Origin of the sequence: Massilia sp., from assembly GCF_031995545.1 — a bacterium.
Lineage (GTDB): Bacteria > Pseudomonadota > Gammaproteobacteria > Burkholderiales > Burkholderiaceae_D > Telluria.
In genome coordinates this window covers 1-47,014 of sequence record NZ_DAMAGA010000040.1, presented here as the reverse complement: position 1 = coordinate 47,014, position 47,014 = coordinate 1, and the positions used below count along the sequence as shown (strand labels likewise).

The following is a 47,014-nucleotide window of genomic DNA, read 5'->3' as shown; positions in this document are numbered from 1 at the left end:
TCCCCGGCGCCAGGCGGCGCCTCATGCTGACCGTGGCCACAGTTTCCCCAGGCCGCAGCAGTATCCTGTTCGTTTGCCGGCGCGAGATCGCCGATCCGCTGCTGACCGAGGTGGCCGCCGAGCTGGGCCAGACCGTCGAGCGCGCTTTTTCGCTGGACGACGCCCTGGCAAAGATCGAAGAACGCGACTTCGCCCTGATCCTGGTGGGCTATTCGGGCGACACCGAGGGCATGCTGGCGGCGCTGCGCGGCCTGCGCGGCCACCGGCGCACCAGCCATACCCCGCTGGTGGCGATCGGCCTGCCGCTGCCGGCGCCGTTTGCCGAAGAACTGCTGTACGAAGCCGGCGCGATCGCGGTACTGCACGAACCGCTGTCGCCGACCATCCTGCGCGCCAAGGCGCGCTTCTACATCGATGCCTTCGACAGCCAGGTCGAGCGCCGCCGCGCCGAGCTGGCGCTGGTGCAGACCCAGGCGCGCCTGGAAAGCATCATCGAGGCTGCCGAGCTGGGCATCTGGACCTGGGAGATCGGTGCCGACCGGGTCGATGCCGACATGCGCATGGCCGACCTGTTCGGGGTGCCGTTCGACGCCCGCGGACGCGCCCCGCTGTCCGCCTACCTGGCGGCGATCCACCCCGACGACGTCGGCCAGACCCAGGCCCAGATCGCGCACGCGGTCGAGACCAACGGCAGCTATGCCTCGACCTACCGCGTGCGCCGGCCCGGGGCCAGCTGGCGCTGGGTGATCGCGCGCGGGCACGTCGAACATGACCGCGACGGCGCCGCGCGCGAACTGCGCGGCGTGGTGATCGACGCCACCCGGCAGCTCGAGGCCGAGCAGGAACTGGCCGCCACCGAGGAACGCTACCGCACCGTGTTCGACTCAATCGACGAAGGCCTGTGCGTGATCGACATGCTGTACGACGAGGCGGGTAAACCATGCGACTACCTGTTCGTGGAAGCCAACCCGGCCTTCATCAAGCATACCGGACTGGTGGACGCGGTCGGCAAGACCATCCGCCAGATGGCGCCGCAGCACGAACAGCACTGGTTCGATATCTACGGCCGCGTGGCCGAGACCGGCGTGCCGGTGCGCTTCGAGAACGAAGCGAGCGCACTGGGACGCTGGTACGACGTGTACGCCACGCGCCTGGGCGCGCCCGAGCAGCGCCGGGTGGCGGTGCTGTTCAACGACATCAGCGCGCGCCGCAACTCCGAGGAAGCGCTGCGCAAGATGGCGCACGACCTGTCGGAAGCGAACCGCCTGAAAACCGAATTCCTGGCCACGCTGGCGCACGAGCTGCGCAACCCGCTGGCGCCGATCCGCAGCGGCCTGCAGTTCATCCGGCGCGCGCCGGGCGATGCGCAGGGCGCGGCCGGCGTGGCGCGCGTGCACGAGATCATGGAACGCCAGCTTGGCCATTTGGTGAACCTGGTGGACGACCTGCTGGACGTGGCGCGCATCACGCGCGGCCAGATCGCGCTGCGGCGCGAACGGGTCGACCTGGCGGCGATCCTGTCGGCGGCGGTCGAAACCAGCTTGCCGCTGATCGAAGCGGCGCGCCACCAGCTCGACGTGCGCCTGCCGTCCGAGCCGTTGATGCTGGACGCCGACCCCACGCGCCTGACCCAGGTCGTCAGCAATCTGCTCAACAACGCCGCGCGCTACACCCCGAAGGGCGGACGCATCGTGCTCGCGGCCGAGCGCGATGGCGACCAGGCGGTGGTGGCGGTGTCGGACAACGGCATCGGCATCGCACCGGAAGCACTGGAAGCGGTATTCAGGATGTTCACCCAGGTCGGCCAGACCCAGCAGCCCGGATCGGGCGGGCTCGGCATCGGCCTGTCGCTGGTGCGCAGCCTGGTCGAACTGCACGGCGGCACGGTGCAGGCGGCCAGCGCCGGCACCAATGCCGGCAGCGTGTTCACCGTGCGCCTGCCCTTGCTGCCGCCTCAGCCGGCCGCAATCGAACCGGCCCCGGCCGCGGATCTCGACGAGGCCGACCGCGCCTCCCTGCGCGTGCTGGTGGTGGACGACAACCGCGACGCCGCCGAGACCCTGGCCGCGCTGCTCAACCTGCTGGGGCACAGCGCCCCGGTCGCCAACGACGGCCACCAGGCGCTGCGCATGCTGGCCAGTTTGATGCCGCAGGTGATGTTCCTGGATCTGGGAATGCCGGGGATGTCGGGCTACGAGGTGGCGGCGGCGATCCGCCAGGACCGGCGCTACGATGGCGTGCGACTGGTGGCGCTGACCGGCTGGGGCGGCGCGGCCGACCGCGAACGCACAGCGGCGGCGGGGTTCGACCGGCATCTGACCAAGCCGGCGACGCTTGAAGCGATCGAGGAAGTGCTGGGGGCGTTGTAGGCCATCGGTGCAGTGCTCACCTGCTTCCTGTCTGCTTCATGTCTGCTTCATGCGTTAACGTAAAAACGCCGTTCCCGCATTGGCACGGGAACGGCGTTTCATCATGCGTTTGGTGGGCCTGCGCCCTCCGCATCAACCGGCGACAGCGACTTTCTCGACCTGCACCGGTGCTTCATCCTGCTGGCCGGTGGCGAAGAAACGCTCGACCTTGTTGCTCTGCACGGCGCTTTCGATCAGTTCGTGCATGCGCGACGCGGTACGGTCCCACGAGGTGCCGGCCACGACTTCGCGCATGCGCTGGGCCATGGTTGCGCGGGCGTCGTCGCTCAGGGCCAGCTGGCGTTCGCAGGCGGCGATGTAGTCGTCGTAGCTTTCCGCGATCTCGACCACGTCGCCGTATGGCACCTTGACGTCGGTGATCGGAGTCGACACCGATGGCTTCTCGGCCGCCATGTATTCCAGCACCTTGGTCGGGCTGATGAACTTGGTCGATTCGTTCATCGCGAACGGCAGCAGGCAGACGTCCCAGCCGGCCAGGAACTGCGGCAGCTGGTCATAGGTGCGCTGGCCCATGTAATGCACGTTCGGCTGCTTCGGCAGCGTGGCCGGGTCGATCTTGACGACCGGGCCGACCAGCACGATCTGCCATTCCGGATGCTTGTCGGCCATGGCCTTGACCAGCTCGGTGTCGAAGCGCTCGTCGATGACGCCGTAGAAGCCCAGGCGCGGATGCAGGATATTGGCTTGTTCCGGGTGCGAGATCGACGCGTCCTGCGCCTGGCGGAAGTGCTTGGCGTCGACGCTGCTCGAGAAGCAGTGGGCGTTGGCGTGGCGGTCGCGCTTCGATTCGTACAGGCTCGGGCCGCCGGTGAAGACGACGTCGGCGATGTTCAGCAGTGCGCTTTCGCGCTGCAGCAGCTGCTTCGGTGCGTTCTTGAATGCGGCCAGTTCATCCATGCAGTCGTAGATGACTTTCGACGGCTTGAACAGCTGCAGCAGCGGCAGTGCCATCGGGGTGTAGAACCAGACGATCGGCGACTCGTCCGCCGGCACCAGGTCGGCCAGCAGGGTCTGCAGGACCGGCAGCTGGTCGTCATGGAAGCCGAACTGGTGGATCGGGGTGTGCGGGCGGCAGACCGTGATGTTCGCGGCAACTTGGTTTTTTTCCAGACGTGCCTCACCCTCGGTATGCATCGGCTCTTCGACGAAGAGGATGTTGTAGTGTTCGGCCAGACGGGTCATCAGGTGCTGGGGGCGCTGGAACACGAAATCCCAGCGGAGGTGGCAAAACACGATGAGGGTCGGCATGTTGGTTTCCTTTCGCCTGCTGGCGGTGTAGTTGTTGGCAATGTCAGAGTGGCCAGTTCTTCTCTCTCTGGACGCCGCGGCGAGCGATCGCGATCGGGCGACGCACTGCGCGGCGTGGGCCGCTTGTAGCGGGAACCTGGCCGACCTCAGAATCGTAACATGCAATTTTCCCAATATTTCCATTTATGCGGAGCAACATTGCATAAAAGGAAACTCATCAGCGGATGCGTATGGATGAGTTTCATAGGGAGAGTCCGGCTTTTATACCCCGTGCTGTAGGGGGCTTCCTACACTTTGACGCGGAAAGCAACTACGAGAATTTGGCATTTTTTTGATTTTTCGCCAGCCTCGGCCAGCCGGAAATGCCGGTTTCCGGCGTTCCCGGACGCGCCCTCGAGGCACGAACCGGGAACCGCGGCCGCTGCGGACTTAAGCCGGATGGTAGGGTTCGGCGCCCTCGGCGTGGCCGTCTTCGCTGAAGCCCGTCGCTACCGACACCCCTTCCAGGCCAAGCGACAGCAACGCATCGCACAGTTCGTCGACCTCATGCGCCAGGTCGGCCGCCAGGTCGACCGGTTTCTCGACGCTGCCCCACGGCCGGCCGCCGTCGAGCGCGTAAAGGTTGGCGCGCAGCAGCACGTGCTCGCCCATGTCGAGCGGCGCCACGGTGGCGTGGACGGCATCCGGCGCCAGGTCCTTGGCCGCCAGCAGGCGCTTGGCTTCGGCCAGCAGGCCGAGCGTGGCCAGTTCGGCCACCGCCTGTTCCTTGGCGCCGTAGAACAGGTCCTGGTACAGGAAGTTCAGCTCCAGCCGCGCCGGATCGCGCGCCAGGCAGCGCGCTACCGAGGCAGCCGCTTCTTCGGTCCAGGCGCGGTAGCGCGCCATGCGCTCGGCGAAATAGGCGTCGCTGCCGGTTTCGTCGGCGGGAACGCGGTAGAACGGATCGTCGGCGCGCTTGAGCGAGAAGCCGAGCAGGAAGCGCAGCTCGAGCGCGGTTTCGTCCGGCGCCACCGGCTCGCCGGTCCAGCCACGCATGCTCGCTTCGATGGTCGGCGCCGGCTGCAGCTTCTTGTCGAGCAGCGAGCTGGCCGCTTCGCGCAGCATCTCGTGCAGCGCGCCGTAGCCGATGTGGTCGATCTCGGCCAGGTCGAAGGCGTGCTGCAGCAGCACCACTTTCGCCTGTTTGCTGTCGAGGCCGGCTTCCTGGAAACTGGCCGCGAGCAGGCCAAAGGCCTGTTCGTCCTGGAAGGTTTCCTGCGCCACCAAGCCGCCCTGGCTGCGCACGAACAGCGGCACCAGGAAGGCGTCGATCTCGTATTCCGGGCCGTCGCCGGCCCCGTTGGCGTCGCGCCGGAAGCGCCAGGTGGCGGCCTCTTCCTCGATGCGCGCGCGCAGCAGGCGGCAGGCCAGCGGGTCGGTGTAGCGCGCCAGCTCGATGGCTTCGTACAGCACCGCATCGGCGCCCTTCTTGCCGCCCTTGCGCACTGCACGCCGCACCGCGACCGTCAGCGCGGCGTCCGGATCCTCGTCCTCGATCGGGCCGAGACCGGCCGCCGCCGCATCCTCGCGTTCGGCGATTTCCAGGGCCAGGTCGGCCAGCTGGCGGGCCTGGGCATCGGTGTCCGGTTCGCGGGTATTGTTCGAGGTGCGGGGAGCGGGACGCTTGTTCTTGGACATGTCGTACTTGAAGAAATTGATTGAGTTGGCATGGTATCACCGGGAACCGTCCTTGCGGCCACCTGAATGGCCGCGCACGCTCGGGCTCGCGCGGTGTTAAGCTTCGGGCCAACCACGGCGTGCCGCCCGGACGTGCACGCCGGCCGCTTCATTTTTCACCCGCGCCCATGCTCGACCGACTTTTCAAACTCCGCGATAACCACACCGACGTGCGCACCGAACTGGTGGCCGGCCTCACCACCTTCCTCACGATGGTGTACATCATTTTCGTCAACCCCTCGATCCTGGGCGACGCCGGCATGCCGAAGGACTCGGTGTTCGTCGCCACCTGCCTGGTCGCCGCGCTCGGCACCGCGCTGATGGGCCTGTACGCCAACTATCCGATCGCGATGGCGCCCGGCATGGGCCTGAACGCGTATTTCGCCTATGCGGTGGTGGGCGGCATGGGGATCGGCTGGCAAGCCGCGCTGGGCGCGGTGTTCATCTCGGGCTGCCTGTTCGTGGTGGTGACCCTGGTCGGCCTGCGCGGCATGATCGTGGACGGCATTCCGCGCTCGATGCGGGTCGGGATCACGGTCGGCCTGGGCATGTTCCTGGCGCTGATCGCGCTGAAGAACGCCGGCATCGTGGTGGCCAACGAAAACACGCTGGTCAAGGCCGGCGACCTGCACCAGCCGGCGGCAATGATGGCAGCGGCCGGTTTCGTGGTGATCGTCGCGCTCGACCGCTTGCGCGTGCGTGGCGCGATCCTGATCGGCATCGTGCTGGTCACCGTGCTCAGCTTTTTCTTCGGCGGCAATACCTACCGTGGCGTGTTCTCGGTGCCGCCGTCGATCGAACCGACCCTGTTCCACCTCGATATCAAGGGCGCGCGGGCGGCCGGCATCCTGAACGTGGTGCTGGTGTTCTTCCTGGTCGAATTGTTCGACGCCACCGGCACCCTGATGGGCGTGGCGCGCCGCGCCGGGCTGCTGGTCGAGGGCAAGATGCACCGCATGAACCGCGCCCTGCTGGCCGACAGCGGCGCGATCCTGGCCGGCAGCGTGCTCGGCACCTCGAGCACCACCGCCTATCTGGAGAGCGCTTCGGGCGTACAGGCGGGCGGCCGCACCGGCCTCACCGCGCTGACGGTGGCGGCGCTGTTCCTGGCCTGCCTGTTCATCGCGCCGCTGGCCTCCGCCGTGCCGACCTACGCCACCGCGCCGGCGCTGCTGTTCGTGGCCTGCCTGATGCTGGCCGACCTGAGCGAAGTCGAATGGGGCGACACCACCGAGAGCATCCCGGCCGCCGTCACCGCGCTCGGCATGCCGTTCACGTATTCGATCGCGGAAGGCATTGCCTTCGGTTTCATCACCTATGCCGCGCTCAAGCTGCTGACCGGTCGGGCGCGCACGGTCAAGCCGGTGGTGTGGGTGATCGCGGCGCTGTTCCTGTTCAAGATCGTCTACGTCGGCACCTAGGGCCAAGGCAAAGATACTTGACAGCAAGATGCCCGCGCACGAAACATGCTCGAATGCATGGCATCTCGCTGTCTTTGGGATACAATGTCCGCCAATCCGCGACGCCCAGGCGGCCGCGTACTTTCCACCAACGACGGGCCGGACCGCTTTTGCACGATGTTTCACGCGAGAGTCGGCCGCACAGATGCTGATGAAATCCTTACCGATCCCTGCGCTTGCCCTGGCTGTGGCCATGGCCGGCCTGCACGGCGCGGCATGCGCCTCCCCCGATCTTCCTCAAGTGATCGACGTCCACGCGCCGCTCACGGTGGTCAAGCCGGCCATTCCCGATGGCGGCTGGTTCACCTCGGCCGAGCTGGGTGCGATCAGCACCTCGGGCAACACCACCGGCACCTCGGTCACTGGCAAGATCGATGCCCGCCACGAAACGCCGCGCTGGAGCCATGAATTCCTGGTCAGCGGCTACTTCAAGGAAGACGAGTACGAGAACGACAACGGCGAGCGCGAGCACGTGCGCTCGGCCGAGCGCTGGGCCACCTCGGCCAAGGCTTCGCTCAAGCTGCTGCGCGACGGCCGCCGCGCCTTCGTCCTCGGCAGCCACGTCAACGACAAGTTCGGCGCCTACACCCGCTACTCGACGCTGGCCGTCGGTTACGGTTCGCGCTGGCTGACGCGTCCGGACAAGACGCTGGACGTGGAAATCGGTCCTGGCTACTTCGCCGGCGAACGCGAGACCGGCGAGGAAGAAGACGGCCTGACCGTGCGCGGCGCGGCCCAGTTCCGCTGGCAGGTCAGCCCGTCGGCGTTCTTCTCGCAAACCGTCAGCGTCGAAAAAGGCACCTCGAACACCCACTCGGTGGCCGAGACGTCGCTCAGCACCAAGATCAACGGCACCATGCAGATGAAGGCCGGCTTCTCGATCCGCAACGACACCAGTGTCCCGGACGACAAGAAGAACACCGATACCCAGACTTCGCTGACGATGGTGTATTCGTTCTAAGGCATATTCGCCAGCTGGTCTTCGAACCGCCGCGCCGTTTCCCGGCCTGGCGTAGGCAACATTTAGCCGCGGGATCATTCGGTTCCGCGGTATCTTCCTCTTCCTGATCCTTATCAAGAGCGTCGCTGTCGGCGCCCTCGCCGCCACCGTCGGATAAAACTATCGGGGTGCGGCCGGCGTCAATACAGGTGACGATTCGACCTGCTTCATTCGAACGACATCGTTTGCCTGCCGGGCCGCGTGCCTGCTCGCCTCCATGCCTGTTTGCCGATGGGCGAATCGCCGTGTGCATTCGCCGGTCCGCGCGCGTCCGGACAACCGGTGCGCGTCATTGTCGCAACAGCGTAAAAGGTGAAGAAAATGGTCTCGACAAGTTGTAGCAGTCGCTATCTCACGCGCTATCTCACGTATTCGCTCGGCAGGATCGCCCTGCTGTTCGGCCTTTTGCTGAGCCTGCTGGTTGCGGGCGCGGGCAACCCGGCCTGGGGCCAGCCGGCGCCGGCGCTGCGCGCGGTGGTGCCGGCAAACGCCGCCCCTGAAGCGATGACGTCGATGTTCAGCCCGCTTGCTGCGGGCGAGAAACGCATCGCCATTCCCGGCGCATCCTGGCTGCAGCTGCAGTTTTCCGACGTCCAGCTCGGTCCGAAGGGCGTGCTGACCATTACCGGCGCCAATGGCCAGAGCCAGAGCTTCACCCAGACGCAGATCGATTCCTGGGGCGGCCTGAGCGCGACCTTCAACGGCGCCGAACTGCGCGTCACCCTCAAAGGGACGGCGGGCGCGGCGCAGATCTCGGCCAACGTCAAGGAAATCATCATCGGCTTGCCAGCCTCGGCCGCTTCGGCAACCACCAACGCCGCCGCCGCCGAGACCGCCCTGCCGCGCGGGCTGCGTCAGCTGCTGGGTCCGGATATCCGGCGCTTCATCCCCGACGACCTGCGCGAGCTGCGCATCCAGGGGTTGCTGCAGCAGCTGGAAGGCGGCCAGGAATCGATCTGCGGGACCACCGACGACCGCGTCGCCTCCAGCAATGTGCGGGTCGGACGCATCATGCCGATCGGCTGCACAGGCTGGCTGATCACCGGCGGACGCCTGGTGACCGCCGGCCACTGCATCAGTTCGGCCACCCAGACGGTGCAGTTCCGGGTGCCGGCCTCGCGCGCGGACGGCACACCGGTGGCGCCGGCGGTGCGTGACCAGTACCGCGTGGTCGCGGCCACGATCAACAGCCAGAACGGCGGCGTCGGCAACGACTGGGCAGTATTCGAGGTGTTGCCGAACACCGAGACCGGCCTGATGCCGGCGGCGGCGCAAGGAGCCACCTTCCAGCTGTCGAATTCGGACAATCCGCAGCAGGTGCGGATCACCGGCCACGGCGTCGACGGACCGGCACCGAACTTCGGCGCCGGCGGGCCGCGCAACGCCCAGAACCAGACCCAGCAGACCCACGTGCGCTCGCTCACGCAAAACACGGGCGGCCCCAGCAACGGCGTGCTACGCTACGACGTCGACACCCAGGGCGGCAATTCGGGCAGCCCGGTGATCGTGGAAGGCACGAATACCGCGATCGGCATCCATACCAACGGCGGCTGCAGCGCGGCCGGCGGCACCAATGCCGGCACCAGCTTTCGCAATGTCACTACCTGGAACGCGGTAAGCGCGGGCGGCTCGGGCAAGGTGTGGCGGTCGACCGGCCAGGCCTGCAGCGGCAACTCCTGCCCGGGCTGGCAACTGTACGACAACAACGTCGCGACCGTGAGGATCGCCGCCGGCGGTACGCAGCTGTACCAGCTGCACAGCAACGGCCGCATCTGGCGCTCGACCGGCACCCCGTGCAGCGGCAGTTCTTGTCCCGGCTGGCAAATGCTGGACAACAATCCGAATACCATCGCCATCGAAACCGATGGCGCCCAGCTGTACCAGCTGCACAATAACCGCCGCATCTGGCGCTACACCGGCGTGCCCTGCAGCGGCGCCTCGTGCCCGGGCTGGCAACTGCTGGACAATAATCCGGCGACCGTCGCCATCGTCGCCGACGGCGGCCAGCTGTACCAGCTGCATAATAACGGCCGCATCTGGCGCCACACGGGTGTGCCCTGCAGCGGCGTATCCTGCCCCGGCTGGCAGCTGCTGGACAATAACGGCGCGACGGTCGCCATCAGCGCCGGCGGCGGCCGGCTGTACCAGCTGCACAGCACCGGCCGCGTCTGGCTCTTCACGGGCACGCCGTGCAGCGGCAGTTCTTGCCCGGGCTGGCAGATGTTCGACAACAATCCTGCCACGGTCGCGATTGCCGCCGGCACCCGCCTGTATCAGATGCACGGCAACGGCAGGATCTGGCGCTCGACCGGCGCGCCGTGCACCGGCGCATCCTGTCCGGGTTGGCAAATGTTGGACAACAACCCCGCCACCATCGCCATTTACGCCGACGGCGGCGATCTCTATCAGCTGCACAACAGCGGCCGGGTGTGGCGTTCGACCGGCGCGACCTGCAGCGGCGCCTCGTGCCCGGGCTGGCAGATGCATGACAACAATCCGGCCACCGGGCGTCTTGCCGCGGGCGCGGCAGGCAGGTTGTATCAACTGCACACGACGCGCACGCCGATGACGCGGGCACGCATCTGCTACGAGTGCAAATGAATGGCGGCAAGCGTTACCTGAACATCGCGGGGCCGCGCCGGGTGACCGGCCGGGCCCGCGATGGCGGGGATCGAATGCACGGCTAGCCGATCAGGCCGTGCCGCTTCGCCTGTGCCACCCATCCCGGATACTCGGTCATCAACAGGTCGTACAGAGCATCGTCGGAATGCTCGTTTGGCGCCGCCACCGAAAAGAAGTCGGCGTTGTCGATCAGGCGGCCGTCGAGTTCGTCCAGCTTTTCGAGGAAAGGAAAATCGGAATCGGCGTAGCTGAGCAGCTTCTTGCTCTTCGATTTGCGGCCCTTGCCGATGCCCATGAACTGCCAGAAGATCGGCTCATGGCTGGCCCAGCGAATCTGGCGCTCGGTCAGTGGCTTGTCGGAAGTCGAGCCGTCGGTGACGAACATGACGTACACCGGCACCTGTGCCCGGTGCGGCGCCGTGCGCGTGCCGCCGCCACTGTCCGGAAAATAATGGCGCCGCACCGTCTCGATGGCGGCGCCATAGCGGGTATCGCCTTCCAGCGGATGACGTGCCACCATCTTCGCGATGTAATCGCTCCAGTTCGACAGACCCATCGGCGCGCCCTGGTGCACGTGCTTGCCGAACAGGAAGACGTCGATCTCGCCGTCGTCGTCGAAACGGCAGCCGAGCGCCAGGATGCGTTCGGCGAACGCCTGCACCGCGCCGCTGCGGTACAGCGCGCTCATCGAGCCGGAGATATCGAGCACCAGGCACACCTTGGCGCGATGGCCGGACAAGCCGGCCTTGGCCAGCGAGACGCCGGCCGACTTCACCAGGCTGACCAGCTGGGGCGCGGCCTGCTGCACCCGTTTTTCCAGATTGACGCTGGACGGGGCGCCTGAGCCGCTTGCGGCCGCAGCGGCAGAGATCGGCGCGGGTGGCGTGCTCGCGGCCGGCGCGTCGGCCACCGTGCCGCCGAAATGGCGCACCAGCGCATCCAGCCCGCCATTGAAACCCTGGCCCACGGCCATGAAGCGCCATTGACCGTCCTTGCGGTACACGTCGCCCAGCATCACGGCGCGCTCCTGCGCGAAATCGGCGCCGCCGAACGAGAACTGCGCGAACTCGCCGTCCGGTCCATGCAGGCGCAGACTGCCGGTGCCAAGCTGCGACATCGCGGCGCCGTCGGTGCTGGCCACGATCGTCAGGCGCTCGACCCAGGCCGGCAAGCGGCCGAGATCGAAACGAAAGCCGTCCCGCTCTCCACCGACCGGTCCGAGGGCGACCGCGCCGCATGGCGAAGCCGGCTGGTTGAAGAACGTCATGTAGCGCTCGTCGGCCAGCTTGCCGCCGGCGTCGAGCGCGAAACAGGCGAAATCGAGCGCCAGCCCCTGGACTGCCAAGCCGACTTGCAGCATGCCGCCCGGTACGTGTTGGGTCAGTGGCAGGCGTTCGCCACGAGAGAGTTGTCGCATGCTGCCTCCTGGTAGGTGCGAAGCAAGCCGATGGGCTTGCCTGCCCTGCGCATTCTGGCTGATGAGTTCGTTGTCTACAAGGGGGCGCGATATCGGTGGGATCGCTTTCCCTTTGTCGATGCGTATCGTATGGCTGCCGACCTTGTTTTGGTGGCTTCTTGAAGAGTCGGAATGTTGTTGTAAGTGTTGGCGTGTGTGATTTTGGGGCGGGATTTTCGATGTTGGTTAGTTACGTTTTATTTCAACGCAAACCGACCTTGCTATTGCCCGTGCCATCTCACTGAAGATACGCCGCCATTGCGATCACCAATTCCGGCTCCAGCACATCTCAAGCGCCTCGCCCTGGTCGCCCACGGCCCGAAAGCCCAGACTCGCATACAGCGCCCGCGCTACCTCATTACCAGTGCGTACCCGCAGTTCGATTGCTGCTTCCTCGCTCTGGAGGGCATGCAACACCGCACGTGCCACGCCCTTCCTGCGCTGACCAACATCCACTGCAAGATCCACCACCCGCACGCCACCATCCATCCGCGCCAGCAGCACCCATGCCACCGGCCTGCCCCCATCTTCCAGCAGCCAAGATTGGAGATGCGGATAGCGCACTGCGTAGCCGGCGTCGCGCAGCCCTTCCTGATGACGCGCGATGCCCTCGATGACGCTGCGCGGTACCGGCAGCGCCCCCAGGTCGGGACGGCAGGCCAGATACAGCGCCGAAAGAAACGCCCGATCCCCCGCTTCGGGCGTCCGTGCGGAACACCGGCCGAAGCTGCGACTTGGCTGTGTGGTCACGCGGCGCGCGTCTGCCTGCCGGCCAACACCAGCGCCAACAGGCTGATCAACGCCGCCGCACTCAGGTAGTAGCCGACGTATTCCAGCCCATAATTCGCCCCCAGCCACATCGCGATATACGGCGCCAGCGAAGCGCCCAGGATGCTGGCGAAATTGAAGGTCAGCGAAGCACCGGTGTACCGCACCTCGGCCGGGAACAATTCGGCCAGCAGGGTACCCAGCGGACCATAGGTGAAGCCCACCAGGCACATGCCCAGCACCATGAAGAAGGTCACCGCGACCCAGCCGCCGGAACCGAAAAACGGCCCGTACAGCAAGCCGAACAGCGCGATCGCCCCGCTCACCAGCATCATCGCCGTGCGCCGGCCTTTGCTGTCGGCCAGCAGCGCCGACGGTGGAATCGTCAGGGCAAAGAAGATCACCGCGAACAGCTGCAGCAGCAGGAACTGCTGGCGCGTGAAGCCCAGCTGCGCCGTGCCCCAGCTGAGCGCGAACACGGTCATCAGATAGAACACGACGAACGTCGCCAGTGCGATCAGGGTGCCCAGCACCAAGGCGCGCCGGTGGTCGCGCATCACCGCTACCATCGGCACTTTCACGCGCGCCTTGCTGTCGAGGACCTTCTGGAAATCCGGAGTTTCGGTGATCTTCAGCCGCACGTACAGCCCGACCGCCACCAGCAGGGCGCTGGCCAGGAACGGGATGCGCCAGCCATAGCTGAAAAAGGCCGCGTCGCTCATCAGTTCGCCCAGCAGCAGGAAGGTGCCGCCGGACAGGAAGAAGCCGATCGGCGCGCCCAGTTGCGGGAACATGCCGTACCAGGCGCGCTTGCCGGGCGGCGCGTTCTCGGTGGCCAGCAGCACCGCCCCGCCCCATTCGCCGCCCAGGCCCAGCCCCTGGCCGAAACGGCACAGCGCCAGCAGCAAGGGCGCCGCCACGCCCACCTGGGCATAGGTCGGCAGCAGGCCGATCAGCACCGTGGACACGCCCATGGTCAGCAGCGCCGCCACCAGCGTTGCTTTCCTGCCGATGCGGTCGCCGAAGTGGCCGAATACGGCCGAGCCGATTGGACGCGCGAAAAAAGCGATGGCGAAGGTCGCCAGCGACTGCAGCACGGCGGCGCCGGGATCGGCGCTCGGGAAGAACAGCCGCGGAAACACCAGCACCGCGGCGGTGGCGTAGATGTAGAAGTCGTAGAACTCGATCGTGGTGCCGATCAGGCTGGCAAACAGGACGGTGCGCGGCTTGTTCGCGGGCACCGTTCCCGCGGCAGGTGCAGCCGGAGCAGACCCCACGCTCATGCGCCCGCCTTGGCCAGCGCTTCGCGCACCGCATCGGCGCTGTCGGGCCGCACCACGCGCGCCACTTCCTGGCCATCCTTCAGCACCACCACGCTCGGCCACAGCTTGATGCGGAACGACCGTCCCAGCGGCCGTCCCGGTCCGTCCTCGACCTTGACATGGCGCGCCTGCGGATAGTCGGCCAGGGCTTGCTCGATCAGCGGCTCGCCGGCGCGGCAATAGCCGCACCAGTTGGTGCCGAAGTCGAGCGCGACCACGCCGGGGGTGGCGTCGATGCTGCTGCGTTCGGGCTGGGCGGTTTCATACGGTGCGGTCATGGCTCGGTCTCCTCTGTTATAGGTCTATCAACGCCCTAAGCCTACCTCAAAACCGCCGCGCCGGCAGCACGCAGGCGCTGCCAATGCACCGGGATTGTCACGAAATCGTCCGGAGCGTGTGACACTTAACGGAAGACCCCGCCTTGCACTGTCACGCTGTAGTCAGGCTTATGCATAGGAGGTAACCATGTCCGACAATCTCAACGACCGTGGTCAGCAAGACCGTTCGCGCATCAACGTGCACGAAGAATGGGAAGTGCGTCACTGGACCGAGGCGCTCGGCGTCAGCCGCGAGCAGCTCGAGCGCGCGGTGCGCGACGTCGGCCCGAGCGTGAGCGCGGTGCGCGAGCACCTGGGCCGCCACTGATCCTGCGCCCGTAGCCAGGCCGATCGACATCGGCCCGCGCGGCCCGGCACCTGCCCGGGCCGCGCCTTCGATTATTTCTGCCGCGCCGGCATCGACCGGCGCCGCCAAGCTATGCCCTGGTGGCATGCAGTGTGAGCATGCGGTGCGCATGCGCCGCATGCCGCCCATCGGCCAAAACCCTGCTGTCGGCCCGTGCGCCGGCACTCCCCTTGCAAGGAGTCCGGATGAATCTCCACACCTATATCGAATCGTTCGACATCACGCTCACCAATGCCGTCGTCGCCCTGCTGGCGGCGGCCCTCAGCTTCGTCCTGATGCAGGGCGCGGTCTCGATCACCCGCAAGCGCCTGGGCGCCCTGAGCGACGAGCGCGCGCACCGGCCGCTGGCCGAGGTGCTGCGCAAGACGCTGGCGCGCACCAGCGGCCTGGCGATCGCCGTCACCGCCGCCCTGGTCGGCCTGTCGGTGCTCGACCTGCCCGAACCGTGGAACGGGCGCGTGGCGCATCTGTGGTTCTTCACGCTCGGGATCCAGATCGCGCTCTACCTGCACCGCGCGGTCACGGTCGGCATTCACCAGTATGTGCGCCTGAACGGCCGCAGCGGCGCCGCGCCCACGTTCACCGTAGCCCATACCCTGATGCGCTGGCTGCTGCAGACCATCGTCTGGGTGATCTTCGGCCTGACCCTGCTGGCCAATCTCGGCATCAACGTCACCACCTTCGTGGCCAGCCTCGGCATCGGCGGCATCGCCATCGCGCTGGCGGTGCAGACGGTGCTGGGCGACCTGCTGGCGTCGCTGTCGATCGCGGCCGACAAGCCGTTCGAGGTGGGCGACTTCGTCTCGGTCGGCGGCAACGCCGGCACCATCGAGCACGTCGGCCTGAAGACCACCCGCATCCGCGCTCTCGGCGGCGAGCAGATCGTGATCGCCAACGCCGAGATGCTGCGCCAGACGGTGTTCAACTTCAAGCGCATGAATACGCGCCGCATCCTGTTCTCGCTGCGCGTCAATCCGACCACGCCGGTGGAACTGGCCGAGCAGGTGCCCGAGCGCCTGCGCGCCATCGTCGAGAAGAACGAGATCGCCAGATTCGACCGCGCGCACCTGAAGACCGTCGACCCGAATTGGCTCGAGTACGAAGTGGTCTACATCATGCAGGACGCGAACTACAACCGCTACATGGACGTCCAGCAGGCCATCAATTTCGACGCCATGCGCCTGTTCGAGGAACTCGGCATCTCGACCGGCCCGCGTCCGCAGCCGCTGCTGGTGCGCGAGCTGCAGGACCAGCCACGGCCCGCCACCGACAGCGATGCCGAAGCGGACGACGGCGCAGGCGCGCTACGTCATTTTGCACACTGATCCACACTGGCCTTTCATTGCACCACCACCGACCAACCTCTCGACAAGGAGCGACTGTATGAACATGCCACCGCAACAGCAGCAACCACCAGGTAGCGAGAAGGAACTGACCCCGCAGGCCGACCACGGCGAATCCAGCTACCGCGGATCCGGCCGCCTGCAGGACAAGGCCACCGTGATCACCGGCGCCGACAGCGGCATCGGGCGCGCGGTCGCGCTGGCGTTCGCGCGCGAAGGCGCCGACGTCCTGATTTCCTACCTCAACGAACATGACGACGCCAGGGAGACCGCACGCCTGGTCGAGGAAGCCGGCCGCCGCGCCGTGCTGGTGCCGGGCGACCTGGCCGACCCGGCGCACTGCCGCGCCATCATCGACAAGGCGGTGCAGGAATTCGGCCGCATCGACGTGCTGGTCAACAACGCCGCCTTCCAGATGTCGCACGAATCGATCGAAGACATCCCTGACGAGGAATGGGACCACACCTTCAAGGTCAATATCAGCGCCATGTTCCACACCTGCAAGGCAGCGGTGAAACACATGAAGCCGGGTTCCTCGATCATCAACACCACTTCGATCAACTCGGACAAACCGGTGCCGACCCTGCTGGCCTACGCCACCACCAAGGGCGCGATCGCCAACTTCACCGCCGGCCTGGCCCAGCTGCTGGCCGACAAAGGCATCCGCGCCAACTCGGTGGCGCCGGGCCCGATCTGGACGCCGTTGATCCCCTCGACCATGCCGCCCGACCAGGTCGAGAGCTTCGGCAGCCAGGTGCCGATGAAGCGCGCCGGCCAGCCGAAGGAAGTCGCGCCGGCGTTCGTGATGCTGGCCTCGGACGAAGCGAGCTACATCTCGGGCGCGCGCATCGCCGTCACCGGCGGCACGCCGATCCTGTAATCCCATTGGGAGGCTCGCTGCGGGCGGGCCTCCTGCGGTTCCGACGCCGCGTGTTCGGCGCGGCGCGCTGCGCTTCCCGGCTTGCACCCCGGATCGGGCAAGGTACAATTCGCATTGCCCGGCATGGCGCAACACTTCCACTGCTTCCTGCCATGTTCGCACTTGCAGAACCGGCTCCCGCTCCACAATGCATACCTATACTTCATTGCCCTCGACGGCCGCCGCATGCGCGCGGATCAGCCGGTGAGCCGACCCGCCGAACTGGCGCGCCGCGCCATCATCGCCTTCTGCGCGGGAACGATCCTGCTGATTTGCCTGGCATTCGCTGCCGTGGCAGTTTGGGTGATGCCCGGGCAAGACGATATCAGCCAAAAGATCTGGAAACTGGAACTCGAGTCGAGCGACGGAACGTTGCGCCTGGCCGACGCGGTTCCCGGCGAGTGGGATTACGTCCATGTGTTCGGCCCGTATGCGCCGCGCAGCCATGTATGCAGCATCCTCGGGGTTGCGCCGGGCGCCTGCTCCAGGGTGGTTCCGTTCGAGTCAGGCGACGACGGCGAGATGTCGCTGGCATTCGTCGCCGGCGGACAGGTCGTGCGCTACGTGCGGCACACGGCCGGCAACGGCGACTTCAGCCCGGTTGCGGACGGCAAGCCGGTAGCGCGGGCACAGGCGGTGTACCGCATCCTGCCGGGTGCTCCGCGCTATAACGGTCGCCGTTCGCTCCAGTTCGTGCCGTTAACCGCAACACCCTCGCGCCCCGGCGGCCATGGCATACTGCCGGAGTAGCGAAACCAGATGCCGCCATGAACCACAGCGCCGCCTCCCCGTCCGAACCCGCCGCGACCACACGGCGCACGCTCATTGTCGTCCTCACCGCGGTGGCGATGCTGGCCTTCGCCGCCAACTCGCTGCTGGCCCGGCTCGCGTTCCAGACCAGCGCCATCGACGCCGCCGGCTTCACGGCGATCCGCATCATCGCCGGCGCACTCACCCTGCTCGCCATCGCGCGGCTGCAGCGCCAGCCGCTTGCACTGCCGCGCGGCGCGCCGTACTCGGCCGCCCTGCTGTTCGTCTATGCGGCGGCGTTTTCCTTTGCCTACCGCGACATCGGCACCGGCGCCGGCGCGCTGGTGCTGTTCGCCTCGGCCCAGCTGGTCATGATCGGCTATGGCCTGGTGAAAGGCGAACGCGCCAGCGTGCCCGGCCTGCTGCTGGCGCTGGGCGGGCTGGCCGCCTTCCTGCTGCCGTCGGCATCCAGCCCGCCGCTTGGCGCCGCGCTGCTGATGGCGCTGGCCGGCTGCGCCTGGGGCGGCTTTTCGCTGCTCGGACGGACGGCCGGGCCGCCGGTAATTAATACCGCCGCCAGCTTTTTGCTGGCGGTGCCGCTGGCGCTGGCCTTGCTGCTGCTCCAGCGCGATGCGCTGGTGTTCGACCCGCTGGGCGCGGCCTACGCCGTCGTTTCCGGCAGCATCACCTCGGCCCTTGGCTACGCAGTCTGGTACTGGGTGCGCAGCCGCCTGAGCGCGATTGGCGCCGGCGCGGTGCAGCTGTCGGTACCGGTGATCGGCGCCGTCATGGGCCTGCTGTTCTTGGGCGAGCGGATGAGCGCGTGGAGCGTCGGCGCAGGACTGGCGACGCTGGCCGGCGTGGCCTGGGTGATGCTCAGTGCGAAGAAGGCGGCGCCGAGGTAGCAATCCGGACGGGCGACCCCATGTGGCTTGCATGACCACATTTGCGGACCCGCCATGCGAACCTTCCTGCGCAGCCTCTTCGTCGCGACTTTCCTGATCCTGGGCTGGGGCCTGCTGGAGCCGGCCATCGAACGCGCCATGTACACGGCGCGCCTGACGGCGATGCCGACGCCGGACGCGCTGGCGATGCCGGTCGAGGGCGTGCTGCGGCGCGAGCTGCGCGATACCTGGCACGGCGCGCGCAGCGAAGGCCGCAAGCACGAAGGCATCGACATCTTCGCCAGGCGCGGCACGCCGGTGAAATCGAGCACCGAGGGCATCGTGATGCGGGTCGGCACCAACCGCCTGGGCGGGCTGGTGGTGTGGGTGATGGGACCGGGCGGCCAGCGTCATTACTATGCCCACCTGGACCGCTATGCCGGCGTGACGGCCGGCATGCGCATCGAGACCGGCCACGTGCTGGGCTATGTCGGCAACACCGGCAACGCCGCCGGCACCCCGCCGCACCTGCATTACGGCGTGTACGAAAGCGGCGGCGCGATCAATCCCTATCCGTTGCTGCGCGCCCAGCCTGCCAGGACTGCCGCGCTCAGTACAGCTCCTGGCGCGGATCGATCCGCGCCGGTTCGCCCGGGGACGGGTTCTGGCTCTGCCCCTGATAAGTAGGTGGTGGCGGCACATCCGGCGGCGGCACGTCGACCGGCTCGAACGATTCGATCGGCTGCGACGATTCCACCGGCGGCGCTTCGACCGGTTCGATCACCTCGATCGCCTCCTCGGCGCCGAATTCGTCCGGCACCTCGAACACTTCTTCCGGCGGCTCCTCGTAACGGCGCGGCTCCGGCTTGCGTCCACCCGGGAACAGCGCCTGGGCGTCGATGCTGCCGCCTTCCAGCGCGCTCTTGAAGAAGTCGCCCACCAGCAGCGCCGCGTTGTGCCCGCCCTGGCCCCAGTAGGTGCTGCGGATCGTCACGCGGTTGTCGTTGAAGCCGACCCAGGCGCCCGCCACCAGGTTCGGGTGCATCAGGATGAACCAGCCGTCGGTGTTGTTCTGGGTAGTGCCGGTCTTGCCGGCCACGTCGCCATAGATGCCGAAGCGGTAGCGCACGCCGCCGCCGGTGCCGCGGTTGACCACGCCGCGCAGCATGTCGATCAGCGCGATGGCCGATTGCTGCGACATGGCGCGTTCCGGCGCGCCGGTGCTGAAGTCGGCAATCACCTGGCCGTCGCGGTCTTCGATGCTGCGCACGATCACCGGCTTGTGGTACTGGCCCTGGGCCGCGATGGTGGAATAGGTGCTGACCATCTCCAGGAGCGTGACCGGGCTGGTGCCCAGCGCCAGCGACGGCACCGCTTCCAGCTTGCTCTGGCGGATGCCCATGCTTTGCGCCAGGCGCACCACCGGCTGCACCCCGACTTCCTGCATCACCTGGGCGGTGATGGTGTTTTTTGAAAACACCAGGCCTTCGCTCATCGGCATCAGGCGGCCGCTGTTGCCGCTCATGTCGGTCGGCTTCCAGACGCTGCCGCCGGCGCCGCGGAATTCCTGCACCACGTCGCGGTAGGCCTGGTCCGGCGCAATGCCGCGTTCCAGTGCGGCGCCATACACGATCGGCTTGAAGGTCGATCCTGGCTGACGCGCGGCCTGCGCTACGTGGTCGAACTGGTCCTTGTCGAAGTCGCGGCTGCCGACCCAGGCGCGCACCTCGCCATTGGTCGGATCGACCGCGACGAAGCCGGCTTCCAGGCGCGCCTTGGCGCTTTTCAGGGCGGCCAGGAATTTACGGTCGCCCTTCAGGCGCTTGAGCGCCGCCGCCGGGGCTTCGCCCTCTTCCACCGCGCGCCGGTATTCGCCGCTTTCGCGCACGAACGCGTCGAGGATCTGCGGATGCGAATTCCAGTAGTACCTGAACGGCTCCAGGCTGGAGCGCATCGAGGTGTACATGCCGGTCGAGGTCGAGCGCGCCACGCTCGGCAGCGCCCACTCGACGTCGGCGATCGCCTGCAGCGTGCTGGCCTGGCGCTCCACCGCGCGCTCGGCCGCCGCCTGCAGATTGGCGTCGAGCGTGGTGCGCACCACCAGGCCGTCGAGCTGCAGGTCGTAGTCGTTCTCGTCGGCCCACTCCTGCAGCCACTTGCGCACGTAGGCGGTGAAGTGGTTGTCCTTGCCGCTGCGGTCCGGCAGGCGCGCGAAGCGCAGGCGCAGCGGACGTTTCACCAGCGCCTGGTAGCGCGCCTCGCTGATCACCGCGTGTTTGCGCATCTGGCCCAGCACCACGTTGCGGCGCGCGCGCGAGCGCTCCGGCTTGGTCACCGGATTGTAGTAGTGGGTGCCCTTCAGCATGCCGACCAGGGTAGCTGCTTCCAGAACGTCCAGCTTCAAGGCCGGTTTGCCGAAATAGGTGCGCGCCGCCATCTCGATACCGTAGGCGTTGTACAGGAACGGCACCGTGTTCAGGTAGGCTTCCAGAATCTCGGTCTTGCTGTAGGTGTTCTCGATCTTGATCGCGGTGATCAGTTCCTTCATCTTGCGGTTGATGCTGCGGCTGCGCCCGATCTCCTTGGGGAACATATTGCGCGCCAGCTGCTGGGTAATGGTCGAGCCGCCCTGCGAGTCGCCCTTCAAGGTGGCCCAGGCCGCGCCGGCGACGCGCCGGAAGTCGACCCCGTGGTGACCGTAAAAGCGGTGGTCTTCGGTGGCGATCAGGGCGTCGACCACGTGCGGCGAGATCTGCGACAGTTTGACGCGCTCCTGCAGGCCCTGCTCGAAGGTGCCGAGCTTCTTGCCGTCGCTCGAGAGGATCACGCTCGGGCGCGAGGAGCTGGCCTGCTGCAGGTCGTCGATGCCGGGCGTAAGCGGGATCAGCACCAAGAGCCAGACGAAGAAGGCCGACAGGCCGGCGGCCGCGCTCCACAGCGCCAGCAGTGCGATCTTGACCGGCAGCGGACGGCCATGCAGGCGCTGGCGCGCGCCGGCGTGGACCGCGCCGGCGCCGGTCGAGGCGGCGGCGAACAGGCGCCGCGCACCGCGCTGCAGGCGCTCCTTGAGATCGTTGGCCCGGGACGGGGAATCGCTGCGCGCGGCGGTTGGCGCTTCATGTTCCTGGTCGGTGTTCTTGTTCTCCTGGTGCTGGTCCACGCGTCGTCCTTGCCTGCAAATTCGTCAATATCCGGCAAGTATAGCCGACCCGGGCCGACCGCCAAGCGCGCCACGGTTCGGCTCGGATCAGCGCCCGACCCCGCGCCGGATCACACCGTCGGCACCGGCTCGGCGCGGCGCGCGCGCAGCAGCGGCTCGAGCGCTTCCACCGTCTGCGGCTGGCCGTAGATATAGCCCTGCACCTCGTCGCAGCCGCAGCCGCGCAGGTAGTCGAGCTGCTCGATCGTCTCGACGCCCTCGGCGATCACCCCCATGCGCAGGCCGTGCGCGAGCGAGACGATGGCGTGCACCAGCGCCGCGCCGTCGGCACTGCCGGCGATGTCGTGCACGAAGGAGCGGTCGATCTTGAGCACGTCCACCGGCAGGCGCTTCAGGTACGACAGGCTCGAGTAGCCGGTGCCGAAGTCGTCGATCGAGATCTTGACGCCCATCCCCTTCAGGCACAGCATGGTCTGGATCGCAGCCTCGACGTCGGTCACCATCATGCTTTCGGTCAGCTCGATCTCGAGCGAATCGGGAGCCAGCCCGGTTTCTTCCAGCACCCGGGCCACGGTCGCCACCAGGTCGGGCTCGGCGAACTGGCGCGCCGACAGATTCACCGCCACCCGTAGCGGACCGTAGCCGGCACGCTGCCAGCGCCGGTTCTGCAGGCAGGCGGCGCGCAGCACCCAGGCGCCGATCGGGACGATCAGGCCGGTCTCTTCGGCCAGCGCGATGAAGCGGTCCGGGCGCACCGTGCCGAGCAGCGGGTGGCGCCAGCGGATCAGCGCTTCGGTGCCCACCACCAGCCCGCTCGACAGGTCCACCTGGGGCTGGAAGTGCAGCTCGAACTGGCCTTCCTGCAGCGCGTGGCGCAGCGCGCCTTCCAGCGCCAGGCGGTCGAAGGCCTGGGCGTTCATGTACGGCGCGTAGAACTGCACGCCGTTGCGCCCGCCGCTCTTGGCGCGGTACATCGCGATCTCGGCATGCTTGACCAGGGTATCGGGATCGGCGCCGTCGACCGGATACGCGGCCACCCCGGCGCTGCAGCCGAACACCAGCTGCTGCTGCCCTTGCACCTGCAGCGGGCCGGCGATGGCGTCGCGCACCGCCTGGATCCGGGCCGCCGCCTGGCGCTCGTCGGCGCAGCCGCACAGCACCAGCACGAAGTCGTCGCCGCCGACTCGGGCCGCGGTGTCGAGCGGACGCAGCGCGCCCTTGATGCGCGCGGCCAGCGCGCGCAGCAGGTCGTCGCCGGCGCGCCTGCCCAGCGTGTCGTTGATCAGCTTGAAGTGATCGAGGTCGAGCGACACCACCCACACCGGGGTGTCGCCGGCGCTGGCGATGGCGCGCTCGATGCGGTCGGCCAGCAGCACCCGGTTGGCCAGGCCGGTGAGCGTATCGTAATGGGCGCGGTGCTCCAGTTCGGCCTCGTAGCGCTTGGCGGTGGTGACGTCGTAGACGATCACCACGAAGTGATCGATGCCGTCGCCCGGCTGGCGCACCGGCGCCACGTGCACGTCGCTCACCAGCTCGGCGCCGTCGCGGGTGCGCTGGGTCACCAGCGCGCGCCCCTGGCGCCCCTCGTGCAGGGCCATGCGCAGCTCCTGCACCGCCGGCAGGCCGGCATCCAGTCCGGCCAGGGTCTTGAGCGGCTGGCCTTCCAGCTCGGCCGCGGGAATCCGGAACATGCGCTCGCAGGCCGGGTTGGCGTAGTCGATCGGATAGCCGGGACGGCGCGCGTCGACCAATAAAATCGGATTGGCCGCCGACTCCATCGCGCGCCGGTACAGCCGCAGGTCGCCGGTGGCGCGATTGAGCGCGGCGGTGCGCTGCTCGACCAGGGCCTCGATACGGCGCGTGCGCGCGACTCTGCCCTGCACCAGCGCGCCGGCGGCGACGCTCAGCACCACCCCCAGCAGTAGCGTCGCCAGCTCGGCGGTGTGGCTGGCCAGCGCAGCCGGCGGTTCTTCGATCACCAGCTGCCACGGGCTGCCGGCGATATCGAACTCTTCCACGTGGCGCAGCGCCATGCCGTCGATCAGCTGCTCCCAGCGGCTGCCGGGCGCGGCCAGGGTGCCGTGCTGGTAGGCGGTAACGATATTGCCGTGCGCGTCCGGACCGCGCAGCGACATCGCCACCCCGTTGCCGTCGAGCAGGCGCACCGCCGACAGCGAACCGCCGATCAGCAGGCCGACATCGAGCACCACCTCGGTGTCGCCGACCACGCTGGCGCGCCGCTCGGCCATGTTGGCGGGACGCACGCCCGGCCGGTACACCGGCAGCACGATCAACAGGCCGTGACGGCGCCCGCCCCCCTGCAGCAGATCGATCACCGGGCTCGAGGCCGGTTCGCCGCTGTCGATCGCGCGCTGAGTGTAGCTGCGCTGGACCGGATACGACCAGGCGTCGTAGCCATAGGTGACTTCATTGCCCTCGATCGGCGACACGTAGTCGTTGACCAGGTAGCGCTCGCGCCGCGCGGCGCGCACCAGGGTACCGCCGGGGCCGCGCTCGCGGATCTCGAAGCCGGGCCAGCCGAGCGCGCGCTCGGCCTCGAACGCCGGGCGCTCGGCATCGCTGACGAAGCGGTGAAAGACCAGCGCCTGCAGGTAGTCGTGGCGCGCCGCCATCGGTGCGGCAAAGGCGTCGAACTCGGCGCGCGTGACGCCGGTGGAAGCACTGAAGAACAGGTTGACGGCGCGCAGCGCATCGGTGGCTTCGCCGAAGGCGCGCGTGACGCCGGCCACCCGTACCGCGGTGCGCTGCACGAACTCGGCGCGGCTGCGCTCGTATTCCATCTTGCGCACCGCGCCGCACAGGGCGCCGGTCAGGACCAGGCCGAGCACACAGGTGGCCAGCGCGGCGCGCGACAGGTCGCGGCCCCGGCCCTGGCTGGTGCTGGCGGATGCGCGTTGCATATGCCGATGCTAGCGCAGATCGGTGCGCGCGGGCGCAAATGCGGGAGCGATAAATCGCCACTCGTCGAGTGTCGGATTCTTTTGCGACATTTACTCCAGGACCGAATTTCGGGATCGGGCTGCGCGCCGGGCGCCGATGGATTATCATCATGCCATGTCGCCTGATTCCCTTCTTTTGCCCAAGGACGCACCGCCGCAGCGCGTGTTGCGCCAGTTCCGCATCGTGTTCAACGCCGTCAAGACCCACTTCCGCCAGCTCGAGCGCGAATCCGGTCTGGGAGGAGCCCAGGTCTGGGCGCTGTCGGTGATCGACAGCCAGCCCGGCATCGGCGCCACCAGCCTGGCACGCGCGCTCGACATCCACCAGTCCACCGCCAGCAACCTGGTGCGCGGCCTGGTCGAACGCGGCTATGTCGGCACCGCGCGCGAAGGCAGCGACCGGCGCAGCGTGGCGCTGCGCATCCTGCCGCCGGGGAAAGAAATCCTGCTGCGCGCGCCGGCGCCGCTGGCCGGGGTGCTGCCCAATGCCCTGGCCAGCCTCGACGACGACACCCTGCTGCGCCTGGAGCAGGATCTGGCGCGCCTGATCGAGCGGCTCGACACCGACGAGTCGGCCGGCAAGATTCCGCTCGGCCAGTCGTAAGCCACCCTCGTCGGCGAGCGGCAGTTGCTGCCGCCCTGCTCTACTTCAGGCGTCGGCGCCGCGGAAGCGCCGCAGCGCCAGGTTGACCAGCGATTCGACACTGCCTTCGCGCTCGTGTACCGCGCGCAGCTGCGAGGCGTCGCCGCCGTCGCGCGCCACCTGCGCCAGGTGCGTCAGGGCCGCGCCCGCGCCGAGCCGTTCGGCATGCGGCGCGATGCGCTCCAGCGTGCCCAGGATATCGTCGCGCAGCAGCCGTGACTCGTGCGCCTGCGGCAGCACGATCGACCCTTCCAGCCCGAAGCGGCAGGCCTGGAAACGGTTGTAGTTGTAGACCAGGTAGTCGTCCTCGCGCGGCGGGGGCTCGTTGCCTTCCAGCAGATAGCTGCACAGCGCCTGCAGATAGCCGGCCAGCGCCGCCGCGTGCTCGACCGTAAGCGGCGTGTCGCACACGCGCAGTTCGATGGTGCCGTATTCCGGCTTCGGGCGCAGGTCCCAGTAAAAGTCCTTCATGCTGCGCACGATGCCGGTGTCTTCCATGCGCTTGAAGTAGTCGCGCTCGAAGTCCTCCCACTTCAGGAGAAACGGCGCCCGGCCCGACAGCGGAAACGCGAACACCGAGTTCAGGCGCGCCGACTGGAACGCGGTGTCGCTGCCCTGCAGGAAGGGCGACGAAGCCGACAGCGCGATGAAGTGCGGGATGTAACGGTTCAGCGCATGCAGCAGGAACAGCGCCTGGTCGCCGTTGCCGCAGCCGATGTGCACGTGCTGGCCGAATACGGTGAACTGCTTGGCCAGGTAGCCGTACAGGCTCGAGACTTCCTTGAAGCGCGGCTTTTCATAGATGCGGCGCTGCGACCATTGCTGGAACGGGTGGGTACCGCCGCCGGCCAGGCCGACGTTCAGGCGGTCACCCGCTGCCAGCAGGGTGTCGCGGATCAGGCGCAGTTCTTCCACCAGCGGCGCGTAGTGCGTGTGCACGCTGCTGTTCACCTCGATCATGCTCTGGGTGATTTCCGGCGTCACCGCGCCCGGGAACGGCTTGCGGCTCAAGAGGTCCAGCATGTCGGGCGAAGCCGGCGCCAGGTCGAAGTCGGACAGGCCGACCAGCTGCAGCTCGAGCTCGACGCCCATCGTGAGCGGCGAGGAAGTGGCGAATTCAGGCAACGGCATCGGTCTTCTCCTTCGGTTGTTCCGGATTTGTGCCCGGATTTGCGCCCGGATGCTGGCTCGACTCGCGCGCCGCCGCCAGCGCGCGCTGGGTCAGCACCGGCGCCAGCACCTCGGCCAGGATCGCCATCGCCGCCAGCGGCGCCAGGCTGTCGAACAGGTCCACGCCCAGGCGCCGGGTCTGCTCCACCATGACGATGGTGAACACCGCCATCGGCATGATGGCGACCCCGGTCAGCGCGCCCTTGCGCGCCGAAATGCCGGACGCGCGCGCGGTGGCCGTGCACACCGCCACCTTCACCAGTGCGCGCACCAGCAGCAAGAGCAGGCCGAGCATGAAGCCTTCGAACACCGAGAACCATTCGACGGTGGTGGCCACGAAAAAGAACAGCAGCACCGCCAGCAGGTCACCCAGGGCGCCGAAGTTGCGCTGCGCCGGGCTGAGGGTAATGCGGCGGTGGCGCGCCACCAGGCCGAAGGTCAGCGCGGCCAGCACCGGCGACAGGCGCAGCACGTGGGTGATCGCCACCAGCAGGAACACGGCGACGGCGAAGGTCAGGGTGGCGTCGGCGCGCGCATGGCCGACCAGGCGCTGCCACAGCGGCACCAGGAAGCCAAAAGCAGCGCCCAGGCCGCTGGATGCGGCCAGCACCACCAGCCCGGCCCAGCCGGCGTGGACTACGTCGCCCGAGGTCTGGAACACGCCGACCCCGACCGTGACGTTAAAGACGAACACCGCCAGCACGCAGTTCATCGCGGTCAGGTGCATGGCGCGCTCGGTCACCTGGCCGGCACCGCCCTCCTCGTTGATGACGCGCAGCAGGCCGGCAGGCGAACTGGCCATGGCCAGCGCCGCCAGCAGGCAGCTCGACAGCGGCGCCACGCCGCAGGCGCGCGACACCAGGTACACCGCGGCCCAGGTCAGCGCCGATTCGAGCAGCGCCGTGAGCGGCAGCCAGGGATTGATGCGCAGCCAGCGCAGGTTGATGCGGTAGCCGAGCTCGAACAGCATCAGACCAAAGCCCAGGTTGGCCAGCATGAGGAAGGCGTCGGCGTAGGCCGGTGGCAGGTAGCCGGCCGCCAAATTGCCGAAAATGAAGCCGCACAGGCCGTACACCGCGATACGCGGCACCGAGGCCCAGCGGTACAGCAGCTCGCCGGCCATCCAGGCCAGCGTCAGTGCCAGCGGCCAGGCCAGGGCGTCGGTCAGGGACAGCAATTCACGCATGGAGCATCTCCGGTAGGGGCACCGGGAGCGGCGGGTAGCCGCGCGGCGCGGTGATCCGGCTGGCATGGGGCTGGCGGGTGGACCAGTCAGGCCATGGTCGCGGCTGCGCTCTGGGAAGTGCGCGTCGACCGTCGAAAAAATGTCCCCCGGCGGACGCCTGGGGGACGAAAAGAAACGGTGTGAGCCGCCTCATCGCTGATCGGGCAACCGGAACTGCGGGCCGGTCGCCACTTAGCTATATTGCCCTAGAAATATAACGAAGGCAACCCTATTTGTGGAAATGTGTTTACATTGATTGCCGCTGCCACCTGTGCGATGCAGCACAATGGCGCCGATATCACTGCGGTAGCGGGCGCGAAGCCGTATCTTGCAGTGCAGCACGGTATCTTGCACGGCGCCGGTTTTATCAGGTGCGGCGGCCTATCGTCGCCCAATATTATCATCGGGGAAATCGACAAGGAGAATGTATGGACATGCCCGGTTGGCTGCAGGCGGGACTGTGGGGTTCACTGGCCGGCGGCGCGCTGCTGCTGGGCGCGTTTGCCGGGGTGCGCTTCCGGGTGCCGCCACGCCTGGTAGCCGCCATCATGGCCTTCGGCAGCGGTGTGCTGATTTCGGCGCTGTCGTTCGAGCTGATGGACGAGGCGATCGAGACCGGCGGCTTTGCCGCCACCGCCGCCGGCTTCCTGGTCGGCGCCCTGATCTATACCGGCGCCAACTGGGTGCTGGCGCACCGCGGTGCCCGCCACCGCAAGCGCTCCGGGAAGCACCAGTCACAGGAGCGCAAGGACGGCGGCGGCAGCGGCACGGCGATCGCCATCGGCGCCCTGCTCGACGGTATTCCCGAGTCGATCGTGATCGGGCTGTCGCTGCTCGGCGGCGGCGGCGTGAGCATGGCGATGGTGGTGGCGGTGTTCCTGTCGAACCTGCCGGAAGGCTTGTCCAGCGCGGCGGGCATGAAGGGGGCCGGCCACTCGCCGCGCGCCATCTATGGCATCTGGTGCGGCATCGCCCTCGCCTCCGGGCTGGCGGCCACGCTTGGCTTCACCGTGTTCCACCAGTTTCCGCCCGAGATGCTGGCGGCGACCACGGCGGTGGCGGCGGGCGGCGTGCTGGCGATGGTGGTCGATACCATGATCCCGGAAGCGTTCGCCGAAACGCACGACTTCGCCGGGCTGATCACGGTGGCGGGCTTCCTGGCGGCGTTCGCGCTCAGCAAGCTCGGTGGATGAAGGTTATTTGCGCGGGGCCGCGGCCGCTGCCGGCACTGCCGGCACTGGATTGGCGCGCAGATAGACCATCAGGTCGTCCAGCTGGCCCTGGCTGAAGAAGCCGAAGAAGCGCATCTTGTTGCCCGGGATGATCTTGTCGGTGTCGCGCAGGAAGGCGGCCAGGTTACGCTCGTTCCAGACCACGCGCGAATTCTTCATCGCGGCCGAATAGCTGTAGTTGGGCACGCTGCCGGCCTTGCGCCCCAGTACGCCGTTGAGCTGCGGCCCGAAGATATTGCGCGCATTGGGGCCGACTTCATGACAATTGAGGCAGCGCGCGAACACGCGCTTGCCGGCATCGACCCGGTCGGCCGCGTGGGCGCCGCCCTGCAGCACCGCCAGCAGGCCGAGAAAACAAGCGAGGCGCCGCATCCCTATTTCACCCGCTGCTTTTCCAGCTTGCGCGCCAGCGTGCGCCGGTGCATGCCCAGGCGGCGCGCCGCTTCCGAGATATTGAAGTCGGTCTCGGCCAGCACGGCGTGGATGCGTTCCCACTCCAGGGTCTTGATCGAGGTCGAGCGATTCGTCACCTCGATATCGGTGCTGCCGGCGATATGGCCGAAGGCGGCTTCGATGTCGTCGGCGTCGGACGGCTTGGCCAGGTACTGTACGGCGCCCAGCTTGATCGCCTCAACCGCGGTGGCGATGCTGGCAAAGCCGGTCAGCACCACGATCAGCATGTCCGGATCGTGCTCGTGCAGCAGGTTGACGCAGGCCAGGCCCGAGGTATTGCCCTTCAGTTTGAGGTCGACCACGGCGTAGCCCGGCGTATGGTCCTGCAGCAGCGCGGCCGCCTCGTCGTGGCCGGTGGCGGCGATCACGCGGTAGCCGCGCCGTTCGAACGAGCGGCTCAGCGTGCGCGCGAACGCTTCGTCGTCCTCGATGATGAGCAGCAGCGGTGCAGCGGACTCAAGCTTGTCCATCGTTCAGTTCCTCTTCCAGTTCGATCGCCGACATCGGCAGGGTGAGCGTGACTTCGGCGCCGCCGCGATCGGCCGGGTCGCCGCTCTCGCCCGGTCCGCGGTTGCGCGCCGTGACCGTGCCGCCGAGTTTGCGCACCACGTTCACCACCAGGAACAGGCCCAGGCCGCCGCCGGGGCGGCCCTTGCTCGACTGGTAGGGTTTGCCCAGCTGGGCCAGCATGGCGGGCGCGAAGCCGGGGCCGCGGTCGAACACCGTCACCACCAGGTTGCCGTCGGCGATGTACGCATCCAGGCTGACCCAGCCGGGCGAGGCTTCCAGCGCGTTGTCGAGCAGGTTGTCGATGGTCTGGCGCAGCGCCGAATCGGATGCCACCGGCAGGTCGTCGGCGATGCGGTTATTGTACGTGAAGGCGCGCACCGGACGGCTGGCCTGCCAGCCCTCGACCACGCCATCGAGAAAAGCGCGCACGGTGGTGCGTTCGGCCGATTCGCCGCGCGCCTCGCCGGCCGACAGCAGGATGCCGCTGACGATCGATTTGCAGCGCTTGAGCTGGGTCTGCATCTCGGTCAGCTCGCCCAGCAGTTCCGGGTTGTCGCGAAACGGCGCCATGCGCTTCCAGTCGCCCAGGATCACGGAGACGGTGGCCAGCGGCGTGCCCAGTTCGTGGGCCGCGCCCGAGGCCAAGAGGCCCATGCGCACGATGTGTTCTTCCTCGGCGGCGCGCTGGCGCAGCGCGGCCAGCTGGGTCGCCTTGTCGCGCACCGTATCCGAGATACGCGAGATGAACAGCACCAAGAGCGCTGCATTGAGTGCGAAGCACACCAGCAGGCCCTGCACGTACAGGCTGGCCATGCCGCGCGCGTGGTCGAACGGCAGCGCCAGCGGCTGGGCGTAGGCGGCCAGGCCGGCCATGCAGCAGATCGTGATCACGACGATCGACCAGGTCCACAGCACGTCCAGCAGCACCGCCGAGATGATCACCTGCAGCAGGTACAGGAAGGCGAACGGATTGGTGGTGCCGCCCGACAGGTACAGCAGCACGGTCAGGCTCGAGACGTCGACCAGCAGCGCCATGAACATCTCGCCGTTCGAGACCGGACGCCGTTCGTGCCAGCGCAGGTGGCTGGCGACGTTGAAGGCGATCAGGCAGGCCAGCACCTGCAGCATGTGCACTAGCGGCAGTTCGATGCCGAACAGGCTGATGGCGGCGGCGATGGTGGTGATCTGGCCGACCACGGCGATCCAGCGCAGCTCGATCAGCTGCAGCATGTTCTTGTGGCCGGCGGCGAATTCGACGTTCGCGGCGGCGGCGGACGGCGACAGGCGCGCCGCCCGGGCGAAAAAGTCCAGCGGTGATTGCATCAGAACCCGTTGTTGTTAGCTAGTCTTGCAGGCGGCTCGCGCCGTGACGGGCGATCCACCACCAGGCGGCTGCCACCATGAGGGCGAGAGCATACCAAGTCAGCGCGTAAACGAGGTGATTATTTGGGAAAGAAATGACGGTCAGGCCGCCGACCGGCCGGTCGGGCGCCGTTTGCGGGTCCTGCCCTTTCGCCGCATCGACGAAGAACGGCGCCACGTGCGCAGGTTCGAAGCCGCGCGCGGCGGCGATCGCCGTCACGTCGCGCGAATACCAGCGGTTGCCCTGCGGGTCGTTATCGCGCAGGAAGCCGCCCTTCGGCTCAGGAATGCGCAGCAGGCCGGCAAGCGTGACCGGGCTGGCACCGCCCGCGACGCAGGCGTCACGCGGCGCCTGCGCGCCCGGATAACGCTTGGCGATATCCCCGCTCGAGGGAATGAAACCGCGATTGACAAAGATGATGTGGCCCTCCGCCGTGCATAACGGCGTGAGCAGCCAGAAGCCTGCACCCAGTTCCGACAAAGCCTGGACTGGCGTGGTGTAGGCAAACAGGTAGCGGCCCGACAGGCGTACATGCCGGTATTCGTCGGACTCGCGGGAGACGTGCGGCCATTGCGCCATGTTTGGCGGCGCAACGGGCTGCGCGTGAACGCGTGCGTCGACGCGTTCGATGAGGTCCAGTTTCCATTGCAGGCGAACCACCTGCCAGGTCCCCAGACCGGCGAACAGCACCAGCAGCAGCAGGGCCAGCACCACCACCAGGCGCCGCGCAAAGGCGGAGCGTGGCGGGTGGGATTCCTGGTTGACCGGCCCTGCCGGCTGTGCGTGCATGTTCGCCATTCAGACCGTTCAGGTCATGTCGTGGGTGCTGTTCGGACCCATGCCCGGCATCATGTTCTCGTTCATGTGGTGCATGACCCAGATCGAGCCCGACATCACGATGACCAGAATGACGACCGTCAGCAGCAGCGCCATCATGTTCCAGCCGCCTTCCGCCTTCGAGCTCAAGTGCAGGAAGTAAATCATCTGCACGATGAGCTGAACGGCCGCGAAGCCGAGGATGACGTAGCGCGTGGTATCCGGCGCCAGCACGTTGCCCATCACCAGCCAGAACGGAATGATGGTCAGGATCGCCGCCAGCACGAAGCCGGTGATGTAGTCCTTGGTGCTGTAGTGCGTCACGTGGACGTCATGCCCGTGGGCGTCATGATCGTGGTGGTGGTCGCTCATGGCAGCACTCCCATCAGGTAGACAAAGGTGAAGACGAAGATCCAGATCAGGTCCAGGAAGTGCCAGAACAGCGACAGGCACGACAGGCGACGGAAGTTCTCCGGGGTCAGGCCGTGTTTGCCCAACTGAAAGAACAGGGTCACCAGCCACACGATACCGAAGGTGACGTGCAGGCCGTGGGTACCGACCAGCGCGAAGAACGCGGTCAGGAAGCCCGAACGCTGCGGACCGGCGCCGATATGGATCAGGTGGTGGAATTCATAGATTTCCACGCACAGGAACGCCAGGCCCAGGATACCGGTCACGACCAGCCACAGGCGGGTCTTGGCCAGGTTCTTGGCCTGGGCCGCGATCATCGCGAAGCCGAAGGTCAGCGACGACACCAGCAGGAACGTGGTGTTGAGCGCGATCAGCGGCAGCTCGAACAGCTCGGCGCCGGTAGGGCCGCCGGCGTACGAGCGGCCCTGCACCGCGTAGGTCGCGAACAGGGACGCGAAGATGAGGCAGTCGCTCATCAGGTAGAGCCAGAAGCCCAGCAGCGTCCCCTGCTCCGGGTGGTGGTCGCGGGAGATGTAACGCCCGCTCACGTCGTCGGCGATGCTGCCGCCGGTGATAGTTTGCTTAATGTCAGACATGGCTTTCCAGCATACGGGTACGCGCTTCTTCGGTCCGTGCCACTTCTTCGGCAGGGATGTAGTAATCGCGCTTGTAGTTGAAGGTATGGATGATGATCGCGGCCATCATGGCGACGAACGACACCACGGTGAACGCCCACATGTGCCAGATGATGCCGAAGCCGACCGCGCACGCCAGGGCGGACACGATGATGCCGGCGCCGGTGTTCTTCGGCATGTGGATCGCCACGAAGTCCTTCAGCGGACGACGGTAGCCGTTCTTCTTCATGTCGGCGTACGAATCGTTATCGAACACCACCGGGGTGAAGGCGAAGTTGTAATCCGGCGGTGGCGACGACGTCGACCATTCCAGGGTACGGCCTTCCCACGGATCGCCCGTGAAATCGCGCAGGCGAGCGGTGTTGCGGTCGCGGTAGCTGACATAGATCTGCATCAGCAGCGCACCGATACCACCGGCGATCATCAGGGTGCCCAGCAGCGAGATCTGGAACAGCCATTGCACCGACGGATCGTCGAAGTGGCTGACGCGGCGGGTGTAGCCCATGAAGCCCAGGATGTACGGCGGGGTGAACGCGACCCAGAAGCCGATCGACCACAGCCAGAACGAGACCAGACCCCAGAAGCGGTCCAGCTTGTAGCCGAAGGCTTTCGGGAACCAGTAGTTGATACCGGCGAAGATACCGAACACGACGCCGCCGATGATCACGTTGTGGAAGTGGGCGATCAGGAACAGCGAGTTGTGCAGCACGAAGTCGGCCGCCGGAATGGCCAGCATGACGCCGGTCATACCGCCGATCACGAAGGTCAGCATGAACGACACGGTCCACATCATCGGCAGTTCGAAGCGAATCTTGCCGCGGTACATGGTGAACAGCCAGTTGAAGATCTTGGCCCCGGTCGGGATCGAGATGATCATCGTGGTAATGCCGAAGAACGCATTGACGCTGGCGCCCGAACCCATGGTGAAGAAGTGGTGCAGCCACACCAGGTACGACAGGACCATGATGACGCAGGTCGCGTACACCATCGAGGTGTAGCCGAACAGGCGCTTGCCGCAGAAGGTCGAGACGACTTCGGAGAAGATACCGAACGCCGGCAGGATCAGGATGTACACCTCGGGGTGGCCCCAGATCCAGATCAGGTTCACGTACATCATCGGATTGCCGCCACGGTCGCTCGTGAAGAACGCGGTGTCGAACAGGCGGTCCATGCCCAGCATGGCCAGCACGGCGGTCAGGATCGGGAAGGTCACCACGATCAGGATGTTGGTGCACAGCGAAGTCCAGGTGAACACCGGCATCTTCATCAGGTCCATGCCCGGAGCGCGCATCTTGATGATGGTGACGATCAGGTTCACGCCCGACAGGGTGGTACCAACACCGGCCACCTGCAATGACCAGATGTAGTAGTCGACGCCGACGCCGGGACTGGCCAGGATGCCAGACAGCGGCGGATACGCCAGCCAGCCGGTACGGCCGAATTCACCCACGAACAGGGAAGCCATCACCAGCACGGCGCCCATGGTGGTCATCCAGAACGAGAAGTTGTTCAGGAACGGGAAGGCCACGTCGCGCGCGCCGATCTGCAGCGGCACCACGTAGTTCATCAGGCCGGTCACGAACGGCATCGCCACGAAGAAGATCATGATCACGCCGTGGGCAGTGAAGACCTGGTCGTAGTGGTGCGGCGGCAGGAAGCCGGCGTTGTCGCCGAAGGCGATCGCCTGCTGGGTACGCATCATCAGGGCGTCGGCGAAGCCGCGCAGGAACATGATCAGGCCCAGGATCATGTACATGATGCCGATTTTCTTGTGGTCGATACTGGTGATCCAGTCGCGCCACAGGGTGCCCCACAGGCGGAAGTAGGTGATCAGCCCGAACAGGGCCAGACCGCCGACGATCACGCCCGCGAAGGTAGCGATCAGGATCGGCTCATGGAAGGGAATCGCATCCCAGCCAAGCCGACCGAAGATAAACTTCGTCAAGTCGAAAGAGTCTTGCATGGTTACTTCTTCACAGTATTAAAAGGGGCGACACACATTTCGATCGCTTCGGCCAGCATCGATTTGCTGCCGTCCTTCGGCAGCTGGCGGATCGCCGCGGCCATCTGGTTGCGCTTGGTGTCTTCATGCATCTGCTGGTTCATGCACATGGTGCCTTCGGCCACGCAGCGGTTCACCACGCGGTTGAACAGCGCAGGCTCGACCTGGCCGTAGTGGCGCACCGGCTCCTTGGCGCTCGGCTTTTCCAGCACCAGGTAGTCGGCGCGGTCCAGCACGCCCGGGTTGTTCTTCATTTCGGACACCCAGGCGTCGAATTCGCCGGCGGTCACGCCCTTGTAGGCGAACTTCATGTGCGAGAAACCGTCGCCGCTGAAGTTGGCCGACAGGCCCTGGAAGTTACCGGTCTTGTTCAGCACGGCGTTCAGTTCCGTTTCCATGCCCGGCATCGCGTAGATCATGCCGGCCAGGGTCGGGATATAGAACGTGTTCATCACGGTCGAGGCAGTGATCTTGAAGCGCACCGGCACGTCGATCGGGGTCACCAGCTGGTTGACCGAGGCGATGCCCTGCTCCGGATAGATGAACAGCCATTTCCAGTCGAGTGCCACGACCTGCACTTCGAGCGGCTTGACCGATGCCGAGATCGGACGGTTGGCATCGATGCGGTCGAGCGGACGGTAAGGATCGAGCTTGTGGGTGCTGACCCAGGTGATCAGGCCCAGCACGATGATGATCAGGAGCGGTGCGCCCCAGATGATCAGTTCGAGCTTGGTCGAGTGGTCCCAATCGGGTTCGTACTTCGCATTCGCGCTCTGGCGGTAGCGCCAGGCGAACACGATGGTGAGGATCATCACCGGAATAATGATGATCAACATCAGCCAGACCGATATGGTAATCAGATCGGCCTGCTGCTTCGCGATATCGCCGGTGGGATTCATTACGACCGTGTTACAGCCGGACAGCACTGCAACGAGAAGTAATGGGAGTCCGCGGCGGACAATTTTAGGAATCATGCTAGGTATCTAACGTTACATGGAATGAGAACATGCTACTTTAACGTCTACGGTCGCCGAAGAACATTGGACAGTTTGTCCCACCCTTTGCCCTAGTGCAATTTTAGCAACGGTTTGAACAAAACCAGCGACCGTGGACATCACCTTGGAGAACACATATATGCAAAGCACGACAACATACGGCGGCGCAGGGGCCGCTCCAATCACAAGCCCGAACAGCGGGGCCCGCAACATCAACGCCCGCGACGCGCACGTTTCCCCAGGTGACATCGCCGTCGGTGTGGTGGTCGGCCGTTCGGCCGAATACTTCGAGTTCTTCGTGTATGCCATCGCTTCGGCCCTGGTCTTCCCGTCGATCTTCTTCCCCTGGGCCGACCGTCTCGACGCGACCCTGTATTCGTTTACGATATTCGCGTTGGCATTTGTGGCGCGCCCGCTTGGCACCGTCATCTTCATGGCGATCCAGAAGCGCTGGAGCCGCGACATGAAACTGCTGATCTCGCTCTTCATGATGGGCACCAGCACCGTGGCCATCGCCCTGATCCCGACCTACAGCGAAATCGGCGCCACCGCCATCGTCGTGCTGGCACTGCTGCGCATTGCGCAAGGCCTGGCACAGGGCGGCTCGTGGGACGGCCTGCCGTCGCTGCTGGCCCTGTCGGCTCCTGAAGGCAAACGCGGCTGGTACGCGATGCTCGGCCAGCTGAGCGCTCCGGTCGGCTTCCTGATCGCGTCCGGCGTATTCGCCTACCTGACCGCTAACCTGACCCAGGAAGAATTCCTCACCTGGGGCTGGCGCTTCCCGTTCTTCGTCGCCTTCGCCATCAACGTGGTCGGCCTGTTCGCGCGCATGCGCATCATCTCGACCACCGAGTATTCGAAGCTGCTGGACGACCACCACTTCGACCCGGCCCCGCTCGGCGAACTGGTGAGCAAGCAAGGCATCAACATCGTGATCGGCGCCATGGCCGCGCTGGCCAGCTACGCCCTGTTCCACCTGATTACCGTGTTCCCGCTGTCGTGGATCCAGCTGTACGATACCCGTCCGATCGAAGAATTCCTGCACATCCAGATGTGGGGCGCTGCGATCGCCATCGTCGCGATGCTGCTGTCGGGCGTCATCGCCGACAAGGTCGGCCGCCGCACCACGCTCGGCACCCTGGCCGCGCTGATCGCCCTGTTCTCGGCGTTCGTGCCGACCCTGCTCGACGGCGGTACCGCCGGCCAGAACACCTTCATCCTGATCGGCTTCGCCCTGCTCGGCCTGTCGTACGGCCAGGCCGCCGGCGCCACCACCTCGAATTTCCAGAAGCAGTTCCGCTACACCGGCGCGGCGCTGACCTCGGACCTGGCGTGGCTGGTGGGCGCGGCCTTCGCTCCGCTGGTCGCACTGGGCCTGTCGGCGCACTTCGGCCTGGGTTATGTCAGCCTCTACCTGCTGTCGGGTGCGGTCGCCTCGCTGGCGGCGCTGAGCCTGAACCGCAAGCTGGAGATCCGCGAGTAAGCTCGACGCTTTTCGCATGACCTGGAGATGGCCCTGCGGGCCATCTTTTTTTGCGCGCCAGCTATGGAGGCGGCAGCGCCCTCCCCGCCGCACGGCAGGCGCGGTGTCAAATCGCCGCAAGTGTGTATCACCTAACAAACACCGTTTTACAATTCTGCGAAGCTGACGTCAGGAGGCAAGCGCGGCCGGAACCATCACGGACACCGCCCGCGCGGCGCCAATCACCAACCTACATTGACGGAGAAGACCATGACCACAGCGGCAAACGACCACCTGAACGACTGGCTGCGCGACGCGCACGCGATGGAAAAGCAGGCTGAAACCATGCTCAAGGCCCAGGCCGAGCGCCTGGAGCACTATCCGGAACTGCGCGCACGCATCGTGCAGCACATCGAAGAAACCCGCGGCCAGCAGACCATCCTGGACGGCATCCTGACCCGCCGCGGCATCGAGAACTCGGTGCTGAAAGACCTGGGCGGCAAGCTGGCCGCCTTCGGCCAGGGCGTGGGCGGCATGATGACCAGCGACGAAGTGGTGAAAGGCGCGATGGCCGGCTACGTGTTCGAGAACCTCGAAATCGCCAGCTACACCTCGCTGATCGGCGCCGCCAATGCGGTGGGCGACACCGCCACCGCCTCGGCGTGCGAACAGATCCTGGTCCAGGAAAAAGCGATGGCCGCCTGGCTGCTGGAACACCTGCCGCAAATCACCGCCGCCTTCCTGGCGCGTTCGGCCACCCCGGGCGCCGAAGCCAAGGTCTGAGCCTGACGGCATTCACGATGGCCCTGCGGGGCCATTTTTTAGGCGCTGTCAACGTTAGATATGGATGAGGATTGAACTGCTGAGCTGATCAACGGTCCAACACCTATCGTCGTCGATAGGAGAAGATCGTGAAGGCGCCACGGTTTGCGAAGTTTTTCGCGCAGCTCCCACTGCTTAATCAGCCGCAGCGGCTGCAAGTGCTCGACGCCCTGCATCCGGCGGCCGGACTCGATCGGATCATCGCCCTCATCGGAGAAATCCGCTCTGCCGGGCGCTGCTGTTCCCACTGCAGCAGCGAACACTGGCACCGGCATGGGCGCGCCAACGATCTGCAGCGTTTCCGGTGCCGCGCCTGCGGCCGCACTTTCAATGACCTGACCGGCACGCCGCTGGCGCGGCTCAGGCTGAAAGGCAAATGGCTCGATTACCTGAGCGTCTTGCTGGACTCGCTGACGGTACGCGCCGCCGCCAGGCGGGTCGGCGTCCATCGCAACACCGCGTTTCGCTGGCGCCATCGTTTTCTCGACCGCGTCAAGGACGACCGGCCGGCGCAGCTGACTGGAATCGTCGAGGCTGACGAGACATTTCTTCTCGAATCGCAGAAGGGCGCACGCAAGCTCGACCGCACGCCGCGCAGGCGTGGCGGCAAGGCCGCGTTGCGCGGCATTTCGCACCACCTCGATTGCATCCTGGTGGCGCGTGACCGCAACGGGAACACCATCGGCGCCGTCACCGGCCGCGGCGCCCTGAAGGCATCCCAACTGGTGCGGCCCCTGCTGCCGAAGCTCGACCGACAAGCGTTGCTGGTCACGGACGCCAATGCCGCCTACCGGCGCTTCGCTCGCGAGCACGGGATCGCGCACCAGGCAGTCAATCTGCAAGCCGGGGCGCGGGTGCGCGCGAGCACCCAGGGCGCCATCCACGTGCAAAACGTCAATGCCTACCATCGACGTTTCAAGGAATGGCTGGCGCGCTTTCATGGCGTGGCGTCACGCCGCCTGCCCAACTACCTGGGCTGGCATTGGGCCCTCGATGGCGGCCGAATCGATTCTATCGAGCAATTGCTGCGCATCGCGTTCTGATTCATCCATATCTAGCGATGAGAGCGCCATTTTTTATGCGCGCATGGTTTTCGCTCTTCTCAAGCGATAGCAAATCGGCTACTATCTTTCCCTTTTGCAACTCGGGCCGACACCGATCTCCATCCGCCGTGCGTGCCGCTTCCCACCTTCTTCCTGCTGCCGACCGCCCTATGAAAGCCTTTGTCGCCGTGGTGTCCTTCGAACCGGATTTTTTGGACCGCGCGACCGCGCTGCTGGAAGCCGACGGCCATATCGTGGTGCCCTACGCACGCTCGGAACTGGCCCTGCAGGCCTTCGAGAGCATCAATTTCGATATCCTGATCTGCACCCTGGTGCTGGGCACGTCCAACGGCTTTGCCCTGGCCGAAGCGGCGCAGGCCAGGATTCCGCGCCTCCAGGTGCTGCTGGCCAGCCGGGTGCGGCGCCAGGCTGTGGCCAATGCCGCCGCGTCGGCGCGCTTCGTCGACTATGAACTGACGCTCGACGCGTTTCACCAGGGCCCCCAGCCGGCCGCCGCGAGCAACCAGAAGGCGCGCAAGACACTGGACGACATCCAGCAGTATCTGCAGGTGCGGCTCAATGGCTGAGCGGATGAGGGAATGAGCGGCTGAACGGCTGACAAGCAAAAAAAAGCCACGCACCCTGCGTGGCTTTTTCTTTGGCGGCGTGCCGTGTCAGGACAACGCCGTATCCAGTACCGTCATCAAGATGAACCCCGCCACCAGCGCGATACTGGCCTGGGTGCCGTTGCCGGCCTGCTGCGATTCGGGAATCACGTCGTGCACGATCACCAGCAGCATGGCGCCGGCGGCTGCAGCCAGGGCAAACGGCAGCAGCCCGGCCGAGATGCCGATCAGCGCCACGCCGAAGACCGCCGCGATCGGCTCGATCAGGCCCGAGACGATGCCCATGCCGACCGAGGTCAGGCGGCTATAGCCGACCGTGTGCAGGGCCAGCGCCACCACCAAGCCTTCCGGCACGTCCTGGATCGAGACGCCGGTGGCGAGCGAGGTCGCCTTTTCGACGTCGATGCCGGCGTAAGCAACGCCGATCGCCAGCCCTTCCGGCAGGTTGTGCAGGGCCACGGCCCAGACGAAAATCCAGGCCCGGCGCAGCGAGATATTCTCCGCTTCGGAAGTCAGGATGCCTTCGGTGCGCACCACGCGGCCCAGCAGCAGGATGGCGCCGGCGCCGGCCATGATGCCGGCTCCCGCCATCAGGCTGGCTTCCCAGCTGCCGGCGCCACTGGCCTTGGCCGCGGCCAGGGCCGGGATCACCAGCGAGAACGCAGTGGCGCCCAGCATGACGCCGGCGCCGAAGCCGAGAAAGCAATCGTAGGTGCGTTTGGTGAAATTCTGTGCGAACAATACCGGTAAGGTGCCGAGCGCGGTGGCCGCCGCCGCCGTGCCGCCGCCCATCAGGGCCGCCATCATCTTGGGATTGGCGTTCATCAGTTGCTCGACCATGCTGCCGAGCAGGACCAGGAATCCGACGGCACAGATGCCGAAACCGATGGCGCGGCGCGGCGTCAGCCAGCTCGGGGCGAAGCGTGACACGGCGGGGCTATCTTCAGCTTTTTCTGTACGAAAATTCATGCAAATCCCTGTGCGAACGCCGCGCCGGCGCGTCGGTCGACGGCGCCCTGGCGCGGCAAGCGTGGCCAAGGCCGAAACCTCAACCACGCGGAAGAACCACTATCGGTTCAGCGGAGCCTTATTTGAATGGCTTGCCGCTGCCCATCGGGTTGCCCAGGCCGGTGTCGTCGAGCGGACCGCCCTTGGAACCGACATTGGCGCTGCCCATCGCATTGCCGCTGGAAGCACCCATCGTACCACCAGTTGCCGATTGCATCATGCCCAATTCAGCGCCGGTGCGCGGGCTCGAGGCCGGGTCGGACATGGTGCGCATCGCCATCTGTTTCAGCACGTCGATGTCGCCGTCCGGCAGCGCCACTTCGGCTTCGCCGGAGCCGCCGTCGACCGCCATCTGCTTCTCGCGGTCGCTGACGAAGTCCCAGTCGCCGCCCTGGTTCCATGGGCCGCGCATCTCGCCCGGGCCCTGCGACATGTTGTAGTAGACGCTGGCGAAGCGCGGGTCCACCGGCATTTTGCCCGGAGGGAAATTCGGTTCCATCGAATACAGCGCTTTCTCGAACGATTTCTGGTGCGCCACTTCGCGCGTCATCAGGAAGCCCAGCGCCTCTTTCACGCCCGGGTCGTCGGTCAGCGCGATCAGGCGCTCATAGACGATCTTGGCGCGCGCCTCGGCGGCGATGTTCGAGCGCAGGTCGGCGGTCGGCTCGGTGATCGAGTCGATATAGGCCGCGGTCCATGGCACGCCGGCCGAGTTGACCAGCGGGGTGCCGGCGCCGTACAGCACTTGCGTGATGTGGCTGTCGTTGCCCGGGCCGGTGATCGACTTGTACATCTCGGCTTCGGTATCGACGGCTTCGGCCAGGCGGCCCTTGGCGCCCTTGTTCAGCATGGCGATGATGTGGCCGATGACTTCCAGGTGGCTCAGCTCTTCGGTCGCGATGTCGAACAGCATGTCCTTGCGGCCTGGATCGTCTTCCGATACGGCCTGGGTGAAGTAGCGCATGGCGGCGGCAAGCTCGCCTTGCGGCCCGCCGAACTGTTCCAGCATCAGATTGGCCAGGGCCGGATTGGGCCCGGCGACACGGACTGTGTATTGCAACCGCTTGTTGTGTGCAAACATGACAGGGTTCTCCGATTGAGTTGGTGATCCAGGCGCCATGCGTCGAGCATGCACGGCCTGCGAGGGAGCTACCGCCGGGAACGGCAGCTCGATGTGTTCATGTTCGCAGGTCGGGCACAGACGAGTTATCAGGACGTACGCCGTGCGCTTGTAGGACTAAAGTGACAATCTGTTATGCCAAGTTAACAATTCAAATCTGCAATAACCCTTTTATCGGGAGTGCCATCCTGGACGGGCGTGGCGCGACGACAGCGGCTGACAGCCGACCGGCGCGCGCTCCTACAGTAAAGCCGAGCCGGCGCGCACTACCATGTTGGTCAAACAACCACGAACGGGGGTATTGCCATGTTTAACCTGAAACAACTGAGCCCAACCATTACCGACATGATCCGTTTCGATCACTCGCACGTGATGGTCACCTTCCACCAGTATTCGAAGGATAAGAGCCCGCGCGTCAAGAAAGCGCTGGCCGATACCATCTGCGACGCGCTGGAAATCCACGCCACGCTGGAAGAAGAGATCTTCTATCCGGTGATGCGCCAGCGCGACGCCAAGGAACCGTTCATCCACGAAGCCGAGCCGGAACACGACGAGATGCGCCGCATCATCGCCGAGCTGCGCCGCACCAGCGGCGCCGACCCGCGCCACGACGACCTGGTGATGGAGCTGATGCGCGACGTGATCCACCATGTGGCCGATGAAGAAACCAAGCTGCTGCCGGACGCCGAAGCGATCCTGGGCAAGCAGCGCCTGTCCGAACTGGGCGCCGACATGAACGTGCGCCGCATGCAGCTGCTGGGACCGAAGGCCGGCAAGGTGGCCAAGGAACACGTGGTCGGTTTCTCGGGCAGCACCGCCGCGATGGTGGTGGGCGCGGCCGGCGCGCTGCTGGCGGCCTTCGCGCTGGTGCCGAAGAAGGACACCTGGAAGTCGAAGCCGGCTTCCGTGTAAGCGATTCGAAAAGCAGTACACCTGCAGCCGGTCTTCCCGGCTGCACGGCGGGCGGACCAGCCTAGCGCTGGTCCGCGAAAAACACCGGCTGGATATCCAGCGTCGATTTCACTCCCACATTCCTGCCCTGCTCCTTGAGCCAGCCGTCGGCCGCCGCATAGCCCTGGTCATGCAGCATCTGCAGGAACGCCATCTCCGCATTGAACTTGGCCGAAATCCCGTGGTCCGCCAGCTGTTCGCTGCCGCTGATCAGGTGCAGCCGCATCGTGTTCGGCATCATTCCCGCCCCGCGAATTTCCTCGGGCACCCCGTTCAGGTATTGCAGCGCGCTGACTTCGCGCACGAAGCTGATGTTGAAGGCGATCTCGTTGGCGCGGTTGGCGATGTCGGCCATCGTGCGCGGCATGTCGCTGCGCGCGATCGGGTTGTTCTGCACGATGATCAGGTCGCCCGCCGCCGAATGCGCGAGCAGCGGCGCCAATGGCGGGTTGGCCACGTAGCTGCCGTCCCAGTACATCTCGCCCTCGACCTCGACCGCTGCGAACACGGTGGGCAGGCAGGCTGACGCGACCAGGCGCTGCACGTCCATCTCTTCGCGCCGGAACAGCTTGCCGTTGCCGGTGCGGACATTGGTGGCGGCGATGAACAGCTGCAGCTCATGGCAATCGCGCACCCGCTCGAAGTCGATGGTGGCAGAGAGGAAGTGGCGCAGCGGATTGAGCGTCACCGGCCCCTCGCGCACCGGCCCGGCCATCGCCCCGGCCAGTTCCAGCAGGTGGTAGACCGGCGAAAACTCCATGGTGAAGGTCGGCGCCATGCGGTCCAGCGGCGTGCGCTGCAACGGACTGAGGGTGGCGGTGGCGCCGAGCGCGCGCCAGAATGTGTCGAGCGCCTTGCGCGCACCCTCGCGCCCTCCACCGCGAGCATAGCCGTCCGCCACCACCACGGCATTGATCGCGCCGGCGCTCGAACCGCTGAGCCCGTCCAGGACAAAATCGTTGCACTGCAGCAGACGGTCCAGCACGCCCCAGCCGAAGGCCCCGTAAGTCCCTCCGCCCTGGAGCGCGATGCTGATGGTCTTGAAATCGGTCACGATGAGCTCCTCTCGGTATGAAGCGTCAGCCTACCGGAAGCGGCGCAGTCATGTCGCAGCGCACAATAAGCGCAGCTCAGGCGCTCCAGGCCGCCAGCAGGGACACCAGCCAGGGCGCCACCCAAGGCACCAGCAGCGCCGTCAGCGCACCGTTGAGCCCCATCGCCAGTCCGGCGAAGGCGCCCATTTCAGGACTGAGCTGGAAGGCGCGCGCGGTGCCGACGCCGTGCGCGGCCAGGCCGAGCGCGAAGCCGCGCGCGGCATCGGCGCGGATGCGCAGCAGTTCGAACACATATTTCGAGACAATCGCGCCGAAGATGCCGGTGCCGATCACCAGCGCCGCCGTCAGCGCCGGAATGCCACCCATGCGCTCGGACACCGCCATCGCGATCGGCGAGGTGGCCGACTTCGGGCCCAGGGTGTAAGCCAGTTCGGGTGTCGCGCCCAGCAGTACCGCCACCGCGACCGCCGACACGATCGCGGTCACGCAGCCGGCGGTGAGCGCCAGGCTCAGCGGAAGCCAGCTGCGGCGCAGGCGCGGCAGCTGGCGCACCAGCGGCACCGCCAGCGCCACCGTGGCCGGCCCCAGCAGGAAGTGGACGAACTGGGCGCCGGCGAAGTAGCGCTCGTACGACATGCCCGACAGCCACAGCACGGTGGCGATCAGCACGATCGAGATCGCCACCGGGTTGGCCAGCGGCGAACCCTTCCAGCGCACGAAGATCGCCTGCGCCACCAGGTAGGCGCACAGCGTCATGGTCAGGCCCAGCAGCGGCGAGGCCGACAGGTAGACCCAGAACGGGCCGAATTCGGACAGATCAAGCATCGCCATCCTTCGCCTCGACCGCGTTCGCATCCGTCTCGCTGCCGCCGATACCGCGCAGCAGCAGCCCGGTCACGGCCAGCGCCAGGATGGTGCTGACCAGCACCGAGGCGGCGATCGCGATCCAGTGGCCGCTGCCGCTGGCCGCGGCCGCGACGATGCCGACCCCGGCCGGCACGAACAGCAGCGACAGGTGCGACAGCAAGGTATTGGCCGCCGATTCGACCAGCGCCTGCAGCCTGGGGCTCGCCACCAGCGCCGCACCGAGCAGCAGCATGCCGGCGACCGGACCGGGAATCGGCAGGTGCAGCACGAATACCACGGCCTCGCCCAGGCATTGGAACAACAACAGAACCGCGAACGCAGCCAGCATGAATTTCCCCTTCACGACCTGCGGCGCCTGGACGGCTGACAGGATGCCGTCCGCATGGGTCGCCGCAAAAAGCTGCAAGCATAGCAAAACGCTACAGCTGGTGTGGCGACGCGCAGCCGGCTGCGGCACCGGCGCGTGGTTGCCACTGCGGCAAACGGCGGCGTACACTGGATGAGCGAAGCGGCGCCGCGCATTGCCGTGGCTGCTTGACCAGTTTACGAGGAGCACGATGACAATACGGATGCTGATGGGACTGGTCACGATACTGGCAGCGATACCCGCGGCCGCGCAGGTTCGCCCGATGCTCGGCGACCGCTGGGAGTACCGTGAAACCTACCAGGACCTGGTCAAGCCGCATGCCAGACCCAACGCCAGCATCGAGTCGAAGCTGGCCAGTTATCGCAACACGCTCGGGAAAATCGTCTTCAAGGGCGGTCTCGGGCTCGGTTTCGGGCTCGGCCTGCTGAGCGACACCTGCCTGTACGATATCGCCGCCAGTATCGAGTTTCCCGGCAAGATCGATTGCGACGATCCGCTCCCGGTCGGCAAGACATGGACAGGCAAGCTGTATGACGAGCAAAGAGGCACCGGGCAATCGCATGTGGTCCTCCGAAAACAGGACGTGCAAGTCGGATCAGCCCTCCATCACGCGACGGTCATCCGCACCGAACGCACGATGGCGTCGGTGCCGGGCGAAGCGCCGAGCGGCGCCGCCGCGCGCGTGCACTCCACGTACTGGTATGCGCCCTCGCTCAAGGGAATGGCCAGGATCGAACGGGTGTCGGTCGACGCCGAAGGCAAGCCCTTGTTCAGCGAAACGTCCGAATTGCTGCATTTTTATCCCGCTTCGACGCCGGAGCCCGAACCGCGTGCGACAGCAGAAGAGGAGCCGGAGCGCGCTGCGCCACCATATACGGGACCGTTGGCGGACAGCCACCGACGTCTGCTCACCTCGCTCGCGATCCTGGTCAAACAGCCCCGGCCGCTGTCCAGGCAGCGATTGCGACAACTGTTTGGGGGCACCTACCAACCGCAAGCGTGCCCCGTTTCCTATTCATGGTGCACATACGTCAATCAATCCGGTGACAACGCACGGGCTCACCTGAGCCAGTTCCAGGTCGCCAACCCACGCTCGCACGCGCGCCACGATACCGGTAGCGTGACGTTCACGGTCCCATCGCGCCCGTGCCTGAAAAAGGAGGCGCTCGACCACACGGTCGGGCGCATCGCGAAGCAATCGCCGGTGCCGCCCGCTTTCGATTTCTTCGGCTCTGAACCGGTCAGAATTCCGTTACTCATGGAGTACCGGCCCATTGCCATCGGCGAGCGGGTTCTTTACGGTCAGCTCTGGTTACAGGACGACTGCATCACGTTCATTTCCCTCGACTTCCGTTAGCCGGCGACGACGCGGGTCAGGCTTCGGCAGCAGTGGACGCTACCGCCGCACCCGGAATCGCCCCGCGCTTGAGCTGGTCACGCTCGATCGACTGGAACAGCGCCTTGAAGTTGCCTTCGCCGAAGCCTTCGTTGCCCTTGCGCTGGATGATCTCGAAGAA

At 66.3% G+C, this 47,014-nt stretch carries 41 protein-coding genes and 1 pseudogene; 18 read left to right on the top strand and 24 right to left on the bottom strand.

The features are described from left to right. Positions 1 to 23: 23 nt before the first annotated feature. Positions 24 to 2,369, top strand: coding sequence for an ATP-binding protein (locus RTQ83_RS20675; protein ID WP_409456138.1), 2,346 nt, complete (start codon positions 24 to 26; stop codon positions 2,367 to 2,369). Positions 2,370 to 2,501: 132 nt separating this feature from the next. On the opposite strand, the gene RTQ83_RS20670 is transcribed toward RTQ83_RS20675, so the two are convergent. Further along, the gene (locus RTQ83_RS20670) at positions 2,502 to 3,677 is read right to left on the bottom strand and encodes a glycosyltransferase (RefSeq protein WP_312518775.1); all 1,176 of its coding nucleotides are present in this window, start codon (positions 3,675 to 3,677) and stop codon (positions 2,502 to 2,504) included. A gap of 429 nt (positions 3,678 to 4,106) precedes the next feature. Further along, positions 4,107 to 5,354, bottom strand: coding sequence for a hypothetical protein (locus tag RTQ83_RS20665; RefSeq protein WP_312518772.1), 1,248 nt, complete (start codon positions 5,352 to 5,354; stop codon positions 4,107 to 4,109). A gap of 167 nt (positions 5,355 to 5,521) precedes the next feature. Between RTQ83_RS20665 and RTQ83_RS20660 the strand changes: the two genes are divergently transcribed. The 3 genes from RTQ83_RS20660 to RTQ83_RS20650 all read left to right on the top strand — a co-directional run bounded on the left by RTQ83_RS20660 (position 5,522) and on the right by RTQ83_RS20650 (position 10,454). Next, positions 5,522 to 6,814, top strand: coding sequence for an NCS2 family permease (locus tag RTQ83_RS20660; protein WP_312518769.1), 1,293 nt, complete (start codon positions 5,522 to 5,524; stop codon positions 6,812 to 6,814). Between the two features lie 184 nt (positions 6,815 to 6,998). Further along, positions 6,999 to 7,814: a DUF481 domain-containing protein gene (locus tag RTQ83_RS20655; protein WP_312518766.1), complete on the top strand. Its 816-nt coding sequence runs from the start codon at positions 6,999 to 7,001 to the stop codon at positions 7,812 to 7,814. A gap of 360 nt (positions 7,815 to 8,174) precedes the next feature. Beyond that, a complete protein-coding gene (locus RTQ83_RS20650; protein ID WP_312518763.1) occupies positions 8,175 to 10,454 on the top strand; it encodes a serine protease in 2,280 nt (759 codons plus the stop codon). Positions 10,455 to 10,536: 82 nt separating this feature from the next. On the opposite strand, the gene RTQ83_RS20645 is transcribed toward RTQ83_RS20650, so the two are convergent. The 4 genes from RTQ83_RS20645 to RTQ83_RS20630 all read right to left on the bottom strand — a co-directional run bounded on the left by RTQ83_RS20645 (position 10,537) and on the right by RTQ83_RS20630 (position 14,299). Next, on the bottom strand, positions 10,537 to 11,892 hold the full coding sequence (locus RTQ83_RS20645; RefSeq protein ID WP_312518760.1) for a VWA domain-containing protein: 1,356 nt from the start codon (positions 11,890 to 11,892) through the stop codon (positions 10,537 to 10,539). Positions 11,893 to 12,195: 303 nt separating this feature from the next. Continuing rightward, entirely contained in the window at positions 12,196 to 12,681 is a 486-nt protein-coding gene (locus tag RTQ83_RS20640) for a GNAT family N-acetyltransferase (RefSeq protein WP_312518757.1), read from the bottom strand. Beyond that, positions 12,678 to 13,982 carry an MFS transporter gene (locus RTQ83_RS20635; RefSeq protein ID WP_312518754.1) on the bottom strand — a complete coding sequence of 435 codons (1,305 nt, stop codon included), beginning with the start codon at positions 13,980 to 13,982 and terminating at the stop codon, positions 12,678 to 12,680. The genes RTQ83_RS20640 and RTQ83_RS20635 overlap by 4 nt, the downstream gene beginning before the upstream one ends. Continuing rightward, positions 13,979 to 14,299: a thioredoxin family protein gene (locus tag RTQ83_RS20630; protein ID WP_312518751.1), complete on the bottom strand. Its 321-nt coding sequence runs from the start codon at positions 14,297 to 14,299 to the stop codon at positions 13,979 to 13,981. Before RTQ83_RS20630 ends, RTQ83_RS20635 begins: the two co-directional genes overlap by 4 nt. Positions 14,300 to 14,486: 187 nt before the next feature. Here RTQ83_RS20630 and RTQ83_RS20625 point away from each other — a divergent pair, with 187 nt between their 5' ends. The 6 genes from RTQ83_RS20625 to RTQ83_RS20600 all read left to right on the top strand — a co-directional run bounded on the left by RTQ83_RS20625 (position 14,487) and on the right by RTQ83_RS20600 (position 19,288). Continuing rightward, entirely contained in the window at positions 14,487 to 14,666 is a 180-nt protein-coding gene (locus tag RTQ83_RS20625) for a DUF3606 domain-containing protein (protein WP_312518748.1), read from the top strand. Positions 14,667 to 14,890: 224 nt separating this feature from the next. Beyond that, positions 14,891 to 16,030, top strand: coding sequence for a mechanosensitive ion channel family protein (locus tag RTQ83_RS20620; protein WP_312518745.1), 1,140 nt, complete (start codon positions 14,891 to 14,893; stop codon positions 16,028 to 16,030). Between the two features lie 58 nt (positions 16,031 to 16,088). Further along, positions 16,089 to 16,928: a glucose 1-dehydrogenase gene (locus RTQ83_RS20615; protein ID WP_312518743.1), complete on the top strand. Its 840-nt coding sequence runs from the start codon at positions 16,089 to 16,091 to the stop codon at positions 16,926 to 16,928. A gap of 123 nt (positions 16,929 to 17,051) precedes the next feature. Next, positions 17,052 to 17,717, top strand: a complete 666-nt coding sequence (locus tag RTQ83_RS20610) for a hypothetical protein (protein ID WP_312518740.1) — start codon at positions 17,052 to 17,054, stop codon at positions 17,715 to 17,717. A 17-nt stretch (positions 17,718 to 17,734) separates the two neighbouring features. Further along, the gene (locus RTQ83_RS20605) at positions 17,735 to 18,622 is read left to right on the top strand and encodes a DMT family transporter (RefSeq protein WP_312518737.1); all 888 of its coding nucleotides are present in this window, start codon (positions 17,735 to 17,737) and stop codon (positions 18,620 to 18,622) included. 54 nt (positions 18,623 to 18,676) lie between these two features. Further along, a complete protein-coding gene (locus RTQ83_RS20600; RefSeq protein ID WP_312518734.1) occupies positions 18,677 to 19,288 on the top strand; it encodes a M23 family metallopeptidase in 612 nt (203 codons plus the stop codon). Here the strand turns inward: RTQ83_RS20600 and RTQ83_RS20595 are convergent. Both RTQ83_RS20595 and RTQ83_RS20590 read right to left on the bottom strand, forming a co-directional pair. Continuing rightward, positions 19,212 to 21,761, bottom strand: a complete 2,550-nt coding sequence (locus RTQ83_RS20595; RefSeq protein WP_312518731.1) for a penicillin-binding protein 1A — start codon at positions 21,759 to 21,761, stop codon at positions 19,212 to 19,214. The two genes, RTQ83_RS20600 and RTQ83_RS20595, sit on opposite strands and share 77 nt — an antisense overlap. A gap of 110 nt (positions 21,762 to 21,871) precedes the next feature. Continuing rightward, complete coding sequence (locus tag RTQ83_RS20590; protein ID WP_312518729.1) at positions 21,872 to 24,682, bottom strand: EAL domain-containing protein; 2,811 nt, start codon at positions 24,680 to 24,682, stop codon at positions 21,872 to 21,874. 154 nt (positions 24,683 to 24,836) lie between these two features. On the opposite strand from RTQ83_RS20590, the gene RTQ83_RS20585 reads away from it, so the two are divergent. After that, a complete protein-coding gene (locus tag RTQ83_RS20585) occupies positions 24,837 to 25,325 on the top strand; it encodes a MarR family winged helix-turn-helix transcriptional regulator (RefSeq protein WP_312518726.1) in 489 nt (162 codons plus the stop codon). 45 nt (positions 25,326 to 25,370) lie between these two features. Here the strand turns inward: RTQ83_RS20585 and RTQ83_RS20580 are convergent, their stop codons facing one another. Both RTQ83_RS20580 and RTQ83_RS20575 read right to left on the bottom strand, forming a co-directional pair. After that, positions 25,371 to 26,495 (bottom strand): YbdK family carboxylate-amine ligase, encoded by a 1,125-nt coding sequence (locus RTQ83_RS20580; protein WP_312518724.1) that lies wholly within the window; start codon positions 26,493 to 26,495, stop codon positions 25,371 to 25,373. Continuing rightward, on the bottom strand, positions 26,482 to 27,720 hold the full coding sequence (locus RTQ83_RS20575) for a cation:proton antiporter (protein ID WP_312518721.1): 1,239 nt from the start codon (positions 27,718 to 27,720) through the stop codon (positions 26,482 to 26,484). Before RTQ83_RS20575 ends, RTQ83_RS20580 begins: the two co-directional genes overlap by 14 nt. Before the next feature lie 467 nt (positions 27,721 to 28,187). On the opposite strand from RTQ83_RS20575, the gene RTQ83_RS20570 reads away from it, so the two are divergent. After that, positions 28,188 to 28,952, top strand: a complete 765-nt coding sequence (locus RTQ83_RS20570) for a ZIP family zinc transporter (RefSeq protein WP_312518718.1) — start codon at positions 28,188 to 28,190, stop codon at positions 28,950 to 28,952. A 3-nt stretch (positions 28,953 to 28,955) separates the two neighbouring features. On the opposite strand, the gene RTQ83_RS20565 is transcribed toward RTQ83_RS20570, so the two are convergent. From RTQ83_RS20565 to cyoA, 8 genes are read right to left on the bottom strand one after another with little or no spacing between them, the layout of a single operon-like run. Further along, complete coding sequence (locus RTQ83_RS20565) at positions 28,956 to 29,363, bottom strand: c-type cytochrome (protein WP_312518715.1); 408 nt, start codon at positions 29,361 to 29,363, stop codon at positions 28,956 to 28,958. 2 nt (positions 29,364 to 29,365) lie between these two features. Further along, positions 29,366 to 29,914, bottom strand: a complete 549-nt coding sequence (locus RTQ83_RS20560) for a response regulator transcription factor (RefSeq protein ID WP_312518711.1) — start codon at positions 29,912 to 29,914, stop codon at positions 29,366 to 29,368. After that, complete coding sequence (locus tag RTQ83_RS20555; RefSeq protein WP_312518709.1) at positions 29,901 to 31,277, bottom strand: ATP-binding protein; 1,377 nt, start codon at positions 31,275 to 31,277, stop codon at positions 29,901 to 29,903. Before RTQ83_RS20555 ends, RTQ83_RS20560 begins: the two co-directional genes overlap by 14 nt. A gap of 19 nt (positions 31,278 to 31,296) precedes the next feature. Continuing rightward, a complete protein-coding gene (locus tag RTQ83_RS20550; RefSeq protein WP_312518707.1) occupies positions 31,297 to 32,115 on the bottom strand; it encodes an SURF1 family protein in 819 nt (272 codons plus the stop codon). 9 nt (positions 32,116 to 32,124) lie between these two features. Next, positions 32,125 to 32,505 (bottom strand): cytochrome o ubiquinol oxidase subunit IV, encoded by a 381-nt coding sequence (gene cyoD / locus RTQ83_RS20545; protein WP_312518704.1) that lies wholly within the window; start codon positions 32,503 to 32,505, stop codon positions 32,125 to 32,127. Then, entirely contained in the window at positions 32,502 to 33,140 is a 639-nt protein-coding gene (gene cyoC, locus RTQ83_RS20540) for a cytochrome o ubiquinol oxidase subunit III (protein ID WP_312518701.1), read from the bottom strand. Before cyoC ends, cyoD begins: the two co-directional genes overlap by 4 nt. Further along, the gene (gene cyoB / locus RTQ83_RS20535) at positions 33,133 to 35,142 is read right to left on the bottom strand and encodes a cytochrome o ubiquinol oxidase subunit I (protein ID WP_312518698.1); all 2,010 of its coding nucleotides are present in this window, start codon (positions 35,140 to 35,142) and stop codon (positions 33,133 to 33,135) included. The genes cyoC and cyoB overlap by 8 nt, the downstream gene beginning before the upstream one ends. Before the next feature lie 2 nt (positions 35,143 to 35,144). Further along, on the bottom strand, positions 35,145 to 36,155 hold the full coding sequence (gene cyoA, locus RTQ83_RS20530) for a ubiquinol oxidase subunit II (RefSeq protein ID WP_312518695.1): 1,011 nt from the start codon (positions 36,153 to 36,155) through the stop codon (positions 35,145 to 35,147). Positions 36,156 to 36,315: 160 nt separating this feature from the next. Here cyoA and RTQ83_RS20525 point away from each other — a divergent pair, with 160 nt between their 5' ends. The 4 genes from RTQ83_RS20525 (at position 36,316) to RTQ83_RS20510 (ending at position 40,090) form a co-directional block, all read left to right on the top strand. Further along, on the top strand, positions 36,316 to 37,659 hold the full coding sequence (locus RTQ83_RS20525) for an MFS transporter (protein WP_312518693.1): 1,344 nt from the start codon (positions 36,316 to 36,318) through the stop codon (positions 37,657 to 37,659). Between the two features lie 249 nt (positions 37,660 to 37,908). Continuing rightward, complete coding sequence (locus RTQ83_RS20520; protein ID WP_312518690.1) at positions 37,909 to 38,421, top strand: ferritin-like domain-containing protein; 513 nt, start codon at positions 37,909 to 37,911, stop codon at positions 38,419 to 38,421. A 128-nt stretch (positions 38,422 to 38,549) separates the two neighbouring features. Further along, a complete protein-coding gene (locus tag RTQ83_RS20515; protein ID WP_409456137.1) occupies positions 38,550 to 39,503 on the top strand; it encodes an IS1595 family transposase in 954 nt (317 codons plus the stop codon). A 170-nt stretch (positions 39,504 to 39,673) separates the two neighbouring features. Next, the gene (locus RTQ83_RS20510; RefSeq protein WP_312518688.1) at positions 39,674 to 40,090 is read left to right on the top strand and encodes a hypothetical protein; all 417 of its coding nucleotides are present in this window, start codon (positions 39,674 to 39,676) and stop codon (positions 40,088 to 40,090) included. A gap of 87 nt (positions 40,091 to 40,177) precedes the next feature. On the opposite strand, the gene RTQ83_RS20505 is transcribed toward RTQ83_RS20510, so the two are convergent. Then, on the bottom strand, positions 40,178 to 41,098 hold the full coding sequence (locus tag RTQ83_RS20505; RefSeq protein ID WP_312518685.1) for a ZIP family metal transporter: 921 nt from the start codon (positions 41,096 to 41,098) through the stop codon (positions 40,178 to 40,180). Positions 41,099 to 41,216: 118 nt separating this feature from the next. Then, positions 41,217 to 42,218, bottom strand: coding sequence for a manganese catalase family protein (locus RTQ83_RS20500; RefSeq protein ID WP_312518683.1), 1,002 nt, complete (start codon positions 42,216 to 42,218; stop codon positions 41,217 to 41,219). Positions 42,219 to 42,563: 345 nt separating this feature from the next. On the opposite strand from RTQ83_RS20500, the gene RTQ83_RS20495 reads away from it, so the two are divergent. After that, complete coding sequence (locus RTQ83_RS20495) at positions 42,564 to 43,169, top strand: hemerythrin domain-containing protein (RefSeq protein ID WP_312518679.1); 606 nt, start codon at positions 42,564 to 42,566, stop codon at positions 43,167 to 43,169. A gap of 61 nt (positions 43,170 to 43,230) precedes the next feature. On the opposite strand, the gene RTQ83_RS20490 is transcribed toward RTQ83_RS20495, so the two are convergent. The 3 genes from RTQ83_RS20490 to RTQ83_RS20480 form a co-directional block, all read right to left on the bottom strand. After that, positions 43,231 to 44,262 carry a patatin-like phospholipase family protein gene (locus tag RTQ83_RS20490; RefSeq protein WP_312518677.1) on the bottom strand — a complete coding sequence of 344 codons (1,032 nt, stop codon included), beginning with the start codon at positions 44,260 to 44,262 and terminating at the stop codon, positions 43,231 to 43,233. 76 nt (positions 44,263 to 44,338) lie between these two features. Beyond that, positions 44,339 to 45,088, bottom strand: a complete 750-nt coding sequence (locus tag RTQ83_RS20485) for an LrgB family protein (RefSeq protein WP_312518781.1) — start codon at positions 45,086 to 45,088, stop codon at positions 44,339 to 44,341. After that, entirely contained in the window at positions 45,081 to 45,458 is a 378-nt protein-coding gene (locus RTQ83_RS20480) for a CidA/LrgA family protein (RefSeq protein WP_312518674.1), read from the bottom strand. Before RTQ83_RS20480 ends, RTQ83_RS20485 begins: the two co-directional genes overlap by 8 nt. Before the next feature lie 241 nt (positions 45,459 to 45,699). Between RTQ83_RS20480 and RTQ83_RS20475 the strand changes: the two genes are divergently transcribed. Beyond that, positions 45,700 to 46,854 (top strand): hypothetical protein, encoded by a 1,155-nt coding sequence (locus RTQ83_RS20475; protein WP_312518671.1) that lies wholly within the window; start codon positions 45,700 to 45,702, stop codon positions 46,852 to 46,854. Positions 46,855 to 46,870: 16 nt separating this feature from the next. On the opposite strand, the pseudogene RTQ83_RS20470 reads toward RTQ83_RS20475, so the two are convergent. Next, a pseudogene (locus RTQ83_RS20470) lies at positions 46,871 to 47,014 on the bottom strand (4-hydroxyphenylpyruvate dioxygenase); the annotation flags it as partial.

Bases quoted from the DNA above. Each gene is read 5' to 3' on its own strand.
- RTQ83_RS20575 (WP_312518721.1), bottom strand. From the start codon at position 27,720: ATGCGTGAATTGCTGTCCCTGACCGACGCCCTGGCCTGGCCGCTGGCA.
- RTQ83_RS20665 (WP_312518772.1), bottom strand. From the start codon at position 5,354: ATGTCCAAGAACAAGCGTCCCGCTCCCCGCACCTCGAACAATACCCGC.
- RTQ83_RS20580 (WP_312518724.1), bottom strand. From the start codon at position 26,495: ATGCCGTTGCCTGAATTCGCCACTTCCTCGCCGCTCACGATGGGCGTC.
- RTQ83_RS20555 (WP_312518709.1), bottom strand. From the start codon at position 31,277: ATGCAATCACCGCTGGACTTTTTCGCCCGGGCGGCGCGCCTGTCGCCG.
- RTQ83_RS20620 (WP_312518745.1), top strand. From the start codon at position 14,891: ATGAATCTCCACACCTATATCGAATCGTTCGACATCACGCTCACCAAT.
- cyoA (WP_312518695.1), bottom strand. From the start codon at position 36,155: ATGATTCCTAAAATTGTCCGCCGCGGACTCCCATTACTTCTCGTTGCA.
- RTQ83_RS20525 (WP_312518693.1), top strand. From the start codon at position 36,316: ATGCAAAGCACGACAACATACGGCGGCGCAGGGGCCGCTCCAATCACA.
- RTQ83_RS20625 (WP_312518748.1), top strand. From the start codon at position 14,487: ATGTCCGACAATCTCAACGACCGTGGTCAGCAAGACCGTTCGCGCATC.
- RTQ83_RS20615 (WP_312518743.1), top strand. From the start codon at position 16,089: ATGAACATGCCACCGCAACAGCAGCAACCACCAGGTAGCGAGAAGGAA.
- RTQ83_RS20585 (WP_312518726.1), top strand. From the start codon at position 24,837: ATGTCGCCTGATTCCCTTCTTTTGCCCAAGGACGCACCGCCGCAGCGC.
- RTQ83_RS20550 (WP_312518707.1), bottom strand. From the start codon at position 32,115: ATGGCGAACATGCACGCACAGCCGGCAGGGCCGGTCAACCAGGAATCC.
- RTQ83_RS20520 (WP_312518690.1), top strand. From the start codon at position 37,909: ATGACCACAGCGGCAAACGACCACCTGAACGACTGGCTGCGCGACGCG.
- RTQ83_RS20485 (WP_312518781.1), bottom strand. From the start codon at position 45,088: ATGCTTGATCTGTCCGAATTCGGCCCGTTCTGGGTCTACCTGTCGGCC.
- RTQ83_RS20500 (WP_312518683.1), bottom strand. From the start codon at position 42,218: ATGTTTGCACACAACAAGCGGTTGCAATACACAGTCCGTGTCGCCGGG.
- cyoD (WP_312518704.1), bottom strand. From the start codon at position 32,505: ATGAGCGACCACCACCACGATCATGACGCCCACGGGCATGACGTCCAC.
- RTQ83_RS20560 (WP_312518711.1), bottom strand. From the start codon at position 29,914: ATGGACAAGCTTGAGTCCGCTGCACCGCTGCTGCTCATCATCGAGGAC.
- RTQ83_RS20610 (WP_312518740.1), top strand. From the start codon at position 17,052: ATGGCGCAACACTTCCACTGCTTCCTGCCATGTTCGCACTTGCAGAAC.
- RTQ83_RS20635 (WP_312518754.1), bottom strand. From the start codon at position 13,982: ATGAGCGTGGGGTCTGCTCCGGCTGCACCTGCCGCGGGAACGGTGCCC.
- RTQ83_RS20565 (WP_312518715.1), bottom strand. From the start codon at position 29,363: ATGCGGCGCCTCGCTTGTTTTCTCGGCCTGCTGGCGGTGCTGCAGGGC.
- RTQ83_RS20670 (WP_312518775.1), bottom strand. From the start codon at position 3,677: ATGCCGACCCTCATCGTGTTTTGCCACCTCCGCTGGGATTTCGTGTTC.
- cyoC (WP_312518701.1), bottom strand. From the start codon at position 33,140: ATGTCTGACATTAAGCAAACTATCACCGGCGGCAGCATCGCCGACGAC.
- RTQ83_RS20675 (WP_409456138.1), top strand. From the start codon at position 24: ATGCTGACCGTGGCCACAGTTTCCCCAGGCCGCAGCAGTATCCTGTTC.
- RTQ83_RS20645 (WP_312518760.1), bottom strand. From the start codon at position 11,892: ATGCGACAACTCTCTCGTGGCGAACGCCTGCCACTGACCCAACACGTA.
- RTQ83_RS20650 (WP_312518763.1), top strand. From the start codon at position 8,175: ATGGTCTCGACAAGTTGTAGCAGTCGCTATCTCACGCGCTATCTCACG.
- RTQ83_RS20495 (WP_312518679.1), top strand. From the start codon at position 42,564: ATGTTTAACCTGAAACAACTGAGCCCAACCATTACCGACATGATCCGT.
- cyoB (WP_312518698.1), bottom strand. From the start codon at position 35,142: ATGCAAGACTCTTTCGACTTGACGAAGTTTATCTTCGGTCGGCTTGGC.
- RTQ83_RS20630 (WP_312518751.1), bottom strand. From the start codon at position 14,299: ATGACCGCACCGTATGAAACCGCCCAGCCCGAACGCAGCAGCATCGAC.
- RTQ83_RS20480 (WP_312518674.1), bottom strand. From the start codon at position 45,458: ATGCTGGCTGCGTTCGCGGTTCTGTTGTTGTTCCAATGCCTGGGCGAG.
- RTQ83_RS20510 (WP_312518688.1), top strand. From the start codon at position 39,674: ATGAAAGCCTTTGTCGCCGTGGTGTCCTTCGAACCGGATTTTTTGGAC.
- RTQ83_RS20590 (WP_312518729.1), bottom strand. From the start codon at position 24,682: ATGCAACGCGCATCCGCCAGCACCAGCCAGGGCCGGGGCCGCGACCTG.
- RTQ83_RS20660 (WP_312518769.1), top strand. From the start codon at position 5,522: ATGCTCGACCGACTTTTCAAACTCCGCGATAACCACACCGACGTGCGC.
- RTQ83_RS20655 (WP_312518766.1), top strand. From the start codon at position 6,999: ATGCTGATGAAATCCTTACCGATCCCTGCGCTTGCCCTGGCTGTGGCC.
- RTQ83_RS20605 (WP_312518737.1), top strand. From the start codon at position 17,735: ATGAACCACAGCGCCGCCTCCCCGTCCGAACCCGCCGCGACCACACGG.
- RTQ83_RS20475 (WP_312518671.1), top strand. From the start codon at position 45,700: ATGCTGATGGGACTGGTCACGATACTGGCAGCGATACCCGCGGCCGCG.
- RTQ83_RS20505 (WP_312518685.1), bottom strand. From the start codon at position 41,098: ATGAATTTTCGTACAGAAAAAGCTGAAGATAGCCCCGCCGTGTCACGC.
- RTQ83_RS20570 (WP_312518718.1), top strand. From the start codon at position 28,188: ATGGACATGCCCGGTTGGCTGCAGGCGGGACTGTGGGGTTCACTGGCC.
- RTQ83_RS20600 (WP_312518734.1), top strand. From the start codon at position 18,677: ATGCGAACCTTCCTGCGCAGCCTCTTCGTCGCGACTTTCCTGATCCTG.